At 74.4% G+C, this 56231-nt stretch carries 54 protein-coding genes, 1 tRNA gene and 1 other RNA gene (1 of these 56 running past the window's edge); 26 read left to right on the top strand and 30 right to left on the bottom strand.

Going from position 1 to position 56231, the window contains the following annotated elements; translation table 11 throughout:
• Together G5C62_RS02080 and G5C62_RS02075 are read right to left on the bottom strand one after the other, a co-directional pair.
• Positions 1-732, bottom strand: partial view of a sensor histidine kinase gene (locus G5C62_RS02080; protein ID WP_164699821.1) — the 5' portion only. The gene continues 432 nt to the left of window position 1, outside the view; 732 of the gene's 1164 nt are visible here — the first part of the coding sequence; it begins with the start codon at positions 730-732; its stop codon lies off the left edge, out of view.
• A complete protein-coding gene (locus tag G5C62_RS02075) occupies positions 732-2918 on the bottom strand; it encodes an MMPL family transporter (protein ID WP_164699820.1) in 2187 nt (728 codons plus the stop codon). Before G5C62_RS02075 ends, G5C62_RS02080 begins: the two co-directional genes overlap by 1 nt.
• Positions 2919-3068: 150 nt before the next feature.
• Between G5C62_RS02075 and G5C62_RS02070 the strand changes: the two genes are divergently transcribed.
• A complete protein-coding gene (locus G5C62_RS02070; RefSeq protein ID WP_241175657.1) occupies positions 3069-4442 on the top strand; it encodes an RNB domain-containing ribonuclease in 1374 nt (457 codons plus the stop codon).
• A 119-nt stretch (positions 4443-4561) separates the two neighbouring features.
• Here the strand turns inward: G5C62_RS02070 and G5C62_RS02065 are convergent.
• A tRNA-Ala gene (locus G5C62_RS02065) sits at positions 4562-4634 on the bottom strand.
• 323 nt (positions 4635-4957) lie between these two features.
• Between G5C62_RS02065 and G5C62_RS02060 the strand changes: the two genes are divergently transcribed.
• Positions 4958-5575, top strand: coding sequence for a DedA family protein (locus tag G5C62_RS02060; protein WP_164699818.1), 618 nt, complete (start codon positions 4958-4960; stop codon positions 5573-5575).
• A 22-nt stretch (positions 5576-5597) separates the two neighbouring features.
• Here G5C62_RS02060 and G5C62_RS02055 read toward each other — a convergent pair whose 3' ends face one another.
• The gene (locus tag G5C62_RS02055) at positions 5598-6020 is read right to left on the bottom strand and encodes a VOC family protein (RefSeq protein WP_164699817.1); all 423 of its coding nucleotides are present in this window, start codon (positions 6018-6020) and stop codon (positions 5598-5600) included.
• Between the two features lie 10 nt (positions 6021-6030).
• Complete coding sequence (locus G5C62_RS02050) at positions 6031-6477, bottom strand: helix-turn-helix domain-containing protein (RefSeq protein ID WP_206330426.1); 447 nt, start codon at positions 6475-6477, stop codon at positions 6031-6033.
• Between the two features lie 56 nt (positions 6478-6533).
• On the opposite strand from G5C62_RS02050, the gene G5C62_RS02045 reads away from it, so the two are divergent.
• Together G5C62_RS02045 and G5C62_RS02040 are read left to right on the top strand one after the other, a co-directional pair.
• Complete coding sequence (locus tag G5C62_RS02045; RefSeq protein WP_164699816.1) at positions 6534-6803, top strand: helix-turn-helix transcriptional regulator; 270 nt, start codon at positions 6534-6536, stop codon at positions 6801-6803.
• Positions 6803-7285 carry a hypothetical protein gene (locus tag G5C62_RS02040; protein ID WP_164699815.1) on the top strand — a complete coding sequence of 161 codons (483 nt, stop codon included), beginning with the start codon at positions 6803-6805 and terminating at the stop codon, positions 7283-7285. The genes G5C62_RS02045 and G5C62_RS02040 overlap by 1 nt, the downstream gene beginning before the upstream one ends.
• Positions 7286-7326: 41 nt before the next feature.
• Here G5C62_RS02040 and G5C62_RS02035 read toward each other — a convergent pair whose 3' ends face one another.
• From G5C62_RS02035 to G5C62_RS02015, 5 genes are all read right to left on the bottom strand, one after another.
• Positions 7327-8190: a M23 family metallopeptidase gene (locus tag G5C62_RS02035; RefSeq protein ID WP_164699814.1), complete on the bottom strand. Its 864-nt coding sequence runs from the start codon at positions 8188-8190 to the stop codon at positions 7327-7329.
• 177 nt (positions 8191-8367) lie between these two features.
• Positions 8368-9459 carry a hypothetical protein gene (locus tag G5C62_RS02030; RefSeq protein ID WP_241175656.1) on the bottom strand — a complete coding sequence of 364 codons (1092 nt, stop codon included), beginning with the start codon at positions 9457-9459 and terminating at the stop codon, positions 8368-8370.
• The gene (locus tag G5C62_RS02025) at positions 9456-10124 is read right to left on the bottom strand and encodes an SCO family protein (protein WP_164699813.1); all 669 of its coding nucleotides are present in this window, start codon (positions 10122-10124) and stop codon (positions 9456-9458) included. Before G5C62_RS02025 ends, G5C62_RS02030 begins: the two co-directional genes overlap by 4 nt.
• A complete protein-coding gene (locus tag G5C62_RS02020) occupies positions 10121-10852 on the bottom strand; it encodes a YcnI family protein (RefSeq protein ID WP_241175655.1) in 732 nt (243 codons plus the stop codon). The genes G5C62_RS02025 and G5C62_RS02020 overlap by 4 nt, the downstream gene beginning before the upstream one ends.
• A gap of 34 nt (positions 10853-10886) precedes the next feature.
• A complete protein-coding gene (locus G5C62_RS02015) occupies positions 10887-12710 on the bottom strand; it encodes a copper resistance protein CopC (RefSeq protein ID WP_241175654.1) in 1824 nt (607 codons plus the stop codon).
• A 111-nt stretch (positions 12711-12821) separates the two neighbouring features.
• On the opposite strand from G5C62_RS02015, the gene G5C62_RS02010 reads away from it, so the two are divergent.
• From G5C62_RS02010 to G5C62_RS01995, 5 genes are all read left to right on the top strand, one after another.
• A complete protein-coding gene (locus G5C62_RS02010; RefSeq protein WP_164699812.1) occupies positions 12822-14261 on the top strand; it encodes an MFS transporter in 1440 nt (479 codons plus the stop codon).
• Positions 14262-14318: 57 nt separating this feature from the next.
• Entirely contained in the window at positions 14319-14447 is a 129-nt protein-coding gene (locus G5C62_RS28465; protein ID WP_277424749.1) for a putative leader peptide, read from the top strand.
• 91 nt (positions 14448-14538) lie between these two features.
• Positions 14539-15549: a sulfite exporter TauE/SafE family protein gene (locus G5C62_RS02005; RefSeq protein WP_164699811.1), complete on the top strand. Its 1011-nt coding sequence runs from the start codon at positions 14539-14541 to the stop codon at positions 15547-15549.
• Between the two features lie 111 nt (positions 15550-15660).
• Positions 15661-16674, top strand: a complete 1014-nt coding sequence (locus G5C62_RS02000) for an NAD(P)/FAD-dependent oxidoreductase (RefSeq protein WP_164699810.1) — start codon at positions 15661-15663, stop codon at positions 16672-16674.
• A gap of 9 nt (positions 16675-16683) precedes the next feature.
• Positions 16684-17313, top strand: coding sequence for a bifunctional 2-polyprenyl-6-hydroxyphenol methylase/3-demethylubiquinol 3-O-methyltransferase UbiG (locus G5C62_RS01995; protein ID WP_164699809.1), 630 nt, complete (start codon positions 16684-16686; stop codon positions 17311-17313).
• Between the two features lie 29 nt (positions 17314-17342).
• Here the strand turns inward: G5C62_RS01995 and G5C62_RS01990 are convergent, their stop codons facing one another.
• The 4 genes from G5C62_RS01990 to G5C62_RS01975 all read right to left on the bottom strand — a co-directional run bounded on the left by G5C62_RS01990 (position 17343) and on the right by G5C62_RS01975 (position 21738).
• Positions 17343-18323 (bottom strand): NAD-dependent epimerase/dehydratase family protein, encoded by a 981-nt coding sequence (locus G5C62_RS01990; protein ID WP_164699808.1) that lies wholly within the window; start codon positions 18321-18323, stop codon positions 17343-17345.
• Between the two features lie 155 nt (positions 18324-18478).
• Complete coding sequence (locus G5C62_RS01985; protein WP_036333310.1) at positions 18479-18958, bottom strand: DUF5994 family protein; 480 nt, start codon at positions 18956-18958, stop codon at positions 18479-18481.
• A 351-nt stretch (positions 18959-19309) separates the two neighbouring features.
• Positions 19310-21199: a translational GTPase TypA gene (gene typA, locus G5C62_RS01980; RefSeq protein WP_036333312.1), complete on the bottom strand. Its 1890-nt coding sequence runs from the start codon at positions 21197-21199 to the stop codon at positions 19310-19312.
• Positions 21200-21399: 200 nt separating this feature from the next.
• Positions 21400-21738, bottom strand: coding sequence for a hypothetical protein (locus G5C62_RS01975; RefSeq protein WP_164699807.1), 339 nt, complete (start codon positions 21736-21738; stop codon positions 21400-21402).
• A 231-nt stretch (positions 21739-21969) separates the two neighbouring features.
• Here G5C62_RS01975 and G5C62_RS01970 point away from each other — a divergent pair, with 231 nt between their 5' ends.
• Positions 21970-24084 carry a bifunctional diguanylate cyclase/phosphodiesterase gene (locus tag G5C62_RS01970; protein WP_164699806.1) on the top strand — a complete coding sequence of 705 codons (2115 nt, stop codon included), beginning with the start codon at positions 21970-21972 and terminating at the stop codon, positions 24082-24084.
• Positions 24085-24159: 75 nt separating this feature from the next.
• On the opposite strand, the gene G5C62_RS01965 is transcribed toward G5C62_RS01970, so the two are convergent.
• Positions 24160-24717 carry a YceI family protein gene (locus G5C62_RS01965; RefSeq protein WP_164699805.1) on the bottom strand — a complete coding sequence of 186 codons (558 nt, stop codon included), beginning with the start codon at positions 24715-24717 and terminating at the stop codon, positions 24160-24162.
• An 89-nt stretch (positions 24718-24806) separates the two neighbouring features.
• Here G5C62_RS01965 and G5C62_RS01960 point away from each other — a divergent pair, with 89 nt between their 5' ends.
• The 3 genes from G5C62_RS01960 (at position 24807) to G5C62_RS27735 (ending at position 26303) form a co-directional block, all read left to right on the top strand.
• Entirely contained in the window at positions 24807-25313 is a 507-nt protein-coding gene (locus G5C62_RS01960; RefSeq protein ID WP_052090608.1) for a MarR family winged helix-turn-helix transcriptional regulator, read from the top strand.
• A 119-nt stretch (positions 25314-25432) separates the two neighbouring features.
• A complete protein-coding gene (locus G5C62_RS27740; protein ID WP_231557963.1) occupies positions 25433-25933 on the top strand; it encodes a type IV toxin-antitoxin system AbiEi family antitoxin in 501 nt (166 codons plus the stop codon).
• Positions 25934-26093: 160 nt separating this feature from the next.
• Entirely contained in the window at positions 26094-26303 is a 210-nt protein-coding gene (locus tag G5C62_RS27735) for an endonuclease domain-containing protein (RefSeq protein WP_241175653.1), read from the top strand.
• 94 nt (positions 26304-26397) lie between these two features.
• Here the strand turns inward: G5C62_RS27735 and G5C62_RS01950 are convergent, their stop codons facing one another.
• From G5C62_RS01950 to G5C62_RS01940, 3 genes are all read right to left on the bottom strand, one after another.
• Positions 26398-27558, bottom strand: coding sequence for a glycerophosphodiester phosphodiesterase (locus G5C62_RS01950; protein WP_164699804.1), 1161 nt, complete (start codon positions 27556-27558; stop codon positions 26398-26400).
• A gap of 172 nt (positions 27559-27730) precedes the next feature.
• A complete protein-coding gene (locus G5C62_RS01945; protein ID WP_036333319.1) occupies positions 27731-28495 on the bottom strand; it encodes a crotonase/enoyl-CoA hydratase family protein in 765 nt (254 codons plus the stop codon).
• A 29-nt stretch (positions 28496-28524) separates the two neighbouring features.
• The gene (locus G5C62_RS01940) at positions 28525-29379 is read right to left on the bottom strand and encodes a patatin-like phospholipase family protein (RefSeq protein ID WP_036333390.1); all 855 of its coding nucleotides are present in this window, start codon (positions 29377-29379) and stop codon (positions 28525-28527) included.
• Positions 29380-29472: 93 nt separating this feature from the next.
• On the opposite strand from G5C62_RS01940, the gene G5C62_RS01935 reads away from it, so the two are divergent.
• Positions 29473-31266, top strand: coding sequence for a class I adenylate-forming enzyme family protein (locus tag G5C62_RS01935; RefSeq protein WP_164699803.1), 1794 nt, complete (start codon positions 29473-29475; stop codon positions 31264-31266).
• On the opposite strand, the gene G5C62_RS01930 is transcribed toward G5C62_RS01935, so the two are convergent.
• Entirely contained in the window at positions 31196-33337 is a 2142-nt protein-coding gene (locus G5C62_RS01930; protein ID WP_241175652.1) for an MMPL family transporter, read from the bottom strand. The genes G5C62_RS01935 and G5C62_RS01930 overlap by 71 nt on opposite strands.
• A gap of 40 nt (positions 33338-33377) precedes the next feature.
• Here G5C62_RS01930 and G5C62_RS01925 point away from each other — a divergent pair, with 40 nt between their 5' ends.
• The 4 genes from G5C62_RS01925 (at position 33378) to G5C62_RS01910 (ending at position 38215) form a co-directional block, all read left to right on the top strand.
• Positions 33378-33920: a MarR family winged helix-turn-helix transcriptional regulator gene (locus tag G5C62_RS01925; RefSeq protein ID WP_164699802.1), complete on the top strand. Its 543-nt coding sequence runs from the start codon at positions 33378-33380 to the stop codon at positions 33918-33920.
• Between the two features lie 83 nt (positions 33921-34003).
• On the top strand, positions 34004-35032 hold the full coding sequence (locus G5C62_RS01920; RefSeq protein WP_036333323.1) for a TrkA family potassium uptake protein: 1029 nt from the start codon (positions 34004-34006) through the stop codon (positions 35030-35032).
• 300 nt (positions 35033-35332) lie between these two features.
• Positions 35333-36532, top strand: a complete 1200-nt coding sequence (locus tag G5C62_RS01915) for an APC family permease (RefSeq protein ID WP_346774110.1) — start codon at positions 35333-35335, stop codon at positions 36530-36532.
• Positions 36533-36670: 138 nt separating this feature from the next.
• Positions 36671-38215: an MGH1-like glycoside hydrolase domain-containing protein gene (locus G5C62_RS01910; protein ID WP_164699801.1), complete on the top strand. Its 1545-nt coding sequence runs from the start codon at positions 36671-36673 to the stop codon at positions 38213-38215.
• A 48-nt stretch (positions 38216-38263) separates the two neighbouring features.
• Here G5C62_RS01910 and G5C62_RS01905 read toward each other — a convergent pair whose 3' ends face one another.
• On the bottom strand, positions 38264-39265 hold the full coding sequence (locus G5C62_RS01905; RefSeq protein WP_164699800.1) for an aldo/keto reductase family protein: 1002 nt from the start codon (positions 39263-39265) through the stop codon (positions 38264-38266).
• A gap of 124 nt (positions 39266-39389) precedes the next feature.
• Here G5C62_RS01905 and G5C62_RS01900 point away from each other — a divergent pair, with 124 nt between their 5' ends.
• A complete protein-coding gene (locus G5C62_RS01900) occupies positions 39390-39896 on the top strand; it encodes a hypothetical protein (protein WP_052090614.1) in 507 nt (168 codons plus the stop codon).
• Positions 39897-40020: 124 nt separating this feature from the next.
• On the top strand, positions 40021-41205 hold the full coding sequence (locus G5C62_RS01895; RefSeq protein WP_164699799.1) for a serine hydrolase: 1185 nt from the start codon (positions 40021-40023) through the stop codon (positions 41203-41205).
• A gap of 40 nt (positions 41206-41245) precedes the next feature.
• Here the strand turns inward: G5C62_RS01895 and G5C62_RS01890 are convergent, their stop codons facing one another.
• Positions 41246-41896: a response regulator transcription factor gene (locus G5C62_RS01890; protein ID WP_164699798.1), complete on the bottom strand. Its 651-nt coding sequence runs from the start codon at positions 41894-41896 to the stop codon at positions 41246-41248.
• On the bottom strand, positions 41893-43068 hold the full coding sequence (locus G5C62_RS01885; RefSeq protein ID WP_164699797.1) for a sensor histidine kinase: 1176 nt from the start codon (positions 43066-43068) through the stop codon (positions 41893-41895). The genes G5C62_RS01890 and G5C62_RS01885 overlap by 4 nt, the downstream gene beginning before the upstream one ends.
• Positions 43069-43198: 130 nt before the next feature.
• Between G5C62_RS01885 and G5C62_RS01880 the strand changes: the two genes are divergently transcribed.
• The 3 genes from G5C62_RS01880 to G5C62_RS01870 all read left to right on the top strand — a co-directional run bounded on the left by G5C62_RS01880 (position 43199) and on the right by G5C62_RS01870 (position 45551).
• The gene (locus G5C62_RS01880; RefSeq protein WP_164699796.1) at positions 43199-43924 is read left to right on the top strand and encodes an ABC transporter ATP-binding protein; all 726 of its coding nucleotides are present in this window, start codon (positions 43199-43201) and stop codon (positions 43922-43924) included.
• On the top strand, positions 43921-44658 hold the full coding sequence (locus tag G5C62_RS01875; RefSeq protein WP_164699795.1) for an ABC transporter permease: 738 nt from the start codon (positions 43921-43923) through the stop codon (positions 44656-44658). The genes G5C62_RS01880 and G5C62_RS01875 overlap by 4 nt, the downstream gene beginning before the upstream one ends.
• Positions 44659-44795: 137 nt before the next feature.
• Positions 44796-45551 carry a DUF6518 family protein gene (locus G5C62_RS01870; protein WP_164699794.1) on the top strand — a complete coding sequence of 252 codons (756 nt, stop codon included), beginning with the start codon at positions 44796-44798 and terminating at the stop codon, positions 45549-45551.
• A 52-nt stretch (positions 45552-45603) separates the two neighbouring features.
• On the opposite strand, the gene G5C62_RS01865 is transcribed toward G5C62_RS01870, so the two are convergent.
• The 4 genes from G5C62_RS01865 to G5C62_RS01850 all read right to left on the bottom strand — a co-directional run bounded on the left by G5C62_RS01865 (position 45604) and on the right by G5C62_RS01850 (position 49010).
• Complete coding sequence (locus G5C62_RS01865) at positions 45604-46263, bottom strand: response regulator transcription factor (protein WP_036333338.1); 660 nt, start codon at positions 46261-46263, stop codon at positions 45604-45606.
• Positions 46251-47513, bottom strand: a complete 1263-nt coding sequence (locus G5C62_RS01860; RefSeq protein ID WP_206330425.1) for a sensor histidine kinase — start codon at positions 47511-47513, stop codon at positions 46251-46253. The genes G5C62_RS01865 and G5C62_RS01860 overlap by 13 nt, the downstream gene beginning before the upstream one ends.
• Positions 47514-47592: 79 nt before the next feature.
• Positions 47593-48075 carry a hemerythrin domain-containing protein gene (locus G5C62_RS01855; protein ID WP_164699793.1) on the bottom strand — a complete coding sequence of 161 codons (483 nt, stop codon included), beginning with the start codon at positions 48073-48075 and terminating at the stop codon, positions 47593-47595.
• Positions 48072-49010: a Rieske (2Fe-2S) protein gene (locus G5C62_RS01850; protein WP_164699792.1), complete on the bottom strand. Its 939-nt coding sequence runs from the start codon at positions 49008-49010 to the stop codon at positions 48072-48074. Before G5C62_RS01850 ends, G5C62_RS01855 begins: the two co-directional genes overlap by 4 nt.
• Before the next feature lie 148 nt (positions 49011-49158).
• On the opposite strand from G5C62_RS01850, the gene G5C62_RS01845 reads away from it, so the two are divergent.
• Positions 49159-50193, top strand: coding sequence for a 5-methyltetrahydropteroyltriglutamate--homocysteine methyltransferase (locus tag G5C62_RS01845; RefSeq protein WP_164699791.1), 1035 nt, complete (start codon positions 49159-49161; stop codon positions 50191-50193).
• 80 nt (positions 50194-50273) lie between these two features.
• On the opposite strand, the gene G5C62_RS01840 is transcribed toward G5C62_RS01845, so the two are convergent.
• Both G5C62_RS01840 and G5C62_RS01835 read right to left on the bottom strand, forming a co-directional pair.
• Entirely contained in the window at positions 50274-50408 is a 135-nt protein-coding gene (locus tag G5C62_RS01840) for a methionine/alanine import family NSS transporter small subunit (RefSeq protein WP_164699790.1), read from the bottom strand.
• Complete coding sequence (locus G5C62_RS01835; protein WP_164699789.1) at positions 50405-52030, bottom strand: sodium-dependent transporter; 1626 nt, start codon at positions 52028-52030, stop codon at positions 50405-50407. The genes G5C62_RS01840 and G5C62_RS01835 overlap by 4 nt, the downstream gene beginning before the upstream one ends.
• A gap of 186 nt (positions 52031-52216) precedes the next feature.
• Here G5C62_RS01835 and G5C62_RS01830 point away from each other — a divergent pair, with 186 nt between their 5' ends.
• The gene (locus G5C62_RS01830; RefSeq protein WP_164699788.1) at positions 52217-53464 is read left to right on the top strand and encodes a serpin family protein; all 1248 of its coding nucleotides are present in this window, start codon (positions 52217-52219) and stop codon (positions 53462-53464) included.
• A gap of 144 nt (positions 53465-53608) precedes the next feature.
• Here G5C62_RS01830 and ssrA read toward each other — a convergent pair.
• Positions 53609-53984: a transfer-messenger RNA gene (gene ssrA / locus G5C62_RS01825) on the bottom strand.
• A gap of 171 nt (positions 53985-54155) precedes the next feature.
• On the opposite strand from ssrA, the gene G5C62_RS01820 reads away from it, so the two are divergent.
• Positions 54156-55049 carry a dioxygenase gene (locus G5C62_RS01820; protein ID WP_164699787.1) on the top strand — a complete coding sequence of 298 codons (894 nt, stop codon included), beginning with the start codon at positions 54156-54158 and terminating at the stop codon, positions 55047-55049.
• Positions 55050-55052: 3 nt separating this feature from the next.
• Here the strand turns inward: G5C62_RS01820 and corA are convergent, their stop codons facing one another.
• Complete coding sequence (gene corA, locus G5C62_RS01815) at positions 55053-56129, bottom strand: magnesium/cobalt transporter CorA (protein WP_164699786.1); 1077 nt, start codon at positions 56127-56129, stop codon at positions 55053-55055.
• Positions 56130-56231: the final 102 nt, after the last annotated feature.

The raw sequence follows: 56231 nt of genomic DNA, 5'->3' as shown, positions 1-56231 counted from the left end.
CAACACCGCCACGGTCGCCTTGAGCTCGTGGAGCGCCGCCGACGTGGAGACGCTGAGCCCGGCCAGCAGCTCCCGCGCCTGCTCGGGACGCCGGTCCAGGAGGTGCTCCGCGGTCCCGGCTTGCGCGTGGGCCACCGTCAGGTGGTGAGCGACGACGTCGTGCAGCTCCCGCGCGATGCGCAGCCGCTCCTCCCCCACCCGGTGCCGGACCTCGTCGTCCCGGCTGCGCTCGGCGTCCTCGGCACGGGCCCGGACCACCTCGAGATAGGACCGGTGGGCCTGCGTCGTCCGGCCGGCGAACACCGCCGGCAGCAGCCACAGCGCGACGCCGACGGTGCGCAACACCAGCGAGCCGCCGGTGGGGGTGTCGATCAGGCCGCCGAGGATCACCGCGGCCACCGCGGCCCCGGTCCACCAGGCGACCGCCCGCACCGACCCGACGACCGCGAGCCAGTACAGGCAGCCGATCAGCGGGGCCAGCAGCAACGGCGTCGGCAGGTAGCCGAGCGCGCACGCGGCGGTCTCGCAGCAGATCGCCACGGCCGTCGCGGCGCGCGGCCACCGGGCCGCGGTGAACAGCGCGACGCTGGCGACCAGGCTGAGCAGCACGCCGGGGACGAGCACGGCCGGGCCGACGATGCCTTCGGTGTCGATGCTGGTACCGAGGGCGGCGAAGAGGAACGCGACGAGCGCGGCCGCCGCGTCCCGCCCCCCGATCCGGCCGGTGCTCATCAGCGGTTGCTCAGCGCCAGGTCCGGTTGCGCCTGGGCCGGTGCGGGGGCCAGCGACGCACCCTCCACGTCGACGTTCGGCAGCAGCCGGTCGAGCCAGCGCGGCAGCCACCACGCCCGCTCGCCGAGCAGCTGCAGGACGGCGGGCACCAGCGTCAGGCGGACGACGAAGGCGTCGAAGAAGACCGCCGCCGCGAGCCCGAGACCGACCATCTTGATCAGCGGTTCGGAGGCCGCCGCGAACCCGCCGAAGACCGCGATCATGATCACCGCGGCGGCGACCACGACCTTCGAGCTCTGCGCGAAGCCCGTGCTGACCGCCTGGCGGGCAGGCACACCGTGCACGTGCGCCTCCCGCATCCGCGACACCAGGAACACCTCGTAGTCCATCGCCAGCCCGAACACGATCCCCACCAGCAGGATGGGCATCAGGCTCATGACCGGGCCAGTCTGCTCGACACCGAGCAGATCACCTGCCCAGCCCCACTGGAAGACCGCGACGATCACCCCGATCGAGGCGAACAGCGAGAGCAGGAAGCCGACCGCGGCCTTGATGGGCACCCAGATCGAGCGGAAGACCACCAGCAGGAGCAGCACCGCGAGACCGACGACGAGCGCGACGTAGGGCACGAGGGCCGACTGGGTCTTCTGCGCCATGTCGATGTCGAGCGCCGTCGTCCCGGTGATCTCGTAGCTCACCCCTTGGTCGCGTTCCACGGCCGGGCGGGCGTCGCGCAGCGACTCCACCAGCGCCTCGGTGCGCTCGTCGGTCGGCCCGGTGGTGGGGACGGCGGTGAGGATCGCGGTGTCGCCCTGCGCGTTGAAGGTCGGGGTCGACACCGAGGCCACGCCGTCGGTCGCTGCGAGGTCGTCCGCGACGGCCGTCACCGCGGTCTGCGGGTCGCTCGCACCGCGGGCGTCGACCACCACGGTCAGCGGACCGTTGGAGCCGGGGCCGAACGCCTCGGCCCGCAGGTCGTAGGCCCGGCGCTCGGTCGCCGTGGTCGGCAGCGAGGCGTCCCCGGGAGTGCCCAGCTGCAACGACAGCGCCGGGACGGCGACGGCAGCGAGCACCGCGACCCCGGCCACCGTGACCAGCAGCGGCCGGCGCCGCACCAGCCGCCTCCACGTGCGGGCCACCGGGACGCGGGGGTTCGTGCCAGCCCCCCGCCGCTGCGACCGCGAGCGGACCCGGTTCGGGAACATGCCCAGCAGCGCCGGGACCAGCGTCAGCGCGACCAGGACGGCCACGACGACGGCGCCCGCGGCGGCCAGCCCCATCTTCATCAGCGACGGGATGCCGACCACGAACAGCCCGGCGAGCGCGATCACCACCGTCGTCCCGGCGAACACGACCGCGGACCCGGCGGTGCCGACGGCGCGGCCGGCCGCCGCCTCGGCGTCGTCCTGGCTCTGCCGTTCCTCCTGGTACCGCGAGACGACGAACATCGCGTAGTCGATGCCGACCGCGAGGCCCAGCATCAGCGCGAGCATTCCGCTGGTGATCGCCATCCCCAGCGGGCCGGCGAGGGCCCAGACGCCGAGGAACGAGATGGCCACCCCGATGATCGCCGTGAGCAGCGGCAGCCCCGCGGCCACCAGCGACCCGAAGGTCATCAGCAGGACGACGGCCGCGATCGCGACCCCGATGAGCTCGGTGGCGCTCATGCTGGTGGGGCTCTTGAGCGCCGAGCCACGCATCTCCGCGGTCAGCCCGTCGTCCCGCGCCTGCTCGACCGCCTCCTCCAGCACGACGCGCGACTCGTCGGTCACCTCAGCCGACGGCACGTCGTAGCTCACCGACGCGAAGCCGGTCGTGCCGTCGGCGCTGATGCTCGCGCCCGCGGAGGGCGGCACCACCCTTGACACCTGCGGGCTGTCGGCGACGGTGGCCAGCGCCGCCTCGACGGCCGCCTGGTTCGCCGGCGCCTCCAGCGACCCGCCGTCAGGGGCGACGAAGACGAGGGTCGCCGACGCGCTGTCCGAGGGCGTGTCCGGGAAGCGCTCCGCGAGGAGGTCGAACGCGTCCTGCGACTCGATGCCCGGGATGGTCGCCCGGGTGTTCACCGGGCCCTCGGACGTGACGGCGGCCGTCACCGCCCCGGCGAGGACGAGCAGCCAGAGCACAGCGACCGACCACCGCCGGCGGAAGGAGAAGCGGCCAAGACGATCGAGCAAACCTGCCATGTCGGTACACCCCAGTTGTCGTGGTGGTTGTCCCGAGCAGCGTTTCGTCCAGGCAGGGGCCCCGTCGTCGTGCAGACGCAGGCTCCGACTACGCAAATCGCAGTACCCGACCCCTCGTGCCAGGGTGGCGGCGTGGCTCGCGTGCTGAGGGTGTCCGGACCGCTCGACTTCGCCGCGATCCGGGCGGAGGCCGGGGTGCCCGACGAGTTCCCGGCCGACGTGCTGGCCGAGGCGGACCGGGTCGCCGCCGACCCACCGCTGCCCGACCACGACGCCACCGACCTGCCGCTGGTCACCATCGACCCGGCCGGTGCCCGCGACCTGGACCAGGCCGTGCACCTGGCCCGCACCGCGGGCGGCTACCGCGTGTCCTACGCGATCGCCGACGTCGGCGCCTTCGTGCCGCTCGGCAGCGCCATCGACGCCGAAGCCCGGCGCCGCGGCCAGACCGTCTACTCCCCCGACGGCCGGACGCCGCTGCACCCGCCACAACTGTCCGAGGGAGCAGCCAGCCTGTTGCCCGGCCAACTGCGGCCGGCGGCGCTCTGGACCATCGACCTGGACGCCGACGGCGAGGTCACCGCCGTGGACCTGCGCCGCGCCCGGGTGCGCAGCCGGGCCCAGCTGGACTACGAGTCGGTGGGCGCTGTCGTCCCCGTCGAGTTGGAGCTGCTGCCCGAGATCGGCCGACTCCTGCAGGCTCGCGCCCGGGACCGGGGTGCGATCGAGCTGGGCACGCCGTCCCAGGAGGTGGAGCCAGGACCCGACGGTGGCTGGACGATCGCCTTCCGCGGCCAGTCCGACGTCGAGGGTTGGAACGCGCAGATCTCGCTGCTCACCGGACGGTGCGCGGCCCGGCTGATGCTGGCCGGCGGAGTCGGGGTGCTGCGCACGCTGCCGCCGGCCGACCCGGGCTCGGTCGACACCCTCCGCCGGCTCGCTCCGGGGCTCGGCGTCGACTGGCCGGACGGCGCCGGTCCCGGCGACGTCATCGCCGGTCTGGACCCGTCGCGGCCCCGGCACGCGGCGTTCCTGGACGCCGCCACCTCACTGCTGCGCGGCGCCGCCTACACCGCGTTCGACGGCCCGCCGCCCGCCCAGCCGGGACACGGTGGCGTCGGCGCGCCTTACGCGCACGTGACCGCGCCGCTGCGACGACTGGTCGACCGGTTCGGCACCGAGGTCTGCCTGGCGCTGGCTGCCGGGCAGCAGCCCTCCGCCGAGCTGCGCGCCGCACTGCCGGAGCTGCCGGGGCTGATGGCCGCCTCGGACCGGCGCACGCGCGAGGTCGAGCGCGCCGTCATCGACCTGGTCGAGGCCACCGTGCTGGCCGGCCGGGTCGGGGAGGTGTTCGACGCCGTCGTGCTCGACGCGGACGAGAAGCGGTCCACTGTGCTGCTCACCGAACTGGCCGTGGAAGCCCGCTGCTACGGGCGGTTGACCCCGGGCGAGCGGGTCCGGGTCCGGCTCGTGACGGCCGACCCGGCCACCCGCACCGTGCGGTTCGCCGCCGCTGAGGACTGACCGGCCAGCCGGCCCCAGCCCGGACGCGGTGCCGCTCTCCCATCCGAGGTGGGCGGCCAACGGCGGCCAGGAAACGATTTCGGACCAGGGCCTTCCGAAGAAGACCCTGGTCCGAAGGGTGGAGCTGAGGGGACTCGAACCCCTGACCCCCACACTGCCAGTGTGGTGCGCTACCAGCTGCGCCACAGCCCCTTGCCGACCCGGTCTGGTGTGTCCGAGCCGTGGAGAACGATACATCGCGGTGAACGGCACCCGGCGAGGGGGGCCCTCACCGGGTGTCGTGTCGTCAGCGCTCCACGCCGAGCCTGCCGTCTCGACGGGCTCTCGACGTTGCGGGCGCCGACCTCGGCGCGCTGCTGACGTATCCGGGTCGGGTCAGGGGGTTCCCCGATGGTCCCGGCGCCCGCCTCCCGCCAGGCTCGCACCGGGAACTGTCAGCGCGGCCGATCAGTCTGGGCGGCGGGCAGGGTCAGGAGCAGCGTGGGAACGACAGGATCGGCCGGTGGACGGCGGTGGTGAGTGCGGCGCTGGAGCAGGTCGGCAGCTGGCCCGCCGTGCTCGTGCTGAGCGTCGCTGCCCTGCTGCTGGTCCCGGAGAGCGGCGTCGTGCTCGGCGTGCTGCTGCCCGGGTCGACCACCCTCGTCGTCCTGGGGCTGTGGTCGGCGGTCTCGGGCACCCACCCGGCGCTGCCGATCGCGGTGGCCGCCACGGCCAGCATCGGCGGCGCGCTGTTCGGCTGGCGGCAGGGACACCGGCGGCGCGGCACCGGTGCCCGGCCCGGCCGGCTGCGCGCGCGGGTCAACCCCGCGGTGCGCTGGGCCCGCGACTGGCTGACCACCCAGGGGCCGGGCGGCAGCGCCGTCGTCCTCGCCGTCGCCCAGTGGGCCGCAGTCAGCCGCACCCTGACGCCCCGGGTGGCCGGTGGCGCCGGCGTGCCGCTGCGGCTGGTCGCCCCGGTGCTCCTGGTCAGCGGCACGGCCTGGGCGTGCACCGTCGTCCTGCTCGCCCGCGCCTTCGGCGAGCGGGTCGCGACCGACGCCGGACTGGCACCGGTGCTCGTCCTCCTCGCCGTGCTCGCCGGGCTGCTGCTGCGCGCCCGGCTGACCCGCCCCCGGACCGTGCCGGAGTCCTGAGCGCGGGCCGACCGGGACGGCGTCAGGCGGACGGTGGCGGGGTGAGCTGGGCGACGCGGACGTGGTTGCCGAACGGGTCGCGGAAGCCGAAGTCGATGCCATAGGGCTGCACGACCGGCTCCTCGGCGATCTCCACCCCCCGCTCCCGGAGCTCGGCGTGGGTCTTGTACGCGTCGTCGGTGGAGAAGAACAGGTGCCCGCCGGCGGCGCCCTTGGAGATGAGGTCCCGCACCTGGGCGGCGATCTCCTCGCTGTAGCCGGGCGGCCCGGGCCGCTCCAGCAGGACGGCGTGGCCCGGGTCGCTGGGCAGCGCGACGGTGAGGAAGCGCATCGGGCCAAACTGCTGGTCGGTCCGCACCTCGAAGCCGAGCTTGCCGACGTAGAAGTCGAGCGCGGCGTCCTGATCGGGGACGAAGATCTGCGTGATCGTGATGGTGTTCAACATGGTCAGGACGCTAGGGGCGGCGCTCGTCCCCGGGCTTCTCCGAAACTGCGCTGTCCGTGCTCGGCCGCAGCCAGCGCATGCCGAAGCAGCTGGGCACCGGCGCCAGCGGCCCACGCCGGCGGTAGACGCTCGGCGGCTCCCCGACGATCTCGGTGAACACCCGGCTGAACGTGCCCAGGCTGGAGAAGCCGACCGCCATGCAGATGTCGGTGACCGTCTCCTCGGTGCTGCGCAGCAGCCACATCGCCCGCTCCACCCGGCGCCGCTGCAGGTAGCGGTGCGGCGTCTCCCCGAAGGTGGCCCGGAAGGTGCGGATGAAGTGCGCATCGGAGACGCAGGCAACCCGGGCCAGGGTCGGGACGTCGAGCGGCTCAGCGTACGAGCGGTCCATCGCGTCCCGGGCCCGCAGCATCCGGCGGTTCGAGTCCTCGCTCGCCCGGCTCACGACCGTCAGCATGGCAGCGATCGTGGTCAGGGTTGTCGATCCGCAGCGTCGCGTAGTACTTTTGCTACATGGCACCACGTAAACGCTCCGACGAGGTGGAGCTGTACAACCGCCTCACCCTGCTGCGCACCGAGCGCGGCATGTCCCGCCAGGAGCTGGCCGACGCCGTCGGCGTGCACTACCAGACGATCGGCTACCTGGAGCGCGGCGAGTACAGCCCCAGCGCCACCCTCGCGCTGCGACTGGCCGCGGTCTTCGGCCTCCCGATGGAGGCGGTCTTCTCCCTCACCCCGTTCCGCACCCTGTCCGAGCAGGTCTACGGCACCAAGGAGCCCTGATGAGCACCCCCACCCGTGTCCAGCGCCGCGCCGCCCGCCTCGACGACCCGCGCTTCGAGTACATCCGCACCCCGCGCGTCCGCCGCCGGCTGGTGGTGGCCATGTGCGGCCTGCTCGTGGCAGAAGCGGGCCTGTTCTTCCTCGCCGAACAGGCGCCGATCCTCTTCGCCATCGGCCTGTCGGCGCTGCTGGTGGCGTTCGTCCTCTGCCTCGGCGCCCTCAAGGGCAGCACCCGCGGAGTGGAGGAGCTGCCGGCAGAGGCGCTCGACGAGCGTCAGTGGCAGCTGCGCGGCGAGGCGTACGCACGCGCCTACCGGATCGGCCTCGGCCTGCTGACCGTGCAGCTCATCACCGTCGGCGTCTGGCTGGTCGCCGGCTGGCCGACCCCGGACAGCGGGGTGCTGCTGGGCGCGGTCCTGCTGCCGTTCCACGTCGGGATCGTGCTGCCGACCCTGGTCACCGCCTGGTCCCGCCAGGTCTGAGGGAGGACCCGTTCCCTGACCGGCCAGGGGACGGAGTCCTGCTACAGCTCGACGCCGCGGTCGCGGAGCCAGGCGACCGGGTCGACGCGCTTGCCGTCCACGCCGCCGGAGTGGACCTCGAAGTGCAGGTGCGGGCCGGTCGACTGGCCGCGGCTGCCCAGCAGGGCGATCTGGTCGCCGGCGCTCACCACGTCACCGGCCGCGACCGTGATCTTCTCCATGTGCCCGTAGACGGTCACGTCGCCACTCACGCCCAGGATGTACACCACCAGGCCGTAGCCGCTGGCCGCACCGGCCCGGAGGACGACGCCGTCCTCGACCGCGTACTCCGGGGTCAGCATCGGCGCGGCGAGGTCGATGCCCCAGTGCATGGTGCCCCAGCGCGGGCAGAAGCAGCTGGTCAGCCGGGCGCCCTTGATCGGCGGTGAGGCCTTCGGCCGGGCCGCCTCCGCAGCCGCCTCGGCGGCCTCGGCAGCGGCGGCCTGCTCCTGCGCGACCCGTTCGGCCCGCGCCTGGCGGGAGGCAGCGACCTCCTCCAGCCGGGCACGCGCCTCGACCTCGGTGATCGCCAGCTGCGGGCTCAGCTCGGTCTCCAGCAGCCCCTCGGCGTCCGAGCCGAGCAGCTCCTCCACCGCGACCGACTCGCGGGCGTCGGCGGCGGGCAGCGCCTGCGTGCCGACCAGGGCGACCGTGGCCCCCACGACCAGCGCCGCGAGCAGCGCGGCCGGACGCCGGCGGGCGACCGCCCGCGGGGCAGCCGGCAGCGCGACCGGCCAGGAGCCGGAGGTCGGGGACCCGGACGGCGAGGACTCGGAGTAGGGCGAGACCGAGGGCTGGGAACCCGAGGACGGTGCGACCTCACGTCCGCGGCTGCGGACCGTGGTGCCGGCGTGCCTCGAACCCATGCGCCTGCCTCTCCTGGAACCCCCGGCGTCCTCCTACGGCTCCGGCTCGGTCTGGGACATCCAAACACCAAGTGACAGCCTTGTAATTCGCTGCTCGGCGTGTTCGACACGACACGCCGAGTCACTGTCACACGAGTCCCACGGACCGACTCGTCGACCAGTCGACACGTCGACCCGTCAGTGCAGGGCGGGTTCGTCCACCGGGGCCACGGGGTCGCGGGCGTCGTCCCGGAACCGCCGGACCGCGCCGACCCCGCCGAGGACCAGCCCCAGCCCACCGGCGACGAGCACCGCGACCGCCACCCGGGCCAGCACCTGCGGCCCGGCGGTCAGCGCGTTCGCCGTCCACAGCACGTCGACGTCGGGCAGGCCCTGCACCAGCAGCAACCAGCCGACCACCACCGCCATCAGGCCGGTGAGGACGCCGCGCCCACGCGCGGCCGCCCGCACCCCGATCGCCGTCGCCAGCAGCACCAGCAGCGCCGGGAGCAGGGCCGACACGATCGCCCCGGTGTGCGAGGAGACGCTGCTCGGCGGCTCGGGCGTGGCCAGCGCGTGGTAGATCGCGGCCAGCGCACCCAGGGTGAGCACGACGGCCAGCGGCCGGGGACCGCGGGCGAGCCAGCCGGCCGCGACCGTGCCGGCCAGCAGCAGCACGTAGCCGGGCCAGACCAGCCAGGCCGGTGGCGGCGGGCTCCAGGTGAGCACCCCCTGCACGACGACGTCGGTGCCGCCGTGGGTCATCGGCACGGTCCACTCGATGACCGTGTGCGGCCGGGACGGGTCCGCGGCCACCACCGGGGGGAGCTGGTCCTGGGTCATCCAGTGCGTCCGGTGGTCGTGCCACACGTACTGCGACTGGGTGGAGACCTGCTCCCAGCGCGGCGCCGCGGTGATGTCGACGCCGTCCGGCATCGGCGTGCGCCCGTACCGGTCCAGGTTGAGGTAGGTCGCCGGGCTCGCGGCGTTGCGCCACACGCCGTCCGGCCCGATCCGCAGGTACGGCTCACCCGAGTACCCCGGCACCGTCAGCTCGGTGTCGGTCTCGTTGACCACCTCGAGCTCGTCCCCGAACTGCAGCACCCGCACGCTCACCCCCGGCAGCTCCGGGGAGACCGTCCGGACGGCCGCGTCGAAGTCGCTGCCCGCCGCGCCCCCGCCCACGTGCGCCGACGCGGGTGCCGCGACGGCGAGGACGGCGAGCACCCCGAGCAGGACGACGAGGACCCGGCCCACCCCGGTCGCCCAGACGTGACCGGCGGGGCTCACCCGGCGACGGCAGCCAGCTCGATGGCGATGTCGCGGGCGGTGTTGGCCGAGTCGAAGGCGACGTCGGCCTCCCCGTCGGTGCCGTAGAGCAGCAGCAGCGCCGAGTGGCTCTCGCCGCCGTTCTGCGCCTGCGGCACCCCGGCGGCCAGCTGCGCCTGGTCGATCTGCTCCTGGTCGCCGGTGAGCCCGATGAACTGGGTCGGCAGCCCGGCGTCGAACCGGTCCAGGTACTCCCCCAGCACCTCGGGGGTGTCCCGCGCCGGGTCGGTGGTCACGAACACCACCGACGTCTTCTCGGCCACCGCCGGGTCGACCTCGCCCAGCGCCAGCATCACGTCGGCCATCGTGGTCGGGCAGATGTCCGGGCAGTGGGTGAAGCCGAAGAACAGCAGTGTCGGCCCGTCCGCGGTCTGCTCGGCGAAGTCGAACGGCGCACCGCTGGTGTCCGTGAGCGTGAAGTCCGGCTTCTGGTACGGGTCGACCAGCTGCATGCCGCCCTCCTGCACACCGCCCTCCAGCGTGGCCGGGGCCTCCGCCGACTCGTGGTCGTGCCCGGCGGCCTCGGCACCGGCGTCGGCGTCCCCGCCACAGCCGGCCAGGAGCAGACCGGTCGAGAGGGCCAGCGCGGTCAGCCCGGTACGGGTCGGACGGGAAGCAGAACTCACGAGGACACGGTACGACGGCGAGCGGACAGACCGAGGAACAGACCGCCCAGCCCGGCGAGCAGCCCGAGCACCGCCAGCACCAGCGCGGTGACCGCCGTGCCGTCGCTCCCCTCGTCGTCCGCCGCCGGGTCGGCCGTCGCCGCCGTGTCGGTCGGGGTGTCGGCGTCGTCGGCCGCCAGCGACAGCACCGGCGACGGATACCGCGGCTCGGGCTGGCCGTCGACGGTGGGCTCGATCCAGGCGGCCTCGGTGCCGTCGCTGTAGGTCTGCACCGCGTTGAAGGTCAGCTCGTCGGTCTCCGGGAACGGCCCGCCGGAGAGGGCGAACTCCTGGAACTCACCCGGGGCGATGCCCTGCCCCTCCTCGGCCCGGAACTCCACGACCGAGACGGCCTGCTCGACCGGCTCGCCGTGCACCTCGACCGGCTCGGGGAGCTGCGCCTCGGTCATCGAGACGGTCCAGCCGGGCACCGGCTGCGCGCGCAGCGAGGTGAGCGGGGTATCGGTGGGGACCTGGACGCGCAGCCCGACCGTGCTGGCGGTGTCGCTCTCGTTCGGCACCCGGAAGGTGAGCTTGCCGTAGCCACCCGGCTCGGCGTCACCGGAGGAGACGGTGACGTGCGCGGACGCGACCCCGGTGCCGGCGACGAGCAGCCCCGTCGAGGCGAGCAGCGCGGTCAGCAGGACGACGGCCGGACGGCGCGCGGGACGGAGCAGGGACAGGGACAACGGTTCTCCTCGGATCGGTCTGGTGCAGGGGGTGTCAGCGCACCGGGAAGACGGTGCTGGCGGTGGCCGCGGTGAACTCGTCCAGCCGGACGGTCACGGTGAGGGTCCAGCTGCCGTCGGTGGGCAGCGTCGGGTCGCCGACGTAGTGGCCGGGCCCGGCCGGGGCGAGGTCGACATCCAGCGGGCCGATCTCCTGCCCCACCTCGGTGAGGGTGACCCCGATCTGCTGCGGCTGGGTCAGCCGCCCGTCGGCGTCGAAGAGGTAGACGTGCAGCGTGGTCGGCCCGGGGGTGGCCGGGTCGAGGAGGACCTGCACCGTGCCGGCGCCGGTCGTGCCACCGGCCGACTGGAGCGGCAGGGTCACCTCGACCGGCTGGGCGACGGCGGCCTTCGCCGGCGGCGTGCCGACCAGCACCGCGGACAACGCGAGGACGACGGCCGCCCCGACGAGCTCGACCAGCACCGCGCGGCGCAGCACGCCGATCGTCGCCGGCGGCTCGGCAGCAGGGTCCTCGGTGGCGGGGTCTCCGGTGGCGGGGCCGTCGGTGGTGGATGCCTCCCCCGCGGCGAACGCCTGCGCGACGACCCGGCGCGAGGGACGGCGGCGGGTGCCCACCCGCTGCTGCACCCAGTCCCGGCTCACCAGCGCGGCGACCAGCACCAGCAGCACGAGGACGACCTTCGCCACCAGCACCCAGCCGTAGGTGGTGGCGAAGAGCGCGGACACCGACCCGACCTCGCGGACCGACTGCAGCACCCCGGTGACGACCAGCGCGCCGATGCAGCCGGCCGCCAGCGACGACCACCGGGGCAGCGCGGCGGCCAGCTCCCCCGCCGGCGTCGGCCCTCGGAGGGCGCCGGCGAACAGCGCGACCAGCCCGCCCAGCCAGGCACTCATCGCCGCGACGTGCACGGCGGCCACCGCCACGGCCAGCACCGGCAGCGGCCCGGCGACCGGGTGACCCACCGCGGCGACGGCGACCACCAGCGCGGCGGCGAGCCCCCCGGCGGCGATCAGCCAGCCCGTCCCCGGCGCCCTCCCCCGCCGCCAGCCACGCAGCAGGACGGCGGCCAGCAGCCCGGCGAGCACCACCCGCAGCAGCAGCGTCCGGCCGAAGGTCGAGTCCAGAGTGGTGCCCAGCAGCTGCGGGTCCACCAGCGACCCGAGCCCGCTCCCGGCGGCGTAGGGGCCCTGCAGCAGCAGCGAGAGCACCCCGCCGACCACGACCGCGGCCAGCCCGGCACCGGCCAGCCGCCGCAGCCGCGGCACCGCCCAGCCCCCCGGCCAGCAGGTGGCCAGCACCAGCGGGACGCCGAGCCCGAGGGTCAGGCCGAGGTAGCTCAGCCAGCGGGCGACCGGCAGCGCCACGGCCACGCCCGGGTCCGCGCCGTCCCCCTCGCCGACGGAGCCGGCCGCCACCAGCTCCCCCTCACCCACCGCGAAGGAGAAGGCACCCGAGACGGGATGGGAGTCCGCCGAGACCACCCGGTAGGTCACCACGTAGCCGGCGTCGGGCAGCTGGTCGCGCAGCGGCACCGTGAGGGTGCTGCCGCGCACCTCGGCGGCCCCGGTGTCGACCCGCTCCCCCTCGCCGTCGAGCACCCGCGCGTAGCCGGCGCCGAGGGAGACCGGCTCGTCGAACTCGATGACCACCTCGGCCGGCGCGAAGTCCAGCCGGGCGCTGTCGGCCGGCGTCGTCGTCACCACGGTGGCGTGCGCGGCCGCCGGCCGCGCGGTGCCCACGTCGACGAGCACGCCGAGCAGCACCCCCAGCAACAGGAGGGCGCCGGACAGCCGGCGCACCCCCACCCGGGGACGGCGGTGGGCTGCTCGCCGGGTCCGCTCCTGCTGCTGCACGGTTGCACAGTCGTCCGGGCCCGCCGTCCAGTTCCCGGCCGTGCGCGGCGGGGGACGAGAGCCGGGCCACACCGGAGGTGCGCAGCCGCCGGCGTCGACCAGGATGACCCGGTGACCGCGACCCCGCCCGCCGCGGCCGGTCCGCCGCCGCTCGCCGGTCAGCCGGTCGCGCTGGGCACCGCCCCGGGCCGCTGGGTGCTTCTGGCCACCGTGCTCGCCTCGGCGATAGCGCTGCTCGACGCCACCGCGGTCACCGTCGCGCTCCCCTCGATCAGCCGGGACCTCGGCTCGTCCCTGTCCGGGCTGCAGTGGACGGTGACCGGGTACACGCTCGCGCTGGCCTCGCTCGTGCTGCTCGGCGGCTCCCTGGGCGACCGGTACGGACGCCGCCGGGTCTTCGTGCTCGGGGTCGTCTGGTTCGCCGTCGCCTCGCTGGCCTGCGGGCTGGCGCAGACGACCGGCCAGCTCGTCACCGCGCGGGTGCTGCAGGGCGTCGGCGGGGCACTGCTGACCCCCGGGAGCCTGGCGATCATCCAGGCGTCCTTCCGGCACCAGGACCGGCCGCGGGCGATCGGCCTGTGGTCGGCGCTGGGTGGGCTGGCCGGGCTGGTCGGCCCGTTCCTGGCCGGCTTCCTGGTCGACACGGTGGGCTGGCGCTGGGTGTTCGGGATCAACGTGCCGTTCGCGGTGGTCGTCGTCCTGGTGGCCGCCCGGCACCTGCCGGAGAGCCGGGACCCCGGGCGCACCGGGCGCTTCGACGTGCTCGGCGCCGTCCTCGGTGCGCTGGCCCTGGCCGGGGTCACCGACGCGCTGATCTCGGCGGGCAGCGACCCCGGGAGCCCGGAGGTGGTGGTCGCCGCGGCGGTCGGTGTGCTGGCCGGGGCGGCGTTCGTCGTCCGGGAGCGCCGGGCGGCCCAGCCGATGCTGCCGCTGGGGATCTTCGCCGACCGTCAGTTCACCGGCGCCAACCTGAGCACCCTGGCGGTGTACGGGGCGCTGGGTGGCGTCATGTTCTTCCTCGTCCTGCAGCTGCAGACCGTGCTCGGCTACGACGCCACCGCGGCCGGCGCCGCGTTGCTGCCCACGATCCTGGTGATCACGCTGCTGTCGGCCCGGGCCGGCGCGCTCGCCCAGCGGATCGGGCCGCGGCTGCCGATGACCGTCGGCCCGCTGGTGTCCGCCGGTGGCCTGCTGTGGCTCACCCGGGTCGGGCCCGGCAGCTCCTGGTGGGTCGACGTGCTGCCCGGCTCGCTCGGCCTGGGGCTGGGCATGTCGCTGGTGGTGGCCCCGCTGACCGCGACCGTCCTCGGCGCCGCCCCCGACCACCTGGCCGGGGTGGCCAGCGGGGTCAACAACGCCGTCGCCCGGGCGGCGAACCTGCTCGCGATCGCGGCGCTGCCGGTGGCGGTCGGGCTCTCCGGCGACGACCACACCGACGCCGCGTCGTTCAGCTCCGGCTACTCGCTGGCCGTGGGCCTCTGTGCGGGGGTGATGGTGCTGGGCGCCGCGGTCTCCTGGGCGACCGTGCGCGACGACGTCCTGCGGACGTGACGGGGCACTCCCGGCCCCCTTGCCCACAATCTCTACCAACATGGTAGGAATGTCGGCGTGACGACGACGGCGAGCACCGGTGGGCTCCCCACCCGCCTCCCGTCCACCCTCCCCGGCGCCTTCCTGGTGAGCCGCCTGCACGTCGACCTGCTCCGGGTCAGCACCGCCGCCTGTCCGGCCCGCTGACCTCCCGCGCCGTCCGGCGCCCCTCGTCCACCGCGGTCCGCTGCGCCCTCACCCGGCGCGCCCGCACCCTGGAACCCGGAGCACCTCCCTCGTGAAGACCCTGATCCTGCTCGCCCTCGCGGGCCTCGGCGCCCAGCTCGTCGACGGCAGCCTGGGCATGGGCTACGGCGTCACCTCGACGACGCTGCTGCTCGCCATCGGCACCAACCCGGCCGCCGCCTCGGCCACGGTGCACCTCGCCGAGATCGGCACCAACCTCGCCTCGGGGCTTTCGCACTGGAAGTTCGGCAACGTCGACTGGAAGGTCGTCGCCCGGATCGGCGTCCCCGGCGCGATCGGCGCCTTCATCGGGGCGACCGTGCTGTCGAACCTCTCCACCGCGATCGCCGCGCCGGTGATGTCGCTGATCCTGCTGGGCCTGGGCCTCTACCTGCTGATCCGGTTCACCCTGCGCGGCCTCGACAAGCGCCAGCTGGGCAAGCCGATGCGCAAGCGGTTCCTGGCCCCGCTCGGCCTGACCGCGGGCTTCATCGACGCCACCGGCGGTGGCGGCTGGGGCCCGGTCAGCACCCCGGCCATCCTGGCCAGCGGCCGGATGGAGCCGCGCAAGACGATCGGCTCGGTCGACACCTCGGAGTTCCTGGTCTCCCTCGCCGCGAGCCTGGGCTTCCTCTTCGCCCTCGGCAGCCAGGGCATCAACGCCTTCTGGGTGCTCGGCCTGCTGGCCGGTGGCCTGGTCGCCGCACCGCTGGCCGCCTGGCTGGTCCGCTTCGTCCCGCCACGCCTGCTGGGCGCCGGGGTCGGCGGGATGATCGTCTCCACCAACGCGACGAGCCTGCTCGGCAGCGACTGGGTCGGTGCCAGCGACCCGGTCCGATACGCGGTGCTCACGGTCGTCTACGTCACCTGGGCGGCAGCGGTGGTCTGGTCGTTCCGCGAGTACCGCAGGGAGCGGGCACAGGAGGCGGCCGAGGCGCTGGTCGCCGAGGCGGAGCAGCTGGCCGAGCAGGAGCGGGTGGCCCGCGCCGAGCGCCGGGCACACCCCAACCAGGTGGCGCCGGTGGACGCCGACGGCCTCCCGGCGGGCCGCACGCACTGCTGACGGTTTTGCCGTAGCGGCAAGGATCCTTGCCAGCTTCGCCTGCCCCGGCGCACTGTCGGACCCGGCGGGTCACCACCCCGGTGACCCGCCGTCCGAGCAGAGGAGCGCACGGTGGAGACGGAGTACGACGTGGTGGTGGTCGGCGGTGGCGCCGCCGGCCTCAGCGGTGCGCTGGCGCTCAGCCGCGCCCGCCGATCGGTGCTGGTGGTGGACGGCGGGGCGCCCCGCAACGCCCCAGCCGCGCACGCGCACAACTACCTGGGCCGCGAGGGCACGCCGCCGCGCGAGCTTCTGGCGATCGGCCGGGGCGAGGTGGCCGGCTACGGCGGGGAGTTCACCGACGGTGAGGTGACCTCGGCCGCCCCGGTCGACGGCGGCTTCGAGGTGCGGCTGGCCGACGGGCGGTCGGTGCGCAGCCGGCGGCTGCTGGTGACCACCGGGCTGGTGGACGAACTGCCCGACGTCCCGGGGGTCCTCGAGCTCTGGGGCAGCGCCGTCCTGCACTGCCCGTACTGCCACGGCTGGGAGGTGCGCGACCAGGCGATCGGCGTGCTGGCCACCAGCGCCGTCGGTGTGCACCAGGCGCTGATGTGGCGGCAGTGGAGCGCCGACGTCACCCTCTTCCTGCACACCGGCCCGCAGCCCACCGAGGACGAGTGGGAGCAGCTGGCCGCGCGGGGCATCAGCGTGGTCGTCGGTGAGGTCGCCGGCCTGGAGTCCGCCGACGGGCGGCTGACCGGCGTCCGGCTCGACGACGGCACGGTCTTCGCCCGTGACGCAGTGGTGGTGGCCCCGCGGTTCACCGCACGGGCCGGCGTCCTGGAGTCACTGGGGCTCGAGGCGGTCGAGCAGCGGATGGGCGAGCTGGTGATGGGCAGCGGGGTGCCGGTGGACGGCACCGGCGCGACCGCCGTCCCCGGGGTCTGGGCGGCCGGGAACGTCACCGACATCAAGGCCCAGGTGATCAGCTCGGCCGCGGCCGGGCTCACCGCCGGGGCGGCGGTCAACGCCGACCTGATCATGGAGGACACCCGCCGGGCCGTGGCCGGACGCCGGGTCTTCTCCCCCGCCGTCGAGCGGGAGCTGTGCGACCAGGTGCTCGGCGACCGCCGGCACGGGATCTGAGGAGGAACGGTGCACGACCACCAGCAGCCGGCGAACGACCTCCACGACCACGCCGCCTGGGAGGAGCGCTACTCCGCCGCGGCGGCGCTCTGGAGCGGCCGGGTCAACCCCACGCTCGCCGCACAGGCGGCCGACCTGCCCCCGGGGCGGGCCCTGGACGTCGGCTGCGGCGAGGGCGGCGACACCCTGTGGCTGGCCTCCCGCGGCTGGCAGGTGACCGGCCTGGACTGGTCGCAGACCGCCCTCGACCGCGGCGCCGCCCAGGCGTCCGCCGCCGGGCTCGGCGACCGGACGACCTGGGTGCAGGGCGACGTCGCCACCTGGCAGCCCGCCGCCGCGGCGTTCGACCTGGTCACCGCCCACTTCCTGCACCCGGAGGCCGCGGTGCGCCAGGTGCTGGTGCCCCGGCTGGCCGCGGCCGTCGCCACCGGCGGCACGCTGCTGTGGGTCGGTCACGGGTACGACGAGGAGCGCGCCGCCGTGTGGGGCGCGGACCGCTTCGCCGCAGCCGCCGACGTCCTCGCCGACCTGGACCTGCAGGAGTGGGACGTCGTCCTGGCCGGCACCCAGCCGCGGCCGGCCGGCGAGAACGGCCACCACCACGCCGACGAGGTGGTGCGGGTCCGCCGCCGGGGCTGAGCCGACGGGTCGAGCCACCTGGGGGTGGGTCAACCCGCAGACGTCAGCAGCCGCTGCTCCAGGTCGGGAGGCAGGCCCGGCAGCTCCCGGCCGGCCGGGGGCTGCGGGCGGTCACCGGTCTGCATCCGGGCCCAGGTGTCGGCGACCGAGTCGCGCACCGGGCGGGAGGGCAGGCCGAGTTCCCGGGCCCGGCTGGTGTCGACGTCCCAGGCGGTGCGGGCGGCGCCGGTGGCCAGCCACAGCGGCAGGTGCGTCCACTCCTGGACGCCGGCCGACAGCAGCTCCGCCTCGGGCACCGGCACCCACTCCGCATCCCCGCCGGTGACCTCCCGGCAGGTGTCCAGCAGCCCGCCGAACGTCGTCATCCCGGCCGGGCCGGTGGCGTTGACCGGGCCACCCTGCCCGCGCTCGGCCATCTCGACCAGCCAACCGGCCAGGTCGCGGGCGTCGATCAGGGCGATCGGCTGGTCCAGCCCCTCGGCCGGGACGACGACCCGCCCACCGGCGGCGATCCGGTCCAGCCACCAGCCCAGCCGGGACAGGGGGTCGTGCGGCCCGACGATCAGCCCGGCCCGGGCGGTCAGGAACCGCTCCCCCAGCACTGCGCCCAGCACCCGCTCGGCGTGCGCCTTGACCGGCCCGTAGGTGTCCTCGTCGGAGTCCCAGGTCGGCTCCTGCTCGCCGGCAATGGGCCCCGGCGGCCAGGCCCGGTAGGCGTTCAGGCTGCTGACGAAGGCGTAGCCGGCGACGTCGGCGAGCGCGGCCGCTGCGTGTACCGCCGCCGCGCGGGTCTGGCAGGAGGTGTCGACGACCAGCTCGGGGCGCCAGCCGTCCAGTGCGGCCGGCAGGGCGGCGGGGTCGTCCCGGTCACCGGTGAGTGACCGGGCGCCGACCGGCGGTGCGCCGGAGACGCCGCGGGTGAACGTGGCCACCTCGTGACCGCGGTCCAGCGCCGCGGAGACGACGTGCCGGCCGAGGAAGTGCGTGCCGCCGAGGACGAGGAGTCGCATGCCCCGACCTCAGCGCAGCCGTCCGGCCGCCGTCCAGCCCGTTCGCTCTCGGCTCACTGCCGGTCCGGGTGGAGCCGCCGCACCGTCCGGGGAGCCGCGTCGCGGCACGGCCAGACGGTCGGCGACCCGGCTCAGGGTGCGGGGGCGCGACCTCGTCAGCCGGCGCGGACGCCGGCCAGCGGGACGACCTGGGGCCGGGACGGGGCGGTGAGCAGCCCGCGCTGCGGGTTGCCGGTGTCCTCGCGCAGGCCGGCGAGCCGGAGCGCCCGGACACCGGTGAGCGCGTCGGCCTCCGGCGGCACCACGAGCAGGTCGACCCGACGCTCGCCGTCCACGGTCAGGGAGACCAGCTGCTGGTCCATGCTCGCGAACCCGCCGGTGCGCACGGTGCGGTCGCCGATCAGCATCTTGCGGGCCGGCGGCTCGTCCCAGGCGCCCACGGCGTAGGTGAAGCGGTCGATCCGCACGCCCAGGCTCTGCAGCGCCGCCGCGAGCTCGCGCAGCTCGACGGAGAGCAGTCGACTGCGTGGCCACCACGCGCCGTCGAACGTCCCGTCGGTCGCTGCCGTCGCCGGGCGCAGCCGCACCCGCACGTCGATCCCGTTCCGGAAACCTGCTGCCCGCTGGACCGTCATCGGCTCCCCGACCACCTCTCACACCGTTCCCCCAGGTGCACCCGGCCTCCCCCGGCGAGCACACCTCTCCGGACCGGAACGTACGACCGCCGCCGCGACACCCCGGCGCGCCACGAGGAGAGCCGTCGAACCCGGTCGCCTCGCTCGGCGGGCCATCACGAACCGTGATCGAGCGGCAACTCTCGACACAGAGACCCCACCCGTCTCAGCAGACCTCGCGGCGCGCCGGACCCCCGGGACGACGAACGCCGCCGTCCCCCGAGGGGGACGACGGCGTCGGTCAGCTCGTCCGGCCCCCTCGCAGGGCCCCGCCGCGAGCCTGCGAGCGGTGGGGGGCGAGGGGGTCCTTCGTCAGGGCTTGGGCTTCCGGTTCCGGGACCGACCGCGGATCGTCTGGTCCAGCTCCACCTTGCGCACCCGGACCGCGCCCGGCGTGACCTCCACGCACTCGTCCTCGGCACAGAACTCCAGCGCCTGCTCCAGGTTGAGCAGCTTCGGCGGGATGAGCCGCTCCAGCTCCTCGGAGGTGGCCTTGCGCATGTTGGTGAGCTTCTTCTCCTTGGTGATGTTCACGTCCATGTCGTCCGGACGCGAGTTCTCACCGATGACCATGCCCTCGTAGACCGTCGTGCCCGGCTCGACCATCATCTGGCCGCGCTCCTGCAGCGAGAACATCGAGTACGTCGTCGCCACGCCGGTGCGGTCGGCCACCAGCGAGCCGGTCGGGCGTGCGCGCATGTCGCCCAGCCACGGCTCGTAGCCCTCGAGGTTGTGGTTCAGCACGCCGGTGCCGCGGGTCTCGGTGAGGAACTCGGTGCGGAACCCGATCAGGCCACGCGAGGGGACGATGTACTCCATCCGCGCCCAGCCCGTGTCGTGGTGCACCAGGTTCTCCAGCCGCCCGCGCCGGACGGCCAGGGCCTGGGTCAGGGTGCCGACGTACTCACCCGGGGTGTCGATGGTGACCCGCTCGACCGGCTCGTGCAGCTTGCCGTCGATCTCCTTGGTGACCACCTGCGGGCGGCCGACGGTGAGCTCGAACTCCTCGCGGCGCAGCTGCTCGACCAGGATCGCCAGCGCCAGCTCGCCGCGGCCCTGCATCTCCCAGGTGTCGGGGCGCTCGGTGGGCAGCATCCGCACCGAGACGTTGCCGACCAGCTCCTGGTCGAGCCGGTTCTTGATCAGCCGGGCGGTGAGCTTCTTGCCCGACTTGCCCGAGATCGGGCTGGTGTTGATGCCGATGGTGATCGAGATCGACGGCTCGTCGACGGTGATCGCCGGCAGCGGGCGCGGGTCGTTCGGGTCGGCGAGGGTGTCGCCGATCATGATGTCCTCGATGCCGGCGATGGCGATCAGGTCGCCGGGGCCGGCGCTGTCGGCCGGGGTGCGGGTGAGGCCCTCGGTGACCAGCAGCTCGGTGATCTTGGTGCGGGTGATGGTGCCGTCGGCCTTGCACCACGCCACCTGCTGGCCCCGCTTCATCTCACCGGAGTGGATGCGCAGCAGCGCCAGCCGGCCCAGGAACGGCGAGGCGTCGAGGTTGGTGACCTGCGCGCGCAGCGGCTCCTCGGCGTCGTAGACCGGCGCCGGCACGGTGTCCAGCAGCGTCTTGACCAGCGGGCCAAGGTCCGGGCTGTCCGGGACGGTGCCGTTCTCGGGCTTGTTCAGCGACGCCTGGCCGGTACGGCCGTTGCAGTAGACGATCGGGAACTCGAGGGTCTCCGCGGGCAGGCCGGCGTCCTCGAGCAGCTCCATGAACAGCTCGTAGGTCTCGTCGACGACCTCCTCGATGCGGGCGTCCTGACGGTCGGTCTTGTTGACCGCGAGGATGACCGGCATCCCCTTGGCCAGCGCCTTGCGGAGCACGAACCGGGTCTGCGGCAGCGGACCCTCGGAGGCGTCGACGAGCAGAACGACACCGTCCACCATCGACAGCGCACGCTCCACCTCGCCACCGAAGTCGGCGTGGCCCGGGGTGTCGACGATGTTCACGACGACGGGGTTGCCGTCCCCGTCGGCGAGGCGGATCGCGGTGTTCTTGGCGAGGATGGTGATCCCGCGCTCGCGCTCGAGCTCGCCGGAGTCCATGACCCGGTCCTGCGTGGAGTCGTTGTCCGTCCCCTCGCCCTTCGAGCGCCCGAGGGCACCGGCCTGCCGGAGCAGGGCGTCGACCAGGGTGGTCTTGCCGTGGTCGACGTGGGCGATGATCGCCACGTTGCGCAGGTCGTTGCGGGTGGGCATGCGGAGAGGCACCTCAGGGGATCGCGTGGGGGTCTGCGCGCAGCGGCGCGCGACAGGTGCAACGGCACGGGCGGCCGAGACCTTCCCATGGTAAGGGACGACGGCCCCCTGCCGAGCGGCTGTGACCGGTCTACCACTCTTGAAGGACCTTGGTCCCCCTCATCCCTCGCAGGCTCGGGACGAGCCTCTGGACCGAGGCCTCACGACGACGGCCGGTCCGCCACCACCCAGGACACCGCGGCGGCGACCACCGTCACCAGCCCGACCGCCAGCCAGGCCGGCCAGCCGACGCCGATCGCCAGCACGTGCGCCAGGACGAAGGCGGCCACGTAGCCGACCGCCAACGCGGCGGCGATCGCCGGCCCGCGACGGCGGTACCAGAGCCACCCGGCGGCCAGGCCGCCCACGGCGAACACGACGCCGCCGAGCGCCCGCACGCCGGTGCCCTGGGCCACGCCGAACCCGGCGGCCAGTCCGACGGCCACCGCGACGGCCGACGGGAAGCGGGTCTGCACGCGACTGAGGGTCGAGGTCGACATGTCGCCCAGTGTCCCAGCGTCCGTGGGCCGGTGGGGTCGGTCCCGGGCGGCGGCGACCGGCGCCGCCGTGGGCCGGGTCGAGGCCACGACGGCACTGTCGTGCGGGAGCAGTGGAGTCCCGCTGCCTACCCGTGGGTTCCCTTCGGCGGCCGGGCGCAGCGCGGGCTGATCGGTGATCCTGGGCGGTACGGTTCGCCGTCCGAGTCCGTCGGACGGTGCGAGGAGTCGCCGATGACCCAGCACGCCGGGCCACCACCGTGGGTGGCCGAGGGGTCCTGGCGCGCGCGGACGACGGAGGCGCTGACCTCGATCAGCGAGGCGGTCTGCTTCCTGGACGCCGAGTACCGCTACACCTGGGTCAACGCCGCCGCCGAGCGGCTGCTGGAGCGGACGGCCGCCGAGCTCGTCGGCCAGGTGCTGTGGACGCAGTTCCCGGACCGGCCCGGTGCCGCGTGGCAGGAGTCGGTCCGCCGGGCCCGGGCGACGGGTGAGAGCCAGCAGCTGGAGTTCTTCTACGAACCGCTGGACCGGTGGTTCGAGGTGCGCACCTACCCCGTCCTCGACGACCTGGTCCTGTTCTTCCGCGACGTGCACGAACGCCGCACCCTGGACGAGGAGCGAGCCGCGGAGTCCTCGCTGGTCCGGGCGGTGCTCAACGCACTGCCGGCCCGCACGGCCATCCTCGACGGCGACGGGACGATCCTGACCACCAACGCGGCGTGGGCCCTGGGGACGACGGCGGCGGGGCGGCCGGCCGCGTGCCAGACCGGCGACGACTACCTGGCCGCCTGCCGGGCCCTGGCCGCCACGGGCGACCCCGACGCCCGGATCGCGGTCGAGGGCCTGGAGGCGGTGCTGGCGCGGCGGGCGCCGTCCTTCTCCTTCGACTACTGCCCGCCACCCGCCGCCGGTACCGCACCGCCCGGCAGCTGGTGGCACCTGCAGGCCTTCCCGGTGGACGGCAGACCGGGCCTCGTCGTCACCCACACCGACATCACCGACCGGGTGCGCGCCGAACAGCAGGCCGCCTGGCAGGCCCGCCACGACCACCTCACCGAGCTGCCCAACCGGGCCGCCCTGCACGAGACGATCGCCGGGGCGCTGGCCGAGGACGGCGGCCCGGTGACCGTCCTGTACCTGGACGTCGACGGGTTCAAGCAGGTCAACGACTCGCTCGGGCACTCGGTCGGCGATCTGCTGCTGCAGGAGCTGGCGGCGCGGCTGTCCCGGCGGACCCGCGCCACGGACGTGGTCGGCCGGCTCGGCGGCGACGAGTTCGTCGTCGTCGCCCGCGACTGCGACGCCCCGGCCGGGGAGCTGCTGGCCCGGCGGTTCCGCGCGGTCTTCGACGACCCCTTCGAGCTCGCCGGGACCCGGCTGTCGCTGACCGCCAGCATCGGGACGGCCACCTCCGACCCGGCGCACACCGGGCCCGAGGACCTGCTCCGGGACGCCGACGCCGCGATGTACGCCGCCAAGTCCGACGGCCGGGACCAGCACCTGCACTTCACCCCGGCCCTGCGCGCGAGCCTGGAGGACCGGTGGCAGGTCGTCAGCCACCTGCGGAACGCGGCAGCGCTGGACCAGCTGACCGTGTGCTGGCAGCCGGTGGTGCACCTGCCCAGCGGCGACGTGACCGGGTGCGAGGCGCTCCTGCGATGGGACCACCCGCACCGCGGCCGACTCGAGCCCGCCGGGTTCGTCCCGATCGCCGAGGAGACCGGGGTGATCGTGCCGATCACCCGCTGGCTGCTGCGGACGGCGATCGACCAGGCCGAGGCGTGGCGGGCCGAGGGCCACCAGCTGGCCGTGGCGGTCAACGTGAGCGCCGTCCACCTCTCCGCCGGGACACTGGTCGACGACGTCCTCGAGGCGCTGGCCGAGCGCGACCTGGACCCGGGGAGCCTGGTGCTGGAGCTGACCGAGACGGCGCTGGCACGCGATCCCGAGCACGCGGTGGCCCAATTCCGTGCACTGCGCGCCCACGGCGTCCGGATCGCCATCGACGACTTCGGAGCCGGGTACAGCTCCCTGGCGGCGGTGGCCTCGCTGCCCGCGGACGTGCTCAAGGTGGACCGGGCGCTCGTCGCCGGCCCCCTGCCGGCCGCCGCCACGGCTCCCGAGGCGCTCCTCGGCGCGGTCGCTGCCCTGGGTGCGGCGCTGGACATGGCGGTGCTCGCCGAAGGGGTGGAGACCGCCGAGCAGCTGGAGCTGGCCCGCCGGGTGGGGTGCACCTACGCCCAGGGCCACCACCTCTGCCCGCCGGTGACCGGCGAGCGGCTGGGTGCGCTGCTCACCGAGGGCCGGCGGCAGACCGGGCACCAGCGCCTGCCCGCCCATCTCTGAGACGCAGCAGAGCTCCCACCCGGCCGGGTGGGAGCTCTGCTGTCAGGGCCGCCCCCAGGAGGACGGGGTCCTTCCTCAGGCGGTGCGGAGCACGCCCTCGATCTCGAGCTCGACCTCGATCTTGTCGCCGACGACGACGCCGCCGCCGTCCATCGGCATGTCGATGTCCACGCCGAACTCCTTGCGAGAGATGGAGGTCTTGCCGGAGAAGCCGGCGCGCGTGCCGCCGTAGGCGTCCGGGCCGAAGCCGTTGAGCTCCAGGGCCAGGGTGACCGGCTTGGTGATGCCCTTGATCGTCAGGTCACCCTCGACGACCCAGTCCTCGCCCTTGTTGCGCACGCCGGTGGAGCGGAACTCCATCACGGTGTGGTTGCCGGTGTCGAAGAAGTCCGCGGACTTGATGTGCGCGTCGCGCTGCTCCTGGCGGGTGTCGATCGAGTCCATGTCGATCGTGGCGTGCACCGCGGACTGCGACGGGTCCTCGGCGGTGACGATCTCGCCGGAGAACTCGCGGAAGTAGCCGCGGACCTTGCTGACCATCATGTGGCGGACCGAGAAGCCCACCGTGGAGTGGGAGGCGTCGATGTCCCACGTGCCGACGACGTAGCCGGGGATCTGGGTGGTGCTGGCCATGGTGACCTCCGAGTGGTTGAGCGTTTGACTGCCTGCGTCCTGCGGTAGCGTAGTTGAATGCTTGAGTATTCCGCCAGTACCCTCGCACCATGACGAGTGACGTGTCCCCCGCGGCGCGGGCTGTCCCGGTCCCGCCGGCCGCGACGCGCTGGCTGGACGCCGAGGAACAGCGCGCCTGGCGCGCCTGGCTGTACAGCTGGATGCTGCTCGACGACCGGCTCGACCGCGAGCTGACCCGGGAGACGGGCATCTCGCACGCCTACTACGAGATCCTCGTCCAGCTGTCGGAGACCGAGGGCCGGCAGCTGCGGATGAGCCAGCTCGCCGAACGCTGCCTGTCCTCCCGCAGCCGGCTCTCCCACGCGGTCTCCCGGCTCGAGGAACGCGGGTGGGTCCGCCGGCAGGTCTGCCCCGAGGACGGGCGTGGGCAGCTCGCCGTCCTCACCGACGAGGGGTTCGCGGCGCTGGAGGGTGCCGCCCCGGTGCACGTGGAGAGCGTGCGCAGCCACCTGTTCGACCAGCTCAGCCCGGAGCAGGTCGCCGCGATGCAGGACATCGGCGAGACCCTGCTGCGCCACCTGAACGACGAGGCGTAGCCGCCCGCACCGAGTGACAGCTCAGCGGGCTTCCCGGGCCGGGGAAGCCCGCTGAGCTGTCACTCACCGGCTGTGGACGGCGGCAGCGGCGACCTGCCCGGCTGCGGCAGGGTGCGGCGGTGCCCCGCCCGACCCGCCGTCCCGAGCGACTCCGCGGCCGCGTCTTCCGCGGTACGGCAGCCGTCCGCAGCGGACTGCTCACCCCGGACGACCTCCGCAGTGCCGCCTGGGTGCGACTGTTCCCCGACGTCTACGCCGACGCCGCCCTCGACCTCACCCACACGGTGCGCGCGCAGGCGGTGGGCCGGCTGCTGCTCCCGCACGGCGTCGTCTCCGGGGGCAGCGCCGCGGTGCTCTGGGGACTGACCGACCTCGCCCGACCGGAGGACGACGTGGAGGTGACAGTCGCACCCGGGACGCCCCGCGGCGCCGCTCCCGGGATGGCGGTGCGCCGCCGCGTCCTCCCCGGAGAGCGGGTGCGTCCCGTCGAGGGAGTCCGCGCGACCGCGCCGGAGACGACCGCGCTGGAGCTCGCCGGACGCTCCCCCTCGACGACGGCGTCGTCCTGCTGGACCGGTTCGTGGCGGCGCGGACCACCACGCTGGCGACCCTGCGGCTGACGGCCGCCGAGCTGACCGGCCGCGGGTGCCGCCGGGCCCGGACGGCGTGCGCTCTCGCCGACGGCCTGGCCGCCTCCCCGCCGGAGACCCGGCTCCGGCTCTTGCTCGGCCGGTCGTCGCTGCCGCCGCCGGTGGCCCAGCACGTGGTCCGGCACGGCGGGTGTTCCTGGCGCGGGTCGACTTCGCCTGGCCGGAGCGCCGCATCGCACTGGAGTACGAGGGCGCGTGGCACACCACCCGGGTCGCCGCGGACCGCCGGCGGATCGAGCTGCTGCAGGCGGCCGGCTGGCGGGTCCTGTTCGTCACCGCAGCGGACCTGCACTCCCCCGCCGAGCTGCTCGCGAGGATCGCCGCCGCACTCAGCGAGTGACAGCACAGCGGGCTTCCCGGGTCGGGAAAGCCCGCTGAGCTGTCAGTCACCGCGCCCTGACCGCGGGCGGGCCGGTGGCCCGCCCGCGGCTGCGTCAGGCGGCCGGGGCCACCTCGACGTCCGCGTCCAGGAAGAGGTCGCGGGTGAGGACGCCGGTGTCCGGGTTGTCGGTGAAGATGCCGTCCACGCCGGCCGCCCAGAACGCCAGCTGCTCCTCCAGCGCCCGGCCGTAGGCCGCCGGGTCGGTCCCCTCGTCGAGGTCGGCCGGCAGGAACTCGTTCTCGTTGCGGAACGTGTACGGGTGCACCAGCAGGTCGACGGCGTGGGCGTCCGCGACGAAGGACGTCGGCTCCCCCAGCGTCCCGTCCTCGGCCAGCGGGATCACCTGCGACTTCTCCGGGCCCACCCCGTCGGCGTACCGGGAGATCACGGCCAGCCCGACCGCGGTGGACAGGTCGGCGTAGGTGTACGGCAGGCCCGCGGCGACCAGGTCGGCCGGGGCGCCACTGGCCGACAGCAGCTGCACCAGCGGCACCTTCACCCCGGCGGCGTCCAGCTCCCGGAGGTTCGTCGTCTCGAACGACTGCAGGAACACCGGGGAACGGCGCCGGTCCAGGTCCGCCTCGCGCAGGTCGGCCACCAGCGGCTCCTCGAGCGAGAGCCCGATCCCGTCGAAGTAGGTGGGGTGCTTGGTCTCGATGTAGGCCCCGATCTCCCGGCGCAGCTCCCGGCTGAGGTCCTCGCGCAGCTGGAGGAACTCGTCCAGCGTCGGCACCGCGAACAGGCCGTCGTAGAGGGTGTTCTCCTCCCGCAGCTCGGGCAGCCGCTCGACCGCGCGCAGCGTCTGCAGCTCCGCCAGCGTGAAGTCCTCGGTGAACCAGCCGGTCAGCTCCACCCCGTCGATCGTCTTGGTCGTCTGCCGGTCGGCGAACTCCGGGCGGTCGGCCACGTCGGTGGTGCCGGAGATCTCGTTCTCGTGCCGGCAGACCAGCACCGCGTCGGCGGTGCTGACCGCGTCGCACTCGATGTAGTCCGCGCCCATCCGGGCGGCCAGCTCGTAGGAGGCCAGCGTGTGCTCCGGCCGGTAGCCGGAGGCGCCGCGGTGACCGATGACCAGCAGGTCCTCGGCGGGATCGACTCCGTGGTCGGCACCGCTCGGCGCAGTGGCCGAGGACGCCGGGGCGACCACCAGGGACAGCAGGACGGCGAGCAGCGCTGTCAGCACAGCGGCGGACAGCCGGGACGTACGGCTCATCGGGACTCCCACGGGCTCGGACGGCGACCCTCGCCGACGGCCCGCCCGTCAGCACAGTGGGACCACAGCCCCCGCACAGGCAATGCCCGGCGAACAACGGGTGAAGCCCACCACCGTCCACGGCGGGTCGCCCGGCGGGTCGCGTCAGCGGGTCACCGCCGCGCCCGGGGACTCACTCCCCGCGCCACACCGGGGCGCGCTTCTCGGCGAAGGCGCGAGCGCCCTCCAGTGCGTCGGCCGAGCCGAACACCTGGTCGGCCAGCTCCCGCTGGGCCTCGAGCGCGGCCCTGTCGGTCCAGCCGACCGACCCGGCGATCAGCTGCTTGCTGGCCCGGACCCCGAGCGGGCCGTTGACCGCGATCCGCGCGGCCAGCTCCCGCGCCCCGGCCAGCGCACCCCCGGGCTCGGTGAGGACGTTGACCAGCCCGAACCGGTGCGCCTCCTCGGCGGGCAGCGGGTCACCGGTCAGCGCCATCTCCATCGCGCGCTGGTAGGGCAGCGCCTTGGCCAGTCGGAGCACCCCACCGCCGGCGGCGAACAGCCCGCGCTTGACCTCCGGGATGCCGAACCGGGCGTCCCGGGCGGCCACCACCAGGTCGGCGGAGAGCGCCAGCTCGCAGCCGCCGGCCAGCGCCCAGCCCTCGACCGCGGCGATCAGCGGCTTGGCCGGCGGCGCCTCGGTGAGCCCGGCGAACCCGCGGCCCTCGATCCGCGGGCGCTCGCCGCGGGCGAAGGCCTTGAGGTCCATGCCCGCGCAAAAGGTCCCGCCGGCGCCGGTCAGCACCAGGACGGCGACGTCGTCGCGGGCCTCGAACTCGTCGATCGCGGCCGCCAGGGCCTCGGTCGTCGCCAGGTCGACGGCGTTCTTCGCCGCCGGCCGGTTCAGGGTCAGCACCCCGACCCCGTCAGTCACCTCGGTGAGCACTGGTGCGGTCATGGCCTGTCCTCTCGTCCGGTCGGCATGGGTCAGCCCTGCCACACGTCGGCGACCCGGGCGGCGACGCTCGCCGCCTGGGCGCGCCCGGCCCGGGCCGATGGCGCGCGGGCGGCGGGGTCGAGCACGTTCTTGCCGATGGCGGCCCGGCTCGCCGCGTCCGGGGAGACGACGGCGACCCGGCTGACCAGGCCGGTGACCTGGGCGTCGACGCTGGCCATCGGGCCGGTGCCGCGCGGCAGGGGAGCGATCACCACGATCCGGTCGTAGGCGGCGGCCAGGTCGGCGTTGGCCGTGGAGCGCATGCCGCCGTCCATGTAGCGCTTGTCGCCGACGGTCACTGGCGGGTAGACGCCCGGGACGGCGCAGCTGGCGCCCACGGCGGTGACCAGGTCGACCCCGGACTTCCGGGTGAAGGTGGTGAACTCACCGTCGGCGGTGTCGATCGCGGTGACCACCAGCGGCCGGTCGGGCCACTGCGCCCCGGCGAGCCGGGACTCGATCGCGGCCCGGCGCTCCTCCTCCGACGGCGTCCGGCCGGTGTCGGCGGCGGTGCGCGCCAGCTGCCCGATCCGGCGGCGGAAGGCCACGTCGTCGCGGCGGGCCAGCAGCATGGCCAGCCCGTAGCGGGCCAGCGTGCCGCGGCCCAGCCGGGAGGCGCGCTCGTTCGGACCGACCGGCTCCAGCTGTCGCGCGTGCAACGACTCGACGTCGGCGCCGGTGGTGAGCAGGGCGCCGACCACCGAGCCGGCCGAGGTGCCGACGACGAGGTCGGCCGTGCTCAGGTCGATGCCGGCCTCGGCGAGCCCGGCGACGACCCCGATCTCCCAGGCGATGCCGGTGATGCCGCCGCCACCGAGGACCAGGGCCGTGCGCTGAGAGCTCATCAGGCCATCCTGACGCACGATGTCGGTCTCGACGCGGAGGGTGACGTACGCCACCCTGGGCCCCGGCAACGACGCTGCGCGGGAGGACGACGGATGACGACGACGCAGGCCCACGGCACCACCACGACACCGACCGAGCCGTCTGCCGAGCGGTCCCCCTGGCCCCCCGGGCTGCCCCGCTCGCTGGACTACCCGCTCCTCCCGGTCGGCTCGGTGCTGCGGGCCGCGGTGCGCCGCTGGGGCGACCGGACGGCCTTCGTCCACCACGACGTGGAGCTGTCGTTCACCGAACTGGGCCGCCGGGCGCACGCGGTGGCCGCCGGGCTCGCCGCCCGCGGCATCGGCCGGGGCGACGTGGTGGCCGTGCACCTGCCGAACTGCCTGCAGTACCCGGCCGTCTACTACGGCGTGCTGCTGGCCGGGGCCACCTTCTCCCCCACCAACCCGCTGCTGCCGCCGGCCGGGCTGGCGCACCAGCTGGCCGACGCCGGCGCCCGGGCGCTGGTCACCTGGGAGCCGGTGCTGCCCGTCGTCCGCGCGGCACTGGCCGGCACCGCGGTGCAGACCGTGGTGGTCACCGGCCCGCAGCAGATCGCCGACCCGTCCGCCGCCGTCGACCTCACCGACCTGCCGGACGCCGTCTCCCTCGGTGACCTGCTGGCCGCCGACCCGACCGACGCCCACCGCGACGCGGACCTCGACCCGGTCACCGACCTGGCGCACCTGGCCTACACCGGCGGCACCACCGGGGTGAGCAAGGGCGTGGAGCTGCCGCACCGGGCCGTGGTCACCAACGTGCTCCAGTCGGCCTGCTTCAGCACCGGCTCGGTGCCGGCGCTGGACGCCGAGGGCGACGTCACCCTCGACCAGTTCGGCAGCCCGGCCGAGCACCCCACCCGGCTGGGCACCGCCACGATCATCAACCTGACGCCGTGGTTCCACGCGATGGGGGTGATCGGGTACCTCAACGGGCGGGTGCTGACCGGCGCGACCGTGGTGGTCCACGACCGGTTCGACCCGGCGCACTACCTGGCCGACGCCGTCCGGTACCGGGTGACCAGCATCGGCGGGGCGCCACCGGTGTTCGTCGCGCTGCTGCAGGTCCCCGGGATCGCCGAGGCCGACCTGTCCAGCGTGCGCGACTTCCCCAGCGGTGCGGCGCCACTGCCGGTGCCGCTGATCGAGCGGATGGCGGCACTGGTGCCCGGGGTGGTGATCGCAGAGGGCTACGGGCTGACCGAGGTGACGATGATGGCGACCGGCAACCCGCCGCACACCTCGGGGATCCGCAAGGCCGGCACGGTCGGCGTCCCGCTGCCGGACACCGAGATCAGCATCCGCCCGCTCGGCGGCGGCGACCCGCTGCCGGCCGGGGAGCGCGGCGAGGTGTGCATCCGCGGCCCGCAGGTGATGCGCGGGTACGCCGGGCGCCCGGATGCGACGGCGGAGTCGATCGACCCCGACGGCTGGTTCCACACCGGCGACGTCGGGGTGCTCGACGCCGACGGCTACCTGGCGATCGTCGACCGCACCAAGGACATGCTGCTCTACAAGGGCTACAACGTCTTCCCGCGCGAGCTGGAGGAGATCCTGTTCGGCACCCCCGGGGTGGCGGCCGCCGCGGTGGTCGGCCGGCCCGACCCGGAGGCCGGCGAGCTGCCGGTCGCCTACGTGGTGCGCCGGGCCGACGACGCCGGTGCCGCGCTGACCGCGGCGGGCGTGATGGCGGTGGTCAACGAGCAGGTGACGCCGTACAAGCGGCTGCGGGACGTCGTCTTCGTCGACGCCCTCCCGGTGTCGCCGGCCGGGAAGGTGCTCAAGCGCGAGTTGAGTGCGCGTGAGCGTGCCGCGGGCGCGCATGGGCCGGCCGCCGACGGGACCGGCTGAACGGCCACCACCAGTTGACGTCGCCGAACAGCGCGACCAGCGCGGGCGTGAGCACCCCGCGCACCACGGTGGCGTCGAGGAGGATGCCGAGGGCCAGCGTGGTGGCGAAGATCTTCACGTCGACCACCGGCACCGTGGAGAGCGCGACGAAGGCCAGGAAGAGGATCAGCGCCGCCGAGGTGACCAGCCGGCCGCTGTACGCCACGCCGTGCACGGTCGCCTCGTCGGTGCTCATCCCCGCGTCCCGGCCCTCCCGGATCCGGGACAGGATGAACACCTCGTAGTCCATCGACAGCCCGAACAGGAACGAGAACGCGGCCACCGGCACCCAGAAGGTGAGCGTGCCGGTCGCAGAGGCGCCGAAGAGCAGGTCGGTCAGGTTCCCCTCCTGCCAGATCCACACGGTCATCCCGTAGGCGGCCGCGATCGAGACGACGTTGAGCAGCAGTGCCTTGACCGGCAGCCAGATCGAGCGCAGCGCCGGGGCGAGCAGCGCGAAGGTGATGACGACGACCAGCGGCAGCACCCACCAGGCGTTGCCGTAGATCGCCTCGACCGAGTCGGCGTCGCCGGCCGCGGTGCCGCCGACCCGGGCGCCGGGGAGCTCGTCGGCGGCCGCCCGGACGGCGGTGAGCGCCTCCCGGCCGGCCGTGGACGACGGGTCGTCGGCGAGGACCACGTCCACCAGCCCCGTCCCGTCCTGCTCCCAGGACTCCCCCGCCGGCGCCAGCACCCCGGCCACCCCCGCGACCTCGGACAACCGCTCGACGGCGGCCGCGCGGTCGTCGGTGAGCACCTCCACGGGCCGGGCCAGCCCCTCCAGCAGGCCGTCGCCGGTGAGCTGCTGGAAGGCGGTCGCCGCCGGGGACGACCCGGTGGCGATGGCCGAGACCTGCGGGGTGCCCAGCTTGATGCCGAGGACGGGCGCGGCGAGCAGCAGCAGGAGCGCGGTGGCCAACGCTGCGGAGACCCAGCGGTGCCGCACCACCGCCGTCCCGATCCGGTGCCAGGTGCGGCTCTCCGTGCCGCGCAGCCGGCGCCGCGGCCACTCCAGCCGGGGCCCGACCGAGGCCAGCACGACCGGCAGCAGGGTGAGCGCGACGAGCACGCTGACCAGCGGGATGAACAGCCCACCGAAGCCGACGGTGCGCAGGAAGGGCAGCGGCAGCACCACGAGGGACAGCAGCGAGATCGCGACGGTGACCCCGCTGAACACGACCGCCCGCCCGGCGGTGGTCATCGCGGTGCGCACCGCGACCAGGTCGTCGGCGCCAGCGGCGCGCTCCTCGCGCCAGCGCATGACCACCAGCAGCGAGTAGTCGATCGCCACGCCCAGGCCGATCAGCCCGACCAGGTACTGCACGATGAAGCTGACGTCGGTGACCGTGGTCAGGACGAGCACCAGCAGGAAGGTCGTGGTGATCGCCACCGCGGCGACCAGCAGCGGCACCAGCGCCAGCAGCGAGCCGAACACCAGCGCCAGGACGACGATCGCCCCGCCGGCGCCGAGGGCGATCTCCACGATGATCGGGCGCTCCTCACCGCCGCCCTCGGCCAGCACCGGGGTGCCGGTGACGACCGGCTCGGCCCCGGCCACGGTGACCCCCTGCAGCGCTCCCTCCAGCTGGGGCAGCGCGGCCGCGTAGGGCGCCGGGCCCTCGACCGCGGGGGGCCACACCAGCGCGACCGCGGTGCCGTCGGCGGCGAGCACGTCGGCGGCCGCGCCCTCGTCGAGCGGGCTGGCCACCCGCCAGCCGGGCTGCCGCAGCCGGTCGACGACGGCCGCGAGCTCGTCCCGGTTCTCGGCGACGGTGCTGCCCTCGGGCAGGGGGACGGTGACCACCAACGGGTCGACACCCCCGCCGTTGCCGAACTGCTGGGTGATGGCCTGGTTCGCCTCGTAGGCCGGCTGGCCGGGCGTGGAGAAGTCGAAGCCCAGCCGGTCGATCGTGGTCGGCGCGAGCACACCGCCCACCACCGCGAGCGCCAGCCAGGCGAGCACCACGATCCGGCGGTGCCCGAGCACCCAGTCGGCCAGTGCGCCCATCTTCTCCTCCTCGACCCCGACCATCAGGAGACTGATGCTCCGTCGGCAACCTACGGTGTCCTGCGTGGAGGAGCCAGTGGACGGGGTCGATCCGGGGGCAGAGCTGCCGCGCTGGCTCGCCGACGACCCGGCCGGCATCCCCGCCTACGCCCTCGCCCGGGCCGGCGCCGCGGTCAACGCCCTCTTCTCCCGGCAGCTGGCCACCGTCGGGCTGCGGCCGCACACCTTCGTGGTGCTGGTCCACCTGGCCCGCGCCCGCACGCTCACCTCGGCGGAGCTGGCCCGCCGGCTCCAGCTGACACCGCAGAGCATGAGCACCCTGCTGCACGGGCTGGTCGACGCCGGCTGGGTCGAGCGGCCCGGTCCCGTCCGCCGCGGGCAGAGGTCCGAGGTGCACCTCACCGAGGCCGGGCACCGGGCGCTGCTGGCGGCCGGCCCGGTGCTGGCCGAGCTGGGCCGCCCCGCCGTCCTGGGGCTGACCGAGGCGGAGGCGGCGACGCTGCACGGCCTGCTCGAGCGGGTGCTGGCCGCCGTCCAGCCACCACCCGGGGTGGGCCGGGACGGCGGGCCGCAGCCGAACCACGGAGCGGCCGACACCAGCGGTTGAGCGCCCGGCCACCCCGCGACACCCAGCGACGGCAGCTATCGTCCCGCCGGTGACGTGCGAGCAGCCGGTCCGGTGAACGGCACATGGTGAACCAGGACCACAGCGGCGTCCACCTGCCGCACACCGAGGAGTCCCCGGCCCGGCAGGTCTGGCGCCGGGTGCTGATCGCCGCCATCGTGCTGACCGCCACCGTGCTGATCGTCTACCTGCACCGGGACAGCTACGCGGACAACCAGGGCGGCGAGATCAGCGTGCTCGACGCCACGTACTACGCCACCGTCACGCTCTCCACCACCGGGTACGGCGACATCGTCCCGGTGACGCCAGGGGCCCGGCTGGTCAACATCCTCGTGATCACCCCACTGCGGATCACGTTCCTGCTCATCCTGATCGGCACCACCCTGGAGGCGCTCACCGCGCGCTCCCGGGAGGAGTTCCAGATCCGACGCTGGAGGTCTCGCGTGCGCCAGCACGTCATCGTGTGCGGCTACGGCACCAAGGGCCGCAGCGCCATCCGCGCCCTGCTCAGCACGGGCACCGACGCCGAGCACATCCTCGTCGTCGACCCCTCGCCCCAGGCCATCGACGAGGCCACCGCCTCCGGGTTCACCGGCGTGCTCGGTGACGCCGGTCGGATGGAGGTGCTGCGCCGCACGTCGGTGGAGAAGGCCCGGGCGGTCATCGTGGCGGCCGACCGCGACGACGCCGCCGTGCTGATCACCCTGACCGTGCGGCAGCTCAACCCGACGGTGCCGATCACCGCCAGCGTCCGCGAGGAGGAGAACGCCAGCCTGCTGCGCCAGTCCGGCGCCGACTCGGTGATCACCTCCTCGGCCACCTCCGGGCGGCTGCTCGGTCTCTCGACCGACCAGCCCGGCGTGGTCGCGGTCGTCGAGGACCTGCTGACCAGCGGGCGGGGGCTGGACCTGGCCCAGCGCACGGTCACCCAGTCCGAGGTCGGCCTGGCGCCGCGTCAGCTGCGGGACGTCGTCCTGTCGGTGGCCCGCGGCGGGCGCACCCTGCGCTTCGACGACCCGCTGATCGGCACCCTGCAGAGCGAGGACGTGCTCGTGGTCGTCAAGGCCCACCGGGCCGCGGCCGAGAAGGGCTGACCCGCCTCAGCGGAGGTCGCGGATCGCCGCGCGGACGACGACGTCCACCGCCGGCATGTCCGGTTCGGTCGGCTCACCCGGAAGGGCCGGGACTCCGGTTGCCGCTGCCCGAGCACCCACCCAGACTCGGCCGGTGACCCAGCACCAAGATCAGCAGACCGGCGCAGCCGGCGGCGACGACACCGCGCTGCGCCGGGCGATCAGCGGCCGGTTGCTCTACCTGTTCATCCTCGGCGACGTCCTCGGCGCCGGGATCTACGCGCTGGTCGGGGAGATCGCCGGCGAGGCCGGCGGCGCGATCTGGGTGCCGATGCTGCTCGCCCTGCTGCTGGCGCTGCTCACCGCCGCCTCCTACGCCGAGCTGGTCACCAAGTACCCCCGGCCGGCGGCTCGGCCGTCTTCGCCGAGCGGGCCTTCGGCAAGCCGCTGCTGTCGTTCCTGGTCGGCTACTGCATGCTCGCCGCCGGCGTCACCAGCGCCGCGGGCCTGTCCCTGGCCTTCGCCGGTGACTACCTCGGCGTCTTCCTCGACGTCCCGGCGGTGCCGGCCGCACTGGTGTTCCTGCTGCTGGTGGCGTTGCTCAACGCCCGCGGCATCCAGGAGTCGGTGCGGGCCAACGTGGTGATGACCGTGGTCGAGGTGTCCGGGCTCCTGCTGGTCGTCGTGCTGGGTGCGATCGTGCTCGGCCGCGGAGACGGCGACCCGGGCCGGGTGGTGCAGTTCCCCGACGGCGTCGCGCCCGGCACGGCGGTGCTGGCCGCGGCGATCCTGGCCTACTACTCCTTCGTCGGCTTCGAGGTCTCGGCCAACGTCGCCGAGGAGGTGCGCGACGTGCGGCGGGTCTACCCGCGGGCGCTGTTCGGTGCCCTGCTCACCGCCGGGGTCGTCTACGTGCTCGTCGGACTGGTCGCCTCGATCGTGTTGCCCGCCGATGAGCTGGCCGCCTCGACGGGCCCGCTGCTGGCCGTGGTGCAGGCCAGCGGGGTGGCGGTGCCCGACCAGCTGTTCAGCGCCATCGCGCTGATCGCCGTCGCCAACGGCGCCCTGCTCACCATGATCATGGCCAGCCGGATGGCGTTCGGGCTGGCCGAGCAGCGGCTCGTGCCCGCGGCGCTGGGCCGGGTGCTCCCGGTCCGGCGCACCCCGTGGGTGGCGATCGTGGTCACCACCGCGGTGGCGATGGCGCTGACCCTGGTCGGCGACCTGGGGGCGCTGGCGAACATCGTCGTCCTGCTGCTGTTGCTGGTCTTCCTGAGCACGAACGTCGCGGTGCTCGTGCTGCGCCGCGACCGGGTGGCCGCCGAGCACTTCACCGCACCCGTCGTCCTGCCGGTGCTCGCGATCGGCTCGTGCCTGCTGCTGCTCTCGCAGCAGGAGGCCGTCACCTGGCTGCGGGCCGGGCTGCTGCTCCTGGTCGGGGTGCTGCTGTACCTGCTGGCCCAGGCACCCTGGTGGGGTGGCCGGCCGACCCGCCCGCGCGAGCCCGCCCCGGTCGGATGAGACTGCAGGCGTGGCGGTCAACGACCACGGCGTGACGTTCGCGTGAAATGTGCCTGACGGGCCGTCGTCCTCCCGCCTTCCGGGTGAGGATGGCCGGGCACCGGCGAGAGGGCACCGGCGAGAGGAACGGACCTGCAGATGACCGTGTCCCAACCGAGCGCGGTGGAGATCGGGCTGATGTCCGGCCGCGCCGGCTACGTCCTGCGGGCCAACGACCGCGGCGCCTTCACCGTCGCCTCCCCCACCCTGTACCCCCACATGTGGAGCTGGGACGCCGGCTTCGTGGCGCTGGGCATCGCGACGGTCTCGGTGCCCCGAGCGCTCAACGAGCTGCGCAGCCTGCTGTCCGGGCAGTGGGCGACCGGGATGATCCCGCACATCCTGTTCCACGAGCCCAGCGACTACTTCCCCGGTCCGGAGCGCTGGCGCACCCAGGTGGCCGCCGCCCGCCCGGCCGGGGTGCTGACCTCGGGCATCTGCCAGCCGCCGATCCACGTGATCGCGCTGTCCCGGATCCTGCACGACGCCCGCCGGAGGGGCGGGGCGGACCAGGAGCTCGCCGAGGAGTTCGTGCGGGAGACCTTCGACCAGTGGCTGGCCTGGCACCAGTACCTGGCCACCGCCCGCGACCCGTACTCCTACGGGTTGGTGGAGATCCACCACGGCTGGGAGTCGGGGATGGACGACTCCCCGCGCTGGGACTCCCCGTACGCCAACGTGCACCCCCAGCCGGACATGCCGCCGTTCGTCCGCGCCGACCTCGCGCACGTCGCCGACCCGTCACAGCGGCCGACCGACGCCGAGTACGCCCGCTACCTGTGGCTCGTGGAGCAGAAGGTCCGCAGCCGGTACGACGACACCGCCTACCGGGCGACCGGCGACTTCGTCGTGGGCGACGTGCTGGTGTCGGCGCTGCTGGCCGCCGCCAGCGACCTGCTCGCCGACATGGGCGAGGAGCTCGGGATCGGCGGCGGCACGGCCGGGGGCGTGGAGCAGTCCCGCGCCATCGCCCGCCGGTTCCGCACCGGGGTGCTGCGCTCGGTCGACCCGCAGACCGGGCTGGCCCGCGACCTGGACCTGCGCACCGGCCAGTGGCTGGACGTGGAGAGCGCCGCCGGGTTCGCCCCGCTGCTGTGTGGCGGCGACGAGGCGCTCACCCGCCGGCAGCGTGACCTGCTGCTCGGGCCGCGGTGGTGCGGGCACTCCCGGCTGCGCTGGCCGGTCATGCCGTCGGTCTCCCCCGCCTCACCGGCGTTCCGCGAGCAGACCTACTGGCGCGGGCCGCAGTGGCCGGTGCTCAACTGGCTGATGGCCTGGGCGCTCAACCGCTCCGGTGAGACCGAGGCGGCCAACCAGCTGCGGCTGGCCGGGCTCTCCCAGCTGATCGACTGCGACTTCGCCGAGTACTACCAGCCGGTGACCGGCGAGACGCTCGGCAGCCGCGACCAGTCGTGGACGGCGGCGATCGCACTGGACTTCCTGGCCGCCCGGCGCCCGGCGCAACGGCGCCCGGTCCGCTGGCTGACCAGCGAGCTGCCGCGGATCACCCCCGCCCACCGGGACGCCCACCGGGCGGCCCAGCACGCCTCGCCCACTCCGCACGCCGGGCACCTCGCCGGGCACCGCCCGCCGCACAGCCGCGGCCCGGCCACCACCCCGCAGCCGCAGCAGCGGCCGTCCTGACCCCGCCGGGCCGAGCGGGCTCCGGGGTGGAGCCCGCCCGGCCAGGTCTCAGGGCCGCGGGTCCGGGCTCTTGGTCAGCGCCGGGTCGGTCAGCGCCACCGGGGCGAGCACCTCGTCGATCCGCCGCTTGACGTCGTCGTCGAGCCGGACCCCGGAGGCCTTGACGTTGTCGGTCACCTGCTCCGGGCGGCTGGCGCCGATGATCGCCGCCGCCACGTTCTCCTCCTGCAGCACCCAGGCCACCGCCAGCGTGGCCATCGTCAGCCCCAGGTCGTCGGCGATGGGCTTGAGCTCCTGCACCCGCTCCAGGACGTCGTCCTTCAGCCAGCGGGCGATCATGTTCGCCCCGCCGCCCTTCTCGTCGGTCGCCCGCGAGCCGGCCGGGACGGGCTGGCCCGGCAGGTACTTGCCGGTGAGCACGCCCTGGGCGATCGGGGAGAAGACGATCTGGCTGATGCCCAGCTCACGGGAGGCCGGGATGACCTCGGCCTCGGGCACCCGGTAGAGCGCGGAGTACTGCGGCTGGTTGGACACCAGCGGGATCCCGAGCTCGTCGGCGAGGGCCTTGGCCGCCCGGATCTGCTCGGCCCGCCACTCCGAGACGCCGATGTAGAGCGCCTTGCCGCTGCGCACGACGTCGGCGAAGGCCAGCATCGTCTCCTCCAGCGGCGTCTCGTGGTCGTAGCGGTGCGCCTGGTAGAGGTCGAGGTAGTCGGTGCCGAGGCGGGTCAGCGAGGCGTCGATCGACTCGAGCACGTGCTTGCGGGACAGGCCGCGGTCGTTACGGCCGGGCCCGGTCGGCCAGTAGACCTTGCTGAACAGCTCGATCCCGCTGCGCCGCTCACCGGCCAGCGCCTTGCCCAGCACCTCCTCGGCGCGGCCACCGGCGTACACGTCGGCGGTGTCGAAGGTGGTGATGCCGGCGTCCAGCGCGGCGCGGACGCAGGCGTTGGCCGCGTCGGCCTCCACCTGGCCGCCGTGGGTGATCCAGTTGCCGTAGGTGATCTCGCTGATCTTCAGGCCGCTGCGGCCCAGGTGTCGGAACTCCATGTGTCGTTCCTACCCGCTGGCCCAGGTCACGGCTCGGCATCGACTCCACGGCCGACGGGAGTGCGGCGCAGCGAACGGGGCAGTCCCTCCACCGACGACGCCCACGACCTGAAGGAGCCCCCCTGTGAAGCGGACGATGCTCTTCTCCGCCACCGCCGCCGCCGCCCTCGGGCTCACCGCCTGCGGGGGCGAGAGCACGGCCGGCGTCGGGGGTTCCATCGAAGGGCTGGGCAACGGGGAGGTGACCGAGAGCCCCGCGGTGCTGGTCGACCTGACCGGCGAGCTGGTCGACCCCGAGGGCAGCGTGCTGGGCACCGCCACCTTCACCAGCACCGACACCGGCACGGAGATCGAGGTGGAGGCCAGCGGGCTGACCCCGGGCGACCACGACATGCTCCTGGTCAGCGAGGGCGGCTGCACCGAGGGCGCGGTCGACAGCGCCCCGGTGGCCGACCTCCCGGCGCTGCCGGTGACCGAGCAGGAGATCGGCCAGCTGGACACCCTGGCCGGGGAGTTCGACCTGGACCTGCTGGCCGACGAGGACGGCACCTCGCTCATCGTGCTGCCGCTGGACGACGAGGTCCTCGCCGAGGGCGCCGCCTGGTCTGCCTGCGCCTCGATCGAGGGCTGACGGCGGGACCCACGCCCGGGTGCAGCCTGCGCCACCTCGGGTGACCCCCGGGCGGGATCGATCGGGGCGGCCTCCCCGGACAGGCTCGAGAGGTCCGCACGACCGACCGCCCCCAGGAGTCCCCGTGTCCGCAGCCACCCACCCGAACCGCTCCCCCGTCCCGCGCCGCACCTGGGCCACGCTGCTGGTCGCCGCCGCCACGGTGACCGCCGCCGGCACCACCGGCCTGCTGAGCCCGGACGACGCAGCGGCCGATGCCGCCCGGCCGGCGCACGCCCTGCAGGACGAGCTGGACGGGCTCGTCGCCGACGACGGCTTCCCCGGCGCGCTCGCCGCCGTCCGCGGCCCCGGCGGCCGGGTGCACCACCTCACCGCCGGGGTCGGCGACCTGACCACCGGCGAGCCGGTGCCGGTCGACGGCGAGGTGCGGATCGCCAGCAACACCAAGACCTTCGTCGCCACCGTCGTCCTGCAGCTGGTCGAGGAGGGGCTCGTCGATCTGGACGCCCCGATCGAGCAGTACCTGCCCGGCCTGGTCCGCGGCCCCGGCGGCGACGGCAACGCCATCACCGTGCGCCAGCTGCTGCAGCACACCAGTGGCCTGCCCGACTACGACGACGTCGTGGTGGCCGACTACCTCGCGGTGCAGCACCGCTACGTCGAGCCGCACCAGCTGCTCGACATCGCACTGGCCCGCCCGGCCTCCTTCGCCCCCGACGCCGGCTGGGAGTACAGCAACACCAACTACGTGCTGGCCGGACTGCTCGTCCAGGAGGTCACCGGACGGCCCATCGGCGAGGAGATCACCACCCGGGTGGTCGAGCCGCTCGACCTGGACGACACCTACTGGCCGCACGAGGGCGAGCAGGAGCTCCGCGGCGCCCACCCGCACGGCTACTACGCACCCGAGCCGGGGGCCGAGCAGGCCGACGTCACCGTGCAGGACCCGTCCTTCGGCTGGGCCGCCGGGCAGCTGGTCGCCAGCCCCGGCGACCTGCTCGAGTTCTTCACCGCCCTGGTCGACGGCGAGCTGCTCGGCCCGGCGATGCTCGCCGAGATGCAGTCGACGGTGCCGGCGCCCGGCTCGGCCGCCAGTGGCGACGAGGCCTACGGCCTGGGGCTGCAGACCTTCACGCTCAGCTGCGGCGGCACCGCCTGGACCCACGGCGGTGACATCCCCGGCTACGAGACCCGCAGCGCGGTCACCGAGGACGGGCGCGGCGCGGTCGTCGCGGTCACCGCGCTGCCCACCGAGCTGGAGCAGATCGTGCACGTCGAGGACGTCGTCGACGCCGCCGTCTGCGGGTGAACGACGACCCCGGCTGCGCCGTCGTGCGCAGCCGGGGTCCTCAGCGCAGCGGCACCAGCCCCGACTCGTAGGCAGCGATCACGGCCTGCGTGCGGTCCCGGGCGCCCAGCTTGCGCAACAGGCTGCTGACGTGGGTCTTGACGGTCTGCAGGCCGAGGAACAGCTCGGTGGCGATCTCACCGTTGCTCAGCCCGTGCGCCATCAGCCGCAGCACGTCCGCCTCTCGATCGGTCAACGCCACCCGCGCCGCACCTCGGGCCGTGCCCCCGCCCGCGTGCCGGGCAGCGAGGGAGCGGATCGCGGCCGGGAACAGCAGGCTCTCGCCCCGGGCGACGACCCGCACGGCGTCCACGATCTCGGCCGGCCGCGCGCGCTTGGGGAGGAACCCGTCGGCGCCGGCGTGCAGGGCCGCGACCACGTTCTCGTCGTCGGCGAAGGTGGTCAGCACCAGGACGCGCGGGGCGGTGGGATGGCGTCGGCGCAGCGTGCGGGTCGCCTCGATGCCGTCGACCAGCGGCATCCGGATGTCCAGGACGACGACGTCCGGGCACGACCGCGCCACCGCCGGCCCGACCACGGCTCCGTCCGCGACCTCCCCGACCACCTCGACGTCCTCCTGCGCGTCGAGGATCGTGCGCAGGCCGCTGCGCACCAGCTCCTCGTCGTCGACCAGCAGCACCCGGATCGTCATCCCGGCACCGGCAACCGGACGGCGACCCGCCAGCCGCCGTCGACCCGACCGGCCTCCGCGGTGCCACCGAGCGCCGCGACCCGGTGTTGCAGGCCGGGCACCCCGCTGCCGATGCCGGCCGTCGCGGGCAGCGCCGCCGGGACCGGGTTGCGGACGTCGACCACCAGTCCCCCGCCGCCCACCTCGACCTGCAGCCGCACCGGCACCGGGCCGGCGTGCCGCAGCGCGTTGGTGAGCGCCTCCTGCACGATCCGGTACCCCTCCTCCGAGAGCTGCCCCGGCAGGTCGGCCACCCGGCCCGTGACGTGCAGGTCGACCTGCGCCCCGGCGGCCTCGGCCGAGCGCACCAGCCGGTCGAGGTCGGCCAGCGTGGGCGCCGCGACAGGCGGGCGGGTGGTGTCGCGCAGCAGGCCGAGCACCCGTTCCAGGTCGTCGGCAGCCTGCCGGGCGCAGTCCTCGATGGCGCGGAGCGCGCCGTCGACGAAGGCAGGGTCACGGCCGGCGACCTCCCGCGCTGCGCCGGCCTGGAGCAGCGTGACCGTCAGCGCGTGCCCGATCGAGTCGTGCAGCTCGGCGGCCAGCCGGGTGCGCTCCAGCAGCCGCTCGGTGCGGGCCCGCTGCGCGGCCAGCCGCTCGGCCGCCGAGGGGTGCAGCAGGTGCCGGGCGGCCGCGGCGAGCAGCGCGCCGAGGGCGGCCAGGGCGTACACCAGCGCGATCACCAGCAGCAGTGCGAGCGGCAGGCCGACCCAGCCCGGGACGCTCGCCGCGGGCCACCGTGCCGACGGGAGGCCCAGCAGGGACCAGGCGGCGGCCACGCCGACCGCCGCCAGCTGACCGGCCAGCACGCCGAGCTCGACCCGCACGACCAGCCAGCCCAGCAGCCGGGCCCGGTCCGACCAACTGCGCGACGGCTCGACCGTGACGTCGTCGTCGCCGGGCAGCACCAGGGCGCGCGCCTGGACGCCCTCGCTGCGCCGCACCACCGGGACGGCGGCCAGCAGCGCCAGGAGCGGCAGCGGGGCCAGCGCGAGCCCGGCCAGCGTGGCGGGTGAGGTGTCCTCCAGGCCCGGCCAGACCATCGCGCAGGCGGCCGCGACCCACAGCCCGACCGCCAGGTGCAGGACGCGCGTCCACGTCGTCCTGCTGGTCACCGGTCGCAGCACGCTGTGCACGCGGCCATGATCCCGTCTCCCGGCCGCCCGCGGCCTCCCGCTGGAGAGGGAGCCGGACGGACCGTGCGGTGGAGGTGCCGGGGCGCCGGGTCGGCCAGCGTGGACGCATGCCGGACGACGGGAGCGGGACGTGATCGAGGTGCGTGGACTGACCAAGCGTTACGGCCCGGTGACCGCGGTGGCCGGGCTGACCTTCGACGTGCCCCCGGGCGTGGTCACCGCCTTCCTGGGGGCGAACGGGGCCGGGAAGTCGACCACGCTGCGGATGCTGCTCGGGCTGGACCGGCCGACCGCCGGCACAGCCCGCATCGACGGTCAGCACTACGCCGAGCTGCGCGACCCGCTGCGGACCGTGGGCTCACTGCTCGACAGCAGCGCACCCCACCCCGGCCGCACCGCCCGGGCACACCTGCGCTGGCTCGCCGCGAGCAACCGCGTCCCCGGCCACCGGATCGACGAGGTCCTCGAGCTGGTCGACCTGACCGCCGTCGCCGACCGGCGGGTGCGCGGGTTCTCGTTGGGCATGCGCCAGCGGCTCGGCCTGGCCGCGGCCCTGCTCGGGGACCCGTCGGTGCTGCTGCTGGACGAACCGGTCAACGGCCTGGACGCCGAGGGCATCCGGTGGCTGCGCACCTCGCTGCGGCGGCTGGCTGCCGAGGGCCGCACGGTCGTCGTCTCCAGCCACCTGATGAGCGAGGTCGAGCAGACCGCCGACCACCTGCTCGTGATCAGCCGCGGCCGGCTGCTGGCCGACACCCCGCTGCCCGACTTCCTCGCCGAGCACTCCGCGCCGGGGACCGACCGCCGGTCGCTGGAGGACGCCTTCCTGGCCCTCACCAGCGGGGCCGAGACGTGATCGCCGCCCTGCACGCCGAGTGGGTCAAGGCGACGACGCTGCGGTCCACCTGGCTGTGCCTGGCCGGCTTCGCCGTGGCCGTCGCCGGCATCAGCGCCGCCGTGGTCGGTGCGATCGGTGACCTCCAGGCCGCCGAACCCGGGTACGACGCCGGCCTGCTCGCCTTCTACGGCCTGAACTTCGGGCAGGTGGCCGTCATCGTGCTCGCGGTGCTGCTGACCGCCGGGGAGTACGGCCGGCAGACCGTGCACGACTCGCTGGTCGCCGTCCCCCGGCGCGGGGTGTTCCTGGCGAGCAAGGTGGCGGTGGGCGCCGCCCTGGTGCTCGCCACCGCTGCGGTCACCGCGCTGGTCACCGTGGTGGTCACCCAGGCCCTGCTCGGGCCGGCCGGGGTCACCCTGTCCGAGCTCGCCCGGCCGACCGTGGCGGCAGCGCTGTACCCGACGCTGCTGGCCGTGGTCTGCATGGGCGTGGCGATGATGATGCGCGACCAGACCATCGCCCTCGGGCTGGTGATCCCGTTCTTCTTCCTGGTCTCGCCGCTGCTCGAGCTGGTGCCGGTGCTGCAGCGCGTCGCGGTCTGGCTGCCCGACCGCGCCGGCCAGGTCGCCCTCCGGCTGCACGCCCGCCCGATCGACGCCTTCGGACCGGTCACCGGGCTCGCCGTGCTGACCCTGTGGGCCGCGGCGGCGGTGCTCGGCGCCCGGTGGGCACTGCGCCGCCGGGACGCCTAGGTGTCCCGCTCGCTGAGGTCGGCACGGAACGGGGGGTGCCGGATCGACAGCCCGTCCGACCTGAGGATGGGGAGTGTTCGCCGATGTCCTTCCGTGGGCTGATCCGCGGGTGACCTGCTGCGTGTCAGGGTTCGCCGGTGAGCACTCCCGTTCCCGCTGCCGCCGCCTCATCCGAGGCTCTGCAGGCCATCCCCGACCGTCCGCTCGACGTCGCCCATGACCGGGTCGACGGTGGCGGTTCCCACCTCGCGCCCCGTGAGGAGCGGCGACCTGGCCTGGGTGCCCCGGTGGCGCTCGGCCTGGCCGTGCTGATCGGCCTGGCATGGGGAGCGGCGACGTCCGGCCTGCAGACGGTCCTGCCCTCGCCCTTCTCCGGGCTCGCCAACGCAATCAGTCCCTGGGTCGCCCCCGCCTTCGCCGTCGGTGCGCTGACCAGGCGGTCGTGGGTCGCTGCCGTCGCCGGGGTGCTCGTCTGCCTCGGCGAGGTCGGCGGGTACTACCTCACGTCCATGGCGCGTGACTTCGACGTCAACCCGACCATGGTCGTGTTGTGGGTGGCCACCGGCCTGGTCGGCGGTCCGGTGTTCGGCGCGGCGGGGTGGTGCTGGCGTCGGGCGCGGTCGCTGCGCTGGGCGGGGCTGAGCGCGGCGCTCGTGGGCGGGGTGTTCCTCTCCGAAGGCGCCATCGGCTACGGGGTCTACCTGCACTACGTCGGCGACGCCGTCGTCTTCTGCACCCTCGGGGCTCTGCTCGTGGTGGCCCTGGGAGCCGCTGCGCGGGCGGCACGAGAGATCCGAGCGCCTGGTCGGGGCATCGGCACCGCCATGGCCTGGCTGCTGCTCGTCCTCCCGCTGGGTGCCGCCGGGCAGGCGCTGCTGCGAGCCGTCGCCTGAGCCGTGCCCGGCGCGCACCCGCATGTCCCGATGCGCGCTTGGGGAGGATGCGCTACGCGCGGCGGCGGACGTCCTCCAGGTAGCGGAGCACCGCGGTCACCCGGCGGTCGGCGCGGTCGTCGGGGGGCAGGTCGAGCTTGGCGAAGATGCTGCGGATGTGCTTGTGCACCGCGCCGTCGGTGACCACCAGCCGCTCCCCGATCGCGGTGTTGCCCAGCCCCTCGGCCATCAGCGCCAGCACCTCCCGTTCCCGCGGGCTGAGCCGCTCCAGCCGGGTGTCGGTGCGGGTGCGGGCGAACAGCTGGGCGACCACCTCCGGGTCGATCGCCGTGCCGCCCGCGGCCACCCGGTGCAGAGCACCCAGGAACTCCTCCACCCGGCCGACCCGCTCCTTGAGCAGGTAGCCCAGCCGGGCGGCGCCGCCGGCGAGCAGGTCGGTGGCGAACGCCTGCTCCACGTGCGCCGAGAGCACCAGGACGGCGAGGTCCGGCCGGCGGCGGCGCGCCTCGACGGCGGCCACGATCCCCTCGTCGGTGTGCGTCGGGGGCATCCGGACGTCGACGATCGCGACGTCGGGCCGGTGCTCGTCCAGCGCGGTGAGGAACTCCGCCGGGCCCCCCGCGGTCGCCACCACGTCCAGCGACTCGGCACGCAGCAGCAGGGCCAGGCCCTCGCGCAGCAGCGCGTCGTCCTCGGCGATCACGATCCGCACGGCAGCTCCACGGTGAGGGTGGTCGGCCCGCCGGGCGGGCTGGTCAGGGTGAGGGTGCCGTCGTGCGCCTCGACGCGGCGGCGGATGCCGACCAGCCCGGAGCCGCCGCCCTCGACGGCGCCACCGGCGCCGTCGTCGGTGACGCGGACGCACAGCCGCTGCTCGCGCAGCCGCACCTCGACGGCGGCCCGGCCGGCCCTGCTGTGCCGGGACACGTTGGTCAGCGCCTCGGCGACGGCGAAGTAGGCGGTGGCCTCGACGGAGGCGGCGCAGCGGACCGGCACGTCGACGTCCACCTGGCACGGCACGGCGGAGGTCGCGGCCAACCCGGTGAGCGCCCCGGCAAGGCCGCGGTCCTCCAGCACCGGCGGCAGGATGCCGCGGGCCACCGACCGCAACTCGGCCAGCGCCTGCTCGGCGGCGTCCTGCGCCCGCTCGAGGATCTCCTCGGCGGCCGCCGGGTCCCGGAGCACGGCCCGCCGCGCGGCACCGAGCAGCACGGTGACGCCGACCAGCCGGTTCTGCGTGCCGTCGTGCAGCGAGCGCTCGATCCGGCGCAGCTCGGTGGCGTGCGCGTCCAGGGCGGCGGCGCGGGTGGCGGTCAGCTGCGCGACCCGCAGCGAGAGGTCGGCGCCGGCGTCCGCGGCGAGCAACCGGCGTCCGCGCCGGGCGAGCAGCTCGGCGACCGGCGGGGTGAGGACGACGGTGAGCAGCGCCCAGCCGACGCCGATCGCCACCACCGGGGCGACGCCGGCCCAGTCCTCCACGACCCAGAAGGTGAGCGCATCGGTGGCCTGGTCGTCGGGGAGCAGCTGCCACCACAGCGGGAAGGTCAGCTCGCGGACGGCGTAGATCGGCAGCAGCAGTCCGACCGCCGACAGCAGCAGGCCGGCCGTCGCGTGTCCGGCGAGCCAACGGAGCTCGCGCCGGGTGGCCGGGTCGGCGGCGGCGTCGCGGAGCTGCCGCGGCGGTGGCGGCGGGCCGACGACCTCCGGGCCCCAGCGGCCGAGCCGGGCCCGTTCCCGCTCGGCGACGGCGTGCGCGCCACGCAGCCCGGCGGGCAGCGCGAGCAGCCCGACCCCGACCACGCTGGTGACCACGGCGACCAGCAGGAACAGCAGCACGCCCAGCGCCAGCAACGCGGTGCCCAGCGCACCCGGCAACTGCTCCAGCGCGACGAGGCTGCGGCCGGCGGAACGCGCCAGGGGGCCCCGCGCAGCGCCCGCGCGCTGCTTCCCCGTCGTCCCCACGGCTGCAGACGGTAGGGCCCGGCACCGGCCGGGGACAGCGAACCGGCCCAGGAGTACAGCCTGCTGTACCCCGGGCGGGTCAGACCAGCTTCAGCGTCATCCGCTTCAGCCGCACGATCAGCCGCATCGCGCCCGACCGGCCGAGCTCGTCCTGCCGTTCCTGCAGCTGGCGACCGAGCTCCTCCAGCCGCTCCCCGCCGAGGGCGTGCGCCTGGGGGAACATCCGCTGCTCCTCCTCGAAGGTGTGGTGGCGCAGCGTCGACTCGAGCATGCGCACCTCGGTGACGAACTCCGGGTCGTCCAGGGACGTGCGCATGACGGTGGCGAGCTGGTCGTCGATCTGGCGGTGCTCGGCGTGAGCCACCGAGAGCAGCGGGGAGACGTCCCGGACGGCGGGGTAGAACAGCTCGTCCTCGATCTGGGTGTGCACCTCCAGCTCGCGCAGCAGGTCGTCGCGCAGCCGCCGGCGATCCGCGACCTGGCCGTCGGTCGTCTCCGCCAGCTGCCGCAGCAGCCCTCGCAGCACGTCGTGGTGGGCGATCAGCACCTCGTCGGCCTTCATCGGGACGCCTCCTCGACGGTCGTCGTCGCAGTGGGGCCGCGCCAGTGCGCCCGGCGCCGTACCTCGACCTGGCCTCCGCGAACCCGGGTCTCGAAGCACGGCAGCGGCGCGGTCGACGGGCCCTGCGCCGGCTCGCCGGTGGCCAGGTCGAAGCGGGACCCGTGCCACGGGCAGACCAGTTCACCGCGGTGCAGCCAGCCCTCCCCGAGCGGGCCCCCCTGGTGCGGGCAGATGCCGCCCACGGCGTGGACCTCGCCGTCCTGGGCGACCAGCACCACCGGCACGCCGTCCACGTCGGCCCCGACCGGTGTGCCGTCGACAAGGTCGGCCTCCGCGAGCACGGGCGTGAACCGGCGCGGCTCGGGGCTGCGCTGGGCGTGGTCGGTGCCGAGCCCGTGGCGGTAGGACAGCGCTCCGCCCAGCCAGCTGCTCGCCAGCGTGAGCGTGAGGCCGGCGGCCGCGGTGACCCGGGCCCGCACCGCGCGGCCCCGTCCCCGGTCGGCGAAGGACCACACGTAGAGCGCGAGGGCGGTGCTGTTCAGGCCCGCGTGCACCAGGCCGACCCGCCGGGCGCCGTCGTGGGCGTGCTGCCAGTCGGTGAACCCGGTCGCCGCGGAGGCCACCGCACCGGCCACGCCGACGCCGACCACGGTACGGGCGGCCGGCCCGGCCCCCGGTCCCCCGCGGCCGGTGGCGTCGAGGCCGTCGAGCACCGACGCCGCGGTCCAGGCGCCGACCGGCACGGTGACCAGGGCGGGGTGCAGCGGGTGGCCGAGCCAGACGCCGTGCAGCAGGTCCTGGAGCGGCCGGGCGTACCGGCCGGTGAGCAGGTACGTCAGTGCGACGCCGTGTTCGACCTGGTAGCCCGGGGCGTCCAGCAGCTGCCAGCGCTCGACCGCCCCCAGGGCGCCTTCCAGCCGACTCCGCACGCTCACTGGGGCACGTCCCGTCCAGTCACGTTCCCCGGGTGCCCGATGCCCGGCGGCCGAAACGACGGGCCGAGGTCGCCGCCGGGTCCCGGTGACCGGTCGCCTCGCACGCGGCGTGGAGGATCGGGGCCGTTCGCGTCCTCAGGAGGAACAGATGCCAGCCCCGCTCCCGCCGCTGCCCACCACCGTCGTCGGCAGCCTCCCCCAGCCCGACTGGCTCATCGACCGTGACCGGCTCGGGCACCAGTTCCCGCCGCGGGTCCGGGCCAGGGAGCTGTGGCGCGTGCCCCCGGAGTTCCTGCAGGAGGCCCAGGACGACGCCACGCTGGCCACCATCCGGGCGCAGGAGCAGGCCGGGCTGGACATCGTCGGCGACGGCGAGATCCGGCGCGAGTCGTACTCCAACCACTTCGCCACCGCGCTCGAGGGCCTGGACCTGGACCACCCCGGGTCGGTGCGGAACCGCTCGGGCATCGACATCCCGGCCCCGCGGGTGGTGGGTGAGATCCGCCGTCCGGGGCCGGTGCAGGTGGACGACGTCCGGTTCCTGCGCGCGCAGACCGACCGGGCCGTGAAGATCACCGTGCCCGGTCCGTTCACCATGGCCCAGCAGGCGCAGGACGACCACTACGGCGACGACCGGGCCCTGGCGCTGGCCTACGCCGAGGTCGTGCGCGCGGAGATCGCCGACCTGTTCGCCGCCGGCGCCGACATCGTGCAGCTGGACGAGCCGTGGCTGCAGGCCCGTCCCGAGGTCGCCCGTCGCTACGGAGTCGAGGTGCTCAGCGCCGCGCTGGCCGACGCCCCCGGGCCGGTGCACGTGCACGTCTGCTTCGGCTACGCGGCGATGGTCGCCGACCGGCCCGAGGGCTACTCGGTGCTGCCGCAGCTGGCCGACGTGCCGGCCGCGGCGATCTCGATCGAGACGGCGCAGTCGCACCTGGACCCGGCGACCCTGCGCCCGCTGCGCGGCAAGGGCGTCGCGCTCGGCGTGCTGGACCTCTCCACGCCGGAGGTGGAGACCCCGGAGACGGTCGCGGACCGGGTGCGACGCGCGCTGGACCACGTCGACGTCGACACGCTCGTGCTGTCCAGCGACTGCGGGCTGAAGTACCTGCCGCGGGAGTCGGCGGCGGGGAAGATGCGCTCCCTGGCCCGAGCTGCCGAGCTGCTCCGCGCCGAGCTCTAGCCGGACGGCGGACGGCGTGCGCTGACCGCCGGGGTGGACCCGCTCCGGCCGACACCCCCGCGCACGCCGTCCCTCGCTGGTCAGAGGTCCCGGCGCGGCCCCTCGGTGCGCTCCTCGACGGCGCCGTGGCGCAGCAGGCTGGCGACGGCCAGGGCGAGGCCGCCCCAGATCACGACCATCGCCACCACCATCATCACGATCGCTGGCGTGCTCATCGGGGTCCTCCGTCGTCCTGCGGGCGGTCGTGCGGGGTCGGGTCCGTGGTGGCGGGCGCGTGCAGCGGCGCGGCCGGATCGGAGCCGGGTGGTGGTCCGTCCAGGTGCGTCCCGGCGCGCCACGGCAGCCGGGCCAGCAGGAAGCCGAGGAGCGGGAGCGCCACGACCAGCGCCCAGCCGAGAACCAGCAGGAGCCAGGCGGGGTAGTCCTCGTAGCGCGCGGCGAGGTCGTCCCGCAGCGCGAGGACGAGCACGACGGCCAGGCCGACCGGGGCGACGACGCTCGTCAGCAGGCGCCAGCCGGTGCCGACCCGGGGACGGCCGTGGACGTTGAGGTGCGCGCCGAGACCCGGCAGGGCCCGCACCACCCAGGAGACGACCAGCATGCTGACCAGCGCCACGACGAGGATGCCGTACTGGTTGACGAAGTGGTCGACGACGTCGAGCACGTAGATGCCGCTCGTCGTGCTGAAGAGCACCAGGCTCAGCACCGCGGCGGGGACGCCGACCGCGAGGGTCGCGGTGAGCCGGCCGGTGTCGAGCTTGTCGCGGACCGCGGAGATCACCACCTCGATCACGCTGATCAGCGAGGTGATGCCGGCGATGACCAGCGCCCCGAAGAACAGGACGCCGAGGAGGGCGCCGGCCGGGGCCTCGCTGATGATCGCCGGGAAGGCGATGAAGGCCAGGCCGATCCCGCCGCTGGCGACCTCGTCGACCGCCTGTCCGTTGGCCTGGGCCATGAAGCCCAGGGCGGCGAACACCCCGATGCCGGCGAGCAGCTCGAAACCGGAGTTCGAGAAGCCCACGACGAGGCCGGAGCCGACCATGTCCTCGCGGCGGCGGACGTAGGAGGCGTACGTGATCATGATGCCGAAGCCGACCGACAGCGAGAAGAAGATCTGGCCGAACGCGGCGGCCCAGACCGAGGGCGAGGTCAGCGCCGACCAGTCGGGCGCGAACAGCGCGTCGAGGCCGGCCCCTGCGCCCGGCAGCAGCAGCGCCTGCACCACGAGGGCGACGAAGGCGAGCACCAGCACCGGGATGAAGACCAGCGAGGTCAGGCCGATGCCGCGCTGGACGCCGAGCGCCATGACCACCAGGACGGCCAGCCAGACCAGGGCGAGGGGCACGAGCACCCCGGGCACCACGTCGGCGGTGACCCGGACGTCGCCGGCCTGGAGGAACTCGCCGAAGAAGAAGCCCTCGGGGTCGTCGCCCCAGGCCAGGTCGAGGGAGAAGAAGGTGTACCGCAGCGCCCACGCGATGACCGCGGCGTAGTAGACGGCGATGACGAAGCAGATGCCCACCTGCCACCAGCCGAGCCCCTCGGTGCCGCGGCGCAGCCGGGCGAAGGAGAGCGGTGCGGAACCGCGGTGGCGGTGGCCGATCGCGTAGTCGAGCAGCAGGAAGGGGATGCCGGCGGTCAGCAGCGCGATCAGGTAGGGCAGCAGGAAGGCGCCGCCGCCGTTCTCGTAGGCGACGTAGGGGAACCGCCAGATGTTGCCGAGCCCGACCGCCGACCCGATCGCCGCCAGGATGAAGACGCGCCTGGAGCTGAACCCGCCGCGGCGCTCCTCCTCGTCGGGCTGCTCCGTGGCCCGCCCCGCCGTCGTGCTCATGCGACCTCCTGTGTCGTGATCCGCCGAGGAGAGGATGTCAGGCCCCGGCGCTTCGGCGGCATCGTCCCGGCGCCCTCCCAGGTCACGGGAGCAGCACGAAGGCAGCGCGGTCCTGTACCGGCACGGCTCTGCACGGTCATGCTGACCCCGTCCGTGACGCGGGTGACAGCGGGGAGGAGGGACGCGGTGGCCAGGTGCAGTCGGGGACGGGTCCTCGCCGTCGCGGCCGGCTCGGCGGCGGCGCTGACCGCCTGCGCCACGGCCGGCACTGATCCCCTCGGCCACCGCGGGCAGGTCGTCCCGGTGCAGGTGGGCACGCTGACGGCGGACGACGTCGCCGAGGCACAGACCGCGTTCGGCGTCGACCTGCTGCACGAGGTCTGCGTGCGCACCCCTGACCAGACCGTGCTGCTGTCCCCGACCTCGGCAGCCGGGGCACTGAGCCTGCTGTACCCCGCCAGCCGCGGGCAGACGGCGGAGGCCGTCCGCAGCGTCTTGCACCTGCCGGAGTGGTCCCCCGACCTCGTCGCGGCGTTCCGCGACCACACCGGCGCACTCGACGGCCTCCGCCACGAGGGCGATCTCGAGGACGACGATGCGCCGGACTCCCTGCAGATGAGCAACCGCCTCTGGATCGCCGACGGCATGGAGCCCGACCCCGACTACCTGGACGACATCGCGACGGGCTTCGACGCCGACGTGCTGGCACTGGACTTCGCCGGCGACCCGGGTGGGGCAACCGACCGGATCAACGCGACGGTCGAGGAGGACACCCGCGGGGTCATCGAGGAGCTCCTGCCCGAGCCGCTGAAACCGAACACCGTCGCCGTGCTGACCAATGCCCTGCACCTGACGGCCAGGTGGGCGATCCCCTTCACCGACACCCGGCCGGCTCCGTTCGCTGCGCCGTCCGGTGAGGTGACCGTCGAGATGATGAGCGGCGCGACGGGCGCCTCCCGCGCCGCGGACGGCTGGCAGGCGGTCGAGCTGGCCTACCGCGACGGAACGCTCAGCGCCGTCGCCGTCCTGCCACCCGAGGGCACCGACCCGTGCACCGTCGACGCCGCCACCCTGACCGACCTGCAGGCCGCCGAGTCGGCGGAGGTGGGCGTGCAGCTGCCACGGCTGGAGCTCGAGCAGTCGCACCAGCTGCTGGACGTGCTGGCCGCGATGGGGCTGCCGGTCGAGGGTGGTGACTACTCCGGCCTCGGCCGGGACGGTCTGGCCATCTCGGAGGTCGTGCAGCAGGCGTTCCTCGACGTGGACGAGGACGGCACCGAAGCGGCCGCTGCCACGGCCGTGGTGGTCGAGGAGGCGGCGGCGGCACCCCCGTCGGCGGTCGTGTCGTTCGACCGACCCTTCCTCCTCGTGCTGACCGACACGGAGACGCGCTCACCGCTGTTCATGACCGTCGTCCAGGAACCGTCGGCCTGAGCTCCCCAGCGCGGGCACCGGCACCGGACGCACGAAGGGCCCGGTCGAGTGACCGGGCCCTACGTGGTGGAACGGGGGCTTCACCAGCGGATGCTCCTCGAGCGGCGGACCCGGAACCGGACCAGCTCGTCGAGGACGATCCTGTGGTGGAGGCGGCGGGAATCGAACCCGCGTCCTGCGACGCATCACCAGGGCTTCTCCGAGCGCAGTTCGCTCTGCCTCTGCTCGGCCCTCCCGATCTCACGAACGAGTCGGGATGACGGGCCCAGTCGCTGTTTGGTGTCCCACACGCACCCGCGACCGGTGCGTGCGGTGAGTCATCTAGCTGATGCCAGGATCCGGGCCGATGACGAACCCGGGCTGACAGACTCGCCTAGCTGCTGTTAGGCAGCGAGAGCGAAGTCGCGCTGATTGGAATCGGCGCTTGTGTTTTTTGCAACGGATGGTTAACGAGATCATCGTTGCCTTCCTCGGCTCGCTTCCCCTGGTCAGACGACCGCAGTCGAGACCAATCGCCCCCCTGTGTAGTTGTACGGCCAGCATAACGGCACACGTCCCCGAGGTGTTCCCGAGCGCGCGCCCCACCCTGACGCGGCTCGCGGACGACACTGCACACCGTCCAGCACGTCACCGCCGGGCCGTCGGCGCTCCAGCTGCCGGTGGTCCCGCTCGACCCGCCAGGGGGCAGCGCATGACCGACGACGTCACCGCCGACATCGACGAGCACACGATCACCGACGCCGTCGTCGCCAGCTTCGCCGCGACGCCGGACAGCCGGCTGCGGGACGTGCTGGGCGCGCTCGTGCGCGGGCTGCACACCGCGATCCGGGAGGTGGAACCGACGCTCGCCGAGTGGGAGCACGCGATCGACTTCCTCACCCGCACCGGGCAGACCTGCGACGACGTGCGGCAGGAGTTCGTGCTGCTCTCCGACGTCCTCGGGATCTCGTCGCTGGTGGAGAACATCAACCACCGCAAGGTCGGCGGGGCCACGGAGGCGACCGTCCTCGGCCCCTTCCACATGACCGTCTCGCCACCTCGTCGCAACGGCGACTCGATCGACGAGCTGGGCGGCGACCAGCCGTGCGTCATCACCGGCCGGGTGCTCTCGGTCGCCGGCGAGCCGGTGCGCGGGGCGAGCGTCGACGTGTGGCAGGCCGACGGGAACGGGTTCTACGACGTCCAGCAGCCCGACGTGCAGCCGGCGGGCAACGGTCGCGGCCTGTTCACCACCGACGAGGAGGGCCGGTTCTGGTTCCGCACCACCGTCCCGGCGCACTACCCGATCCCCACCGACGGCCCGGTCGGCGAGCTGCTCGCGGCGACCGACCGGCCGCCGTTCCGCCCGGCGCACGTGCACTTCATCGCCGATGCGCCGGGGTTCGTGCCGGTGACCACGCACGTCTTCGTCGACGGCAGCCCGTACCTGGACGCCGATGCGGTCTTCGCGGTCAAGCGCAGCCTGATCCGCGACTTCGCCCCCGTCGACGATGCCGAGCAGGCGGCCGGGTTCGGCACGGTGAACCCGTTCCGGCTCGCCGTCATCGACCTCGTCGTCGAGCCGACCGCAGCGCCCTCGCCGTGACCCTCAGATCCAGTCGCGGCGCTTGAAGATCACGTACAGCGTGAGGCTGACCATGAACATCAGCACGACGGCGAACGGGTAGCCGTACTGCCACTCGGTCTCCGGCATGCTCTCGAAGTTCATCCCGTAGACCCCGCCCACGAGGCTGGGGGCGAAGAGGATGGCGGCCCACGCGGAGATCTTCTTGACCTCCTCGCCCTGGGCGAGGCTGGTCTCGGTGAGGGTCTTCATCTCCTCGTTCTGCCGCTGGGCGACCAGCGTGGCGTTCACGGTGAGGATGTCGCGCAGCTGCAGCCGGAAGCCCTCGACCCGCTCGGTGGTCGAGGTGACGTGGTCGGCGACGTCCCGCAGGTGGCTGCGCAGCTCCTCGTCGACGCCGTACTTCTCGAACCCGGCGGTGATCGCGGCGAGGATGCCGGTCAGCGGCTGGACCGCCCGCTGGAAGTCCAGGACCTCCTGGGACAGCTCGTAGATGCGCCGGGACACCTGCGGGTCACCGCGGAAGACCTCGACCTCGATCTCATCGATGTCCTTGTCCAGCCCGGCGACGACCGGGGCGTACCCGTCGACGACGGCGTCCAGGATCGCGTACAGCACCGCCTCCGAGCCGCGGGCCAGCAGCTCCGGCGAGCTCTCCAGCCGGCGGCGCACCCGGGCGAGGTCCGGCGACTCGGCGTGCCGCACGGTGATGGCGAAGTCCTTGCCGAGGAAAAGGTGCAGCTCGCCGAACTCCACCTCCTCGGCCTCGTCCAGGTACCGGGCGGCCTTGAGGACGACGAACAGCGTGTCCCCGTACCGCTCGAACTTCGGCCGCTGGTGCGCGTGGATGGCGTCCTCGACCGCGAGGTCGGGCAGGCCGTACTGCTCGGCCAGCTCACCCAGCGCGGCCGGCTCCGGGCGGTACAGCCCGAGCCAGACCATCCGGTCGTCGAAGCCCTCGGTGAGCCACTCGTGGCTCTCGGCCGCTGATGCGGGCGTGGCGATCCGCCGTCCGGCGGCGTACACCGCGTTGTCGACCAGACGCGAGCGCCGCTCGGCCGCGGTCTCCGGGCCGGGCTGCTCGGCCGGCCGCGGGGGCACGGCGCGGGGGAGAGCTGTCCGGGCTGGACCGCCTGCTGCTGCACAGCCCCGCCGTCGCCGAGGGGTGGAGCGCGCTGCTCGGGGCGCTGCGCAACGGGACGA

This window comes from Modestobacter sp. KNN46-3 (genome assembly GCF_011039295.1).
The sequence above is the reverse complement of the archived record's forward strand: the minus strand, read 5'-3'. Positions and strand labels throughout refer to the sequence as shown.

What these genes read in the sequence shown, in the direction of transcription:
- G5C62_RS01920 (WP_036333323.1), top strand. Translation starts at nt 34,004, where the DNA reads ATGGTGAACCAGGACCACAGCGGCGTCCACCTGCCGCACACCGAGGAG.
- G5C62_RS01840 (WP_164699790.1), bottom strand. Translation starts at nt 50,408, where the DNA reads ATGAGCACGCCAGCGATCGTGATGATGGTGGTGGCGATGGTCGTGATC.
- G5C62_RS01820 (WP_164699787.1), top strand. Translation starts at nt 54,156, where the DNA reads ATGACCGACGACGTCACCGCCGACATCGACGAGCACACGATCACCGAC.
- G5C62_RS01890 (WP_164699798.1), bottom strand. Translation starts at nt 41,896, where the DNA reads ATGACGATCCGGGTGCTGCTGGTCGACGACGAGGAGCTGGTGCGCAGC.
- G5C62_RS02040 (WP_164699815.1), top strand. Translation starts at nt 6,803, where the DNA reads ATGAGCACCCCCACCCGTGTCCAGCGCCGCGCCGCCCGCCTCGACGAC.
- G5C62_RS01940 (WP_036333390.1), bottom strand. Translation starts at nt 29,379, where the DNA reads ATGAGCTCTCAGCGCACGGCCCTGGTCCTCGGTGGCGGCGGCATCACC.
- G5C62_RS01935 (WP_164699803.1), top strand. Translation starts at nt 29,473, where the DNA reads ATGACGACGACGCAGGCCCACGGCACCACCACGACACCGACCGAGCCG.
- G5C62_RS02050 (WP_206330426.1), bottom strand. Translation starts at nt 6,477, where the DNA reads ATGCTGACGGTCGTGAGCCGGGCGAGCGAGGACTCGAACCGCCGGATG.
- G5C62_RS02055 (WP_164699817.1), bottom strand. Translation starts at nt 6,020, where the DNA reads ATGTTGAACACCATCACGATCACGCAGATCTTCGTCCCCGATCAGGAC.
- G5C62_RS01950 (WP_164699804.1), bottom strand. Translation starts at nt 27,558, where the DNA reads ATGAGCCGTACGTCCCGGCTGTCCGCCGCTGTGCTGACAGCGCTGCTC.
- G5C62_RS01855 (WP_164699793.1), bottom strand. Translation starts at nt 48,075, where the DNA reads ATGAAGGCCGACGAGGTGCTGATCGCCCACCACGACGTGCTGCGAGGG.
- G5C62_RS01845 (WP_164699791.1), top strand. Translation starts at nt 49,159, where the DNA reads ATGCCAGCCCCGCTCCCGCCGCTGCCCACCACCGTCGTCGGCAGCCTC.
- G5C62_RS01990 (WP_164699808.1), bottom strand. Translation starts at nt 18,323, where the DNA reads ATGCGACTCCTCGTCCTCGGCGGCACGCACTTCCTCGGCCGGCACGTC.
- G5C62_RS01930 (WP_241175652.1), bottom strand. Translation starts at nt 33,337, where the DNA reads ATGGTCGGGGTCGAGGAGGAGAAGATGGGCGCACTGGCCGACTGGGTG.
- G5C62_RS02045 (WP_164699816.1), top strand. Translation starts at nt 6,534, where the DNA reads ATGGCACCACGTAAACGCTCCGACGAGGTGGAGCTGTACAACCGCCTC.
- G5C62_RS02035 (WP_164699814.1), bottom strand. Translation starts at nt 8,190, where the DNA reads ATGGGTTCGAGGCACGCCGGCACCACGGTCCGCAGCCGCGGACGTGAG.
- typA (WP_036333312.1), bottom strand. Translation starts at nt 21,199, where the DNA reads ATGCCCACCCGCAACGACCTGCGCAACGTGGCGATCATCGCCCACGTC.
- G5C62_RS02075 (WP_164699820.1), bottom strand. Translation starts at nt 2,918, where the DNA reads ATGGCAGGTTTGCTCGATCGTCTTGGCCGCTTCTCCTTCCGCCGGCGG.
- G5C62_RS01985 (WP_036333310.1), bottom strand. Translation starts at nt 18,958, where the DNA reads ATGACGGTCCAGCGGGCAGCAGGTTTCCGGAACGGGATCGACGTGCGG.
- G5C62_RS01960 (WP_052090608.1), top strand. Translation starts at nt 24,807, where the DNA reads ATGACGAGTGACGTGTCCCCCGCGGCGCGGGCTGTCCCGGTCCCGCCG.
- G5C62_RS01905 (WP_164699800.1), bottom strand. Translation starts at nt 39,265, where the DNA reads ATGGAGTTCCGACACCTGGGCCGCAGCGGCCTGAAGATCAGCGAGATC.
- G5C62_RS01970 (WP_164699806.1), top strand. Translation starts at nt 21,970, where the DNA reads ATGACCCAGCACGCCGGGCCACCACCGTGGGTGGCCGAGGGGTCCTGG.
- G5C62_RS01835 (WP_164699789.1), bottom strand. Translation starts at nt 52,030, where the DNA reads ATGAGCACGACGGCGGGGCGGGCCACGGAGCAGCCCGACGAGGAGGAG.
- G5C62_RS01945 (WP_036333319.1), bottom strand. Translation starts at nt 28,495, where the DNA reads ATGACCGCACCAGTGCTCACCGAGGTGACTGACGGGGTCGGGGTGCTG.
- G5C62_RS01975 (WP_164699807.1), bottom strand. Translation starts at nt 21,738, where the DNA reads ATGTCGACCTCGACCCTCAGTCGCGTGCAGACCCGCTTCCCGTCGGCC.
- G5C62_RS01965 (WP_164699805.1), bottom strand. Translation starts at nt 24,717, where the DNA reads ATGGCCAGCACCACCCAGATCCCCGGCTACGTCGTCGGCACGTGGGAC.
- G5C62_RS01910 (WP_164699801.1), top strand. Translation starts at nt 36,671, where the DNA reads ATGACCGTGTCCCAACCGAGCGCGGTGGAGATCGGGCTGATGTCCGGC.